Genomic DNA, 40,620 nt, shown 5'->3' on the forward strand with positions numbered 1-40,620 from the left:
CCGAAAACGACCGCCGTAATATGGATGCCAGCGGTAATGAAACTCCACCATCTGCCCGACATGGGCAGAATGACCCTGCGATGGCTCTCGGCAGAAAGTCCTGGCTGTTCTGCGGTTCCGATCGCGGCGGACAGCGCGCTGCCGTTCTCTACAGCCTGATCGTCAGCGCCAAGATGAACGATATCGATCCGCAAGTCTGGCTCGCCCACGTCCTCGCTCGACTGCCCGCCTATCCAGCCCATCGGATCGATGATTTGCTGCCGTGGAATTGGAGACCCGCAAAACTGCGGACCCAACCAGCGGCGGCCTGATCATGCAGCGCAATAAGGTGCATCACATCTACACCGTCGAACGTGTCGCCAGGGACCTCGGCGTCAGCGAAGAGCTCATCCAGGACCTGACCCTCGGTCTCGAGCCCGAGGATGGCGTGATCTGGGTGTACGGGGCTAACGATGACGACGGGATCTTGGCCTTCACCGATGAAGGCATCGAAGAGGTCGAACTCCTCCTCGAAGAACATCATCGCGTCTCCCCATCGAAAGCTTGACCCCAGCACCGCGGTGCTCAGGTCCTCATGGCATCGGATATGCACGTCTGCGGTCTTCACCGGATGCGTACGCTGGATCAGTAGGGGCACGTCCATGAAATGGTCCAATCAATGGGTCAGGTTCGCCTGAAGCTGCAACAGGGTACGATGATCGAGGACAAAATCGTCATCAGCACCGGCGCGTACTTCGGCGTTGGCGAGGCCACGGCAGGTGTTGGGCCACAACGCCGCCGGCTACCATGTGAAGCCCATCTCCCGCTGGACCCAATGTGACCCGTTACGGGTCAATACGCTTGGCACCGCAATTGCGTTGATACGTGTGTGGGCTGGGGCGAGGGCCCGTCGCCTCGCAACTGGGGCGGCGGGCCTTTGAACGATGGATTTGAGTCGAGCGGCCCGGCACCCCTTTGTTGGGATGGGGCTAGGACACCGGGCCTAACCGCCGGGCAGTTTGTGAGAACGGCGCCGGGGCTAGGAAGTATATACGCTCATGCTGAATTAGGCGCAAAGCATACGAACGAAGTACGAGTGCACAACTGGGGCCAACCGGTGATGACCGCTGTCGGGACCATATGCGAGAAGCTGTACTGGTGCTAAACAGAGTGGGAGTAGGAGGAGCGGCTGCGACAGCGCCGCGCTGCGTCGGTGGGATGGGCAAGGGCAGCACGGCGGTGGAACATTAGCAGTCGCTAAAGGTTGTTGCTTAGCGGTAGAGGCATGCTCTCCATCACCCCTGCCGAAGATCGGGGCATTACCCTTGATCGGCCCGCGCTCTCTCCGCCGAGGCGCGGGCTTTTAGCGACCCAAGGGGACGAGAAGACAGTTAGGCCGGTAACCGCCCCCAGCCGGATCCTTTTCCAAAAGCCTCGCTGGCGCACGACTACCGGCCGAAGTGTTGCTCGCGACCGGCCACTGGTGGTCATCTTTCGATGAGCACCTGCGGGATCAACTTCCTCGACAAATGGATGGCCGAGAACTTGCCGGGCAACGCCACGGAAAACCCAGTCTTCATTAGCGACCTTGCCGACCAGCTTCGCCTGATCGGGCGCTTACCGGTGTGCCTCTCCGCACCGAAAGCCGGGGTCCCTTTGCGCGAAAAAACAGGGGTCCCGATCCACGGTCTTTGACAGCGTTCCTCCACCTTGAGGACTAAGGCTGCTCTCTCAAGGCATTACGGTGTCAAGCTCCGCACAACGACGAGTATGGCACTGCAGCCCGTCGCGCTCGACCGTTTCCTGAACGATTTGGCGCCGCCCGCTGATCCCGACTGTGAATCGGCGTGCAAAATTGATCCCATAAGCCGGGGAATCGGCGTCCAATTGGACGCCGATCCGGGGTCAGTTTTGGAAGCCGTTTGACAGGCAGCTCCTGGTCAGCAGGATACGGCGGCCAAATCCGCAGCTCCTGGACAGGTAAAAAAACTACGGAAGGTTGCTAGCTTTCCTAAGGCGGGGGCGTCCTGGTTAGTCCGTCGGAAACTTTCGGCCGCTGGCCTCGACCGGCGGGCTTTTTTGTTTGCGCTCGGAACTTCGCTGGCCTTGGCTTATTGAAGCTGATGCGGCAGGTTTTCATCGGGCTCTGCTGCTGACTGAGAGTCCTCCTCGGTCGGCCCGTGTCCTGCAACAGGGCGCGGGCCACTGGCAGGCTGAGACAACGCTTCGGCGGGGCGGAAGAGCAGCGAGCGGGAACGCGCTGGCGAGGCTATTTAGAGATTGATCTTTTTTGTGCTCTCGACGAAAGCCTTCGGGTGATAGCTGTTCGAGCCTGTGTTTCTCACCGCAATAGCGAGCCGTAGGAATCGCTGTGTCCGACAGCACGAGCTCTATTTCGTCGCGTTCGATCTGCTCCACCACAACGGCCACGATCTACGTGACATGGCGCTGGAGGAGCGCCGCGAGATCCTGGCAAGCATGATCGAACCTGGCGGACGCGTCCAGGTTCAGCGAGCCGCTGCGGGCGAACAAGGCCATCTATCACCTTGTCGACCAGGCTGGGCTTGAGGGCGTGGTCGACGAATTTGTGCTGCTCGGCGTCGAGCGTGAGGCCGGCAAACCGGCTTTCGCGCTGGTGACCGAGCGCGGCACTGGGCGCTATGTCGGCAGCGCTTTCGTGACACTGAACCAAGAAATGCGCGAACGGCTCGGCAACGGCACGCGGCCAGCCGCAATCGTCCTCACATGGACATTTTGATCGCGTCGGCATGGTTCCTTGCAGAGCAGTGTGGATAGTTCACCGCTTCTCCGCAGTCGAGGGTGCGCCATCCAGCCACCGTCGAAGACGTCGCATCTTATCGGCAGCCCTGAGCCCACGAACGTCCGATCTTGAGGCGGACACGTTCGATGGATCGGAACGCATTCAGGGACGCCTGCGACATACTCCAGACCTCCCGTCATTTCGCTTCGGCGATCTTGCTGAGGAAAGCTACCAAGCTCTGTTGCGGATTCTCATCGTCCCCAGCCACGACGTTGAGACCCCAGCGCCCGAGAACCGCTTCCTGAACTACGTTCGGGGTCGGCATGAACACGAATGACTTTGGACGGTCTCGCTCGTAACCGGACAGGCGCCAAGTCTGCCACAGACGATGCAGCAGTAGACGGATGTTCATATCGGACATGCTGTAACCGATGAACAGAATGGTGCGCCCCAGCGCATCGGCCCGGAATTTCACATCCAGCGGGGAGTCGAAGGAAAGCCGGTCAAAATAGTCCGTCTCGGCCAACACTAGCGAAGTATCGTCGTCAACATCGCCATGGTATTTGACGATCTGGGTAAGGTCGCCGCCGGCTTTGGCGATGTCCTTCGCATTGGCTATTTTGACGAATGGGCGGCCATGTATCTCGAAAGCCGCTTCCAGGTTCCGGTCGTAGTTGGTGGTGTAGATAATCGGGAAGTCGAGCAACACGATGAGTTTGTGGATCTCCGATCGCCTCACCTTTTCCCGAGAAACACTCCACTCCCGGTCCATCCAGCTTCGCAGGGACCCTATACTGCCGTGCTTAAGGCGGTAGTACTCGGCAAGGGCCTGATAGCTGGCGTCAGGCATACCGACCATCTGCTCATCCAGGCCAAGCTCATTTGCCATGTGCTCGATGAGTTTTCTCCATGGTGGCAAGCCGACGCTCATCGACACTCCGGCGCCAACAAACAGCATGGCTCTCCGCTCCTTCAGCGATCCCGCAATTTGTTCGAACACCGACTCCATGCCAGCAAACTGGCGAATGCCTCTTCTGTTCCAACGATTGCTTCCGCGACCACAGGCAAGTCCGCAGTCGCTCGCCCGGACCGAAGCCGCAAAGGACGCGAAGAATAGAATTTTTCAGCCGGATGGCGTTTTCACCAACCTCAAGCGTTGGAGAGCGTTCGCGTCGACATCCTGCCGGCTCGGGCTGTTGCCGCGGCCATATGTCAGCTGGGATGACGCCGATATTGGGCTCGCTGACATTGTTCCTGCGCGCTCTCGCGCAGCTGGGAACCACTAGCAATCCGACTGTTCGGTCTCGTCAGCAGACCGATAGGTAGATCGATGGGCAAAAAGGCCAAGCAACGCACGGAGTCTCAGGCGGATCGGGAAAGGGCGATCGAGGCAAGCGGTTTTGCGCACAAGTGCGCCTCACCAAAGAAGAGGCACCGAAGATGCTGACTGGTGCCCGCATGAGCGGCTTCTCGGCACCGGACAATTCGCTGGGCTTTTCGCCCCCTCCTCTTGGCCGGCCGCGCACGTTGATGACGCGACGTAGGCTTACCGAAGGCCAAAAAAGCTCAGTATCAATAATACGACGACCACCGCTCCAACGAGCCAAATGATATTATTCATGATCTGTCTCCTATTGCTTCCGAAAGCTCGTGCTTAGCTAATAGCTGATTGGAATGGGCCAGATACTTGCGCTGCTTCTTCTTCGAGCTTCACAACCTTTTCCCTGATCTCCTCCGGGTCGGCATGCTCCAGCCCGACAACATCGTTTCTGGTTTCCTCAAGTGCAACGATGATCTCATCGAGTTTGGCGTGGATGGCGGCGGTGTCGCGATAGCCCTGTATCAGGACAACACCAGTAATCACGATGGCCGCGACCGACAGGCCATACGTAACCGTATTTGTCAGGCCAAAAGGTACCAGCGCTGTGCAAAGCACCATGGCTATGAGCATCACATAGAACCCGGGGGGCCGGGAAAGAAAGTCGGCCGCGACGAAAAGGAAGCGATTCATTCCAACCATTGTCCGTCAAAAGGCCAAGGCGAAGATAGCGCCGTGACCGCCACGCAGAAAGGCACTGCCAGGAGCATGCCCGCCTCTAGAAACCGGGTTTCTTTGTCGCTTAACATTAGGGTCGCCTCATACGCATCGTTGAAGATAGAGGGTTCGCACGCCTCTCGGCAGAAGCGAGCGAACCCTTATCAGCGCAGGAAGGGACGTAGCTGTGCCGATCTACAAGATTGTCAGCCAGCGATCGCGAGAAAAAGGTGACGGTCCCAAATAGCGGTGCGAGCAACCAGCGCGCCTCACCAACACTTCTATCCATCTGATTTCTCCGAACTTTCCGAGAAACAATAACCTTGGAAGCAAGCTGTTCCACACCACATCATGGGTAGGACCATTGCGTTTTACGCTCGGGCTTAAGTCTTACCCTCTGCCCGACCGAAGCCTCAACCCGGGAACGTTTGACGTTGCCCCAAGTTCGGTTTGGAGGTCGGCTTGGACGATGTCGTGGTCGCCGGCCGCAAGAGGAGAAAATCATGAGAATGCATCTTACGGGCGCCGTTGCGGCGTTGTCGCTCTTCGCTGGTGTCGGCGCGGTCGCTGCTCAGGACGTGATCATCACGCCTGAGCAGGATACGGTCATCCATGAGTATGTGAAGAAGCAGCCTTTAGCATCGGTGAAGGTTCCCGGCGTGGAACTCAATATCGGCACAGCGCTGCCCGAGACAGTCGAGCTGTATGAAGTGCCCGACGTCAAATACCGCTATGTCGTGATCGACAACCGGACAGTTCTGGTGGATCCGGGCACTCGCAAGATTATCAAGGTCTATGACTGACCAACCTTTCGGCTGAAGCCCGCCGCCTATGTGGCGGCGGGCTGCCAGCTGAGGCTCGGCGGGCACCACACCGAAGAACAACATGAAGTTAGGCCAGATCATCGCGAATGCCTTCACCGCCGCTCTGGTTGTGTGCCTGCTGGCGATCGCGTTGTTACTATTCGGCCGACCGCTTTGGCCCGAGACTAAAGCCCGGATGGTCATCCTTATGCGTCTATCAGGGCGTTGTTGCCCCGCCCTTCAGCCAGGATGCACATAGGCGCGCATGCTCGACGCCGTGGCGATCGATGATCCGCCGGATCGTGGCGACGGCTCGGGTCGATATCCCCTCCGGCATGGTCGTCGACCCCTCGCGTGAAAGCGGCTGTGCCAGGAATTCAATGTCCGGATTGTCAGCAAATTGGCCTACCCGCTTCCAGGAGAGACGCTTGCCAACGAGCTCCGCGGCATCGTTCATCAGGGCCATGCGTTCGCGGGCATGATTTACCACCATCATTGGCCCGAGCGGGATGAGATCGAACATATCGAGCAGCGCCGTGGTGTGTTGCTCGACTAGGTCGGGACAGGCGCGCAGCAGGTCAGAGATGGCCACAAGCGAGGTTTCGCGAGCGAGGCCGCAAAGGGTCGATCAACTGGTGCTCGGCTCGCGAGGAAGGGGTCTGTTCGTGCCAGCATGCCGCGCCTCGCTTGGGAGCACGTGGCGGATATCGCATAAGTCGCGGCTTATAGGCAAGTCATCGGATTTCAGCGTAGCGATCGGCGAGATCGTGATCACCCACGTCAGCCAGGATGAATGTGCCAGTATCGTCGCCGTCTCTCACGATGATGCGAACGTAGAGGTTCACGCGTATGCTGCGATACGCTTTAGGCCATCTCATCCTCGCCTCGGACGCGTTGAGCCGTTACGTCGAAGGACAGATCATTGAGTTTATGGCGGGCAATACATGCATTGAAAAGAACGGCGCGGCGACGATCCCGTTGGCCGCGCTTATCGCCTGGCCAATATCAGTTGATCGCTAGATGGTCTGCGAAAGCATGGGATTCCCCAACAGCTGAAATTCGTCAATAAAATCGCTCCCGAAGCTGCCATTCCGCTCCCGGCGACGATATCGTCATTCTGCTCGTCGGTCCAGTCACCGGCCATGGATGCCTTAGACAATTGCGGAGTGGGAGAGGGCCCGCTTCATGTCAGCAACTGTGTCGGCACGCCGAGCGCCGGCCCGGCCTCGCCGAGCCGCTGGTCGAGCGTGTGCACCGTGGCGCCATGCTCCGATGCAATGGCGAGATGCAGCGCATCGCCGGCCCGAAGCCCAAGCATATGCTGATCGGCAAACTTCGCTGCGGTCCGGAATTGCTCGCCCGTCACGCCGAGCACGGTGAAGCTCTCGATGACTAGCTTGTTGAACATGGCGAGCGCCCCAGCGCGCTGTTCCAGGCTGATCTGGCTGGTCCGCAGCTTTATCGCCATGGCCGAAGACATCTCGGTGAGGGTCCAGTCGCTGATCAGAAGCTGCGCCGCATCCTGCTCCGCCAGCCAAGTCTGGACGCGCGGCGTCATCGCTTCATTGGAGAGCGCCGCGACGATCAGCGACGTGTCGAGATAAAGCATCAGTAGCGGTCGCCGTCCCGCATCGCGCGCACCAGATCAGCAGCGCTTTCAGTCTGCGGCGGCACAATCGCCGTCAGAGACCGGAGCAGGGCAGCGTCGATTGGTTTGCGAGGATTGGAAACGGCGGTGAGCCGAGCAACCGGCTTGCCGCGCCGAGTGATGTCGATTGAATGGCCTGCCTCGACCCGGTCGACCAACTCGCTCAGATGGGCCTTGGCTTCTGCCAGATTGATCACATCCATGACATTCTCCTGACCATGTAGGTGGTCATATAGCGTGTTCAACTTAAGAATTCCAGAGCGAACTCCCGGCGCGCAAGCGGCTGGGTTGGCTTGCCGCTTCCGTGGACTCGGGCGCACCCGGTTTATATCGAGCGACAATGCATAGAGGGGCAGTTCAGCTTGTTCTTGATTGTTGCGTGCATCACGTAGCTCTCCGTTTTCAGCCTGATCAAAAAATGTTTTCACCTAAGGAACATCGCAGGCTTCTCGAAGTTGGGTAGCCACGGAGGAACGTGCCATGAACAGTGTCATCTATCTTATCGGTCTCATCGTTGTCGTGCTCGCGGTCCTCTCCTTCCTCGGTTTTCACTAGGTGACCCATGCAGCGTGATAATGATGAGGGCGGACAGCCCACTGATTTCGACAAGGCGAAAAGCGACGTTTCCGAGAGGCTTCGCGAAGAAAAGGAACGTGCCAGCGAGTTGCTTCACGACGCGCGGGACGAGGTGAGCCGCAAGGCTGGCGATTACGCAAAAGAAGCCGCGCATGTCATCTCCGACAAGGCACAGGAGGCGCAGCGCGACATCGGATCGAGCTTGGCGGCGTTGGGTGGCGCGTTGCGCGCGGCGAGCGATCACCTGGCCAACAACGATGAAAGGAACGCATCGAAATTCGCGTTGGATGCCGCCGGCGGCTTGGAGCGGCTTTCATCTTCCTTGAAACAAAAGCCTTTTGGCCATGTCCTGGAGGACGTGCAGTCCTTCGGCCGACAAAATCCCGGTGTCCTGCTTGCGGGATCCGTGTTGGCCGGTTTGGCTCTCGGGCGGTTCATCAAAGCTTCTCCACCGGCAGGCCCTGAAGCCTCTCAAAGCGCTCCGGGAGACGCCAAGTCACACACGGATGAGGCATCGGATTGGTCTGCCGATGGGTCCCAGGATTTTGGCCTCGTCGGCAATGATCCGGCCATGCAGAACGCGGAGCAAGACAGATGAACACTCAAGACAATCCTAGTCTTGCCACGCTGGTCACCGACTTGACCCAGCACATCACCACCCTGGTGCAGACCGAAGCCAAGCTTTTTCGGGCGGAGCTTTCTGAGAAGCTTACCAAAGCCGGATCGGGTGCCGCTGAAGTGCTGGGTGGCGCGATTTGCCTCCTCGCGGCGCTTTTGGTGCTGCTGCAGGCACTCGTCATCGCCTTGACACAAGCAGGGCTTGGCGCAGGGTGGTCTTCCCTGCTCGTCGGTGTGGTCGTGGCCGTCTTGGGAGTCATCCTGCTGCGGACCGGGCTGGCTAGCATGGCACCTTCCGAGCTTGCGCCCGATCGGACCCAGGAACAGCTCAAGCGTGATGCAAACGTGATCAAGGGACAAGTCAGATGAATAAGAAATCCGCAGCCGAACTTGAGCGCGAGGCCGAGGCGGCACGCGCCAGGGTGGTGGAGACCGCTGAATCCATTCGGGGCAGGATGACGCCTGGACAACTGCTGGACGAATTCACCGGCCTGTTCACCGGAGGAGAAAGTTCGGCCATGCTCAGCAACCTCAGAACGCAAGTCAGGGACAACCCCTTGCCGGTCACTATGGTGGGCGCAGGCCTAGCTTGGCTGATGCTCGGCAGCGGCCCCTCAAATGGCACGCGTGATGCTGCCGGCTACACAGCGCCTGGCCGGCGTGACAGCGAGCAGAGTCGCGGCTTGGGCAGTGCACTCTCCGATGCAGCTGAAACGGTCTCGTCGGCCGCAAGCAATGTCGGCGATACGGTGTCGAGTGCGGCGAGCGTCGCTACCGAGATGCTGGCGAGGAACGCGGCCGGTGCAAGATCGACCACCGGTGACATGGCGGCGAACGCCAGCCGCTCTGCGCAAGAGTTGTTGGCGGAGCAGCCCTTGGCCATAGCGGCCCTTGGCCTCGCCATAGGCGCCGCTATAGGGGCCATGCTGCCCCATACCGCAGCGGAGGACGAGCGACTGGGCGGCTATGGGGACACACTTCGCGATACTGCCCAATCCGTGCTCAACAGAGGCCTCGATGAGGCCAAACAGGTTGCAGCCGACGCATACGACACCATCAAGCAGGAAGCTGGCCGGCAACATATGGACGCGGGCACAACGGCCAATCAGCTTGGAGAAATCGTGAAGTCCACAGCAGACAAGACCGAGCATGCCGTGCGTGAACGGATTTCCGATCCTTCGCAGGAAAAATCTTAGCTGGCGGTGAGCCGTACCACATGACCTCGCGTCAGCTGTTTCTGGAACATCCTCGTCTGGACGGCGTTTCCTTTTCGAACTTGTGAATACTCCACCGCCTAAAGGCGGTGGCTACGGCTTAAAGCCGGATCGGTCCGCCGTCCGGCGGACAGTACGCTACGTTGAAGTTGTCGTCGGGCTTCCTGGTTTCATGATGCATTCGGCCCACATCTCGTCGATCACATTCCCGCTGCTCACCACCCAATAGCCTCGCGCCCACAGGTGCTGGCCCCAGTAGCGCTTGCGCAGTATTGCGAACTCGCTCAGCAGCTTGTGCGAGCTGCGCCCCTTCAGGTGCTGCACCGCGCGCGACACCGACAGCCGCGGCGGGATCGACACCAGCATATGCACATGGTCGCGGTTGATCGAGCCGGCATGCACAACCATCTCGTGCGCGCGCGCCGTCTCGCGCAGCAACTCCCGGCACCGGGTTCCAACGTCGCCGCCAAGCACCGCGTAACGGTACTTCGTCACCCAAACCAGGTGATACTTGCAGTCCCAAACCGTGTGGCTGCCACGCTTGTACGCTTCCATCCAGCCAGTCTACACGGCAAGCGCCGCGATCCCAGCCGCCTAAAGGCGTGGGGTTTCCTGATCCCCTATCGGGGACTCTAAATCAAGGAGAACCGCGTCATGGACTGGAACCGCGTGGAAGGAAACTGGAAACAAATGAAAGGCAAGGTCAAAGAGCAGTGGGGCAAGCTCACCGATGACGACCTTGACCGCATTGCAGGCAAGCGCGATCAGCTGGAAGGCACGATTCAGGAGCGGTACGGTATCGAGAAGGATCGTGTGCGGCGCGACATTGACGACTGGTATGGTCGGCAAGTTTGGTAGTCGTGCCGTACGGCCATCTTAGTCCTTGAGCTCAGAAGCATCTCGGTCCCGCGCGGATGAAGCGTCGGCGGCAGCGGGGCGCAAGTCGGCGCGTGGCGCGGATGGAAAGTGCGGCAATGCGGAAAGGCGACAGCCCGCCGGGGTAGTGTGTTTGTAGCAGAGGTTCGCCCAGTAGCAGAAGATCTCTTACGCCAGGCAGAGCAACGTGACACCGCGAGTCCGCGCGCCGCCGGAACCGCCCACCCTAAGCCGCCCGGCTCTGCATCGGCCCGCTGCTCTCCCCCCAAGGTAGCGGGCTTTGGTGTTTGGCGCTAGCTCGGCTTGCCGCCCAGTTCGCGGAAGACTTTGCACCAAAAGCGACAATCCGAGCTGCGACCCTCCAAATGCGCGGTACGCAACAGCAGTCGCCGCGCCCGACCCTACCAGGAAGAGAAGATGTTGGCATGACCGCAACCTGTCGACCCGCGCGCGGGTCGTGGTCCAATTTAAGGCCGCAAGGTTCAACTTGGGCGAATTGTGTTCGCTCTGCCGCGATTAATCTTCGTCAAACGAGATCTGGCCTCGACCACGCGCCGTTGCGCGGCCCGTATTCTGTTGCAGAGAGCGATATTGATGCCGACGCCGCAGTCTTCATCCAGCATCTCGTTCGCATTTTCGAGGTCAAGCTCCTCTCGGTTAAGCCGCTGTCGGGCTCGCGCCAGTTCCATATCTAAAAGTTCCATTATTCCGCGTCCATTGCGGTCCCTTTGATTGGTAAACCGCTTGTGATCGGGTTTGGTTCCCCGCTGTTCGTGAGGACCTGGACGGCCCTGGGCCTACTATCCAATCGTCGGCACTGGTGCCGACAAAATCTCGACGATGCCGCCTGTCGAGCAGGAGGCCATTTTCCGAAGGGGAGCTCGCGACGCCAGCAATGCACCAATGAAAAGATGAATGTCGGCGCGGTATCTACCGCGCGCGACTTCGCCTCCTGCGCTCACTACTGCGGGCATTTCGCCGAGCAAGTCTAAGTTCAGCAAGGGTTGGTCTCCACCAGCCTCTGAAGCGTTCGGTCGGCCCGGCGGCGGACCGAGCAGGCCATGTGCTCACAAGTTCGGCCAGGGTTGCCGAACGCCACTTGCCCCAAACGAAGTCGCCGCTCGCAGGTACGGCATGGGGATAGAAGGTGGCTGCGTCTGATAGCTCAACGAGTTCACCGGAAATTTCAGTGAAGACGACTATCCCGTACTGCACGGTTGCGACAACACGGCCCAAGGTAGGCAGATCCTGAACTGGCAACGGATAGCGATGGCGCCGGCGTTCACCAGCCCGCTGTTGTGCGGCTCTATGGGCTTCCGTGTTTCTGGTGGCCGCAAGCCGCCGTTTCCTTTCCTCCGGTTCGGCGTGCTGCGCAGCCTGTTCGATGTTTGGCCATCGACGCCGGAGCGCTTCATATGAGCGGAATGGAACTCGCCAGGCCCGCAACTCATCGTCCCAACTCGCCCACGGCACGGCACGCAGTTCTTCTAGCACCGTCCTGGAATAGGGCATGCGAATGCGCAGGTCATCCGCGATTTCCAGATACTGGCTCGATATTGGGTCGAAGGCGAAGGCATCTCGTCCCTTGCTATCGTCATGGGGCGCCCGCAACGCCGCCTCCCGCTCCAGCCAGCGGTCAATCCGGCGGGCCGCAGTCTTGCCGGGTACGAACCAGCTCTTGCGCTCGTCGCTCCATCTGGCACGCGGAAAAGCTTTCTGAAACCGCTCGACCGCCATTCGATCGTACGAAAAGCCGGCTTCGGCACCAATTGCATCGTGTTTGTGCGGCGCAGGACGAGCGTTGGGGTCCGTCATTGTAAATCAACCGAGTTCGCTGCATGGAACGCGGCGCCCGGCCAAAGGTTCATCAGCCTGGCAAGCGCGCAGGAATATGGCACCTAGCCAATACTCAAGACGTGTGCTGTGAAACTTTCCCCACGCTCGGCAGTTTAAGCAGGGTCCGAGAGGATGTCGAAATCCGGCTGAAGGCGAGCGGCCGAAAAAGGCTCGTTCGCGTCCCATAAAGGGCGAGGACGCAGAGGTGAGGCATGTCATCGAGACACATGATCTGTCACCAGCGCAGGCGCGGGAGTTGGTACGTCGCTATGGAAATGACTGGCGAAAGATTGACGAGGCCGCCAAGTCCTACAAAGACCACTGAGGATCAACAGCTAAGTCTTTCTTGCTCACCAAGAGTTTATTGAGACTCGGATGATCCGCATCGCAACCTTCAACTTGAACGGCGTGAACGGTCGCCTGCCCGTGCTCATCAAGTGGCTGGGTCAGACTGACTATGACATCGTGTGCCTTCAGGAATTGAAGACCTCGGACGAGAAATTTCCCGCCGAAGCCATCAGGAACGCAGGTTACGGCGCAATCTGGCACGGGCAAAAGTCCTACAATGGTGTGGCCATACTCGCCCGGGGGAGGGAGCCGGTGGAACGTCGACGCGGCCTGCCGGGCGATCCCGACGATACCCACAGTCGGTATATCGAGACCGAGGTGGATGGGATTGTGGTCGGCTGCCTCTATCTGCCCAACGGCAATCCAGCGCCCGGCCCGAAATTCGACTATAAGCTGCGCTGGTTCGACCGTCTGATCAGCTACGGCCAGCTACTGCTCAGGGAAGGTGCAACAAGCGTTCTTTGCGGCGACTACAATGTCGTGCCAACGCCCATCGATGCCGTGGCACCAAGACGTTGGCTAGGCGACGCAGTCTACTTTCCGGAGAGCCGACAAGCCTACGCTGAAATGCTTGGTAACGGCTGGATCGATGCCATTCGCCGTATCCATCCGGAGAAAGGCATCTACACCTATTGGAACTTCTCCTACCGGGGCGGTTATGATCGGAGTTCCGGCCTCCGGATGGACCATCTTCTCGTCAGCCCATCACTTGCCATCAGGCTGCGGGATGCCGGCGTCGACGCTGACTTGCGAGGTTGGGAAAAGCCGAGTGATCATGCGCCAGCCTGGATAGAACTTGACCTCTCCGGCCAGGTTGCGGGTCATGTCAATCGTGAGGCTGGATGATCGTCGCTCCCGGAAGCGAAGCATTTCTTTGACATCGCGGCGTGGACCACGGCCATCCGGCAAAAGGAACAAAGTGCGGGGCCGCTAGTTGAGATTTGTTGAGACCAGAGCGGAGGCGTCCTCACTGCTCTATCTGGCCCCCTACAATCCAGCGCGAGGATAGCCGTGGGTATTCTTGAGAGCGTGAAGAAGGCGGCCGAGTTGGCGACGGGTATTGGCCGACCGAGAACGCAAGAACTCGCCGAACTGGTGAGGTTGAAGAAACCACTCGAATTTCGGTTCAAGGACGATGGCCTCGTGCCGAACCATCCGTTCTGGCCATTTGTCGTCTATCGTGGCGCCGTGAAGCAGATGGAGCAATTCGACTTCGCGGCCGTGCTGGAAGAGCTTTTCGAGGCGAATGGCTGGCGTGACAGCTGGCGTGACGGCATCTATCACTACGTTCATTACCATTCCCGCATACACGAGGTGCTTGGGGTTGCGCGCGGTACCGGCAGGGTTCGGTTCGGAGGCAAAAGGGGCCGGGTATTATCCTTGAAGGCCGGCGACGTGGCCGTTCTACCGGCCGGCACCGGACACCAATGCCTCCGCGAGAGTGATGACTTCCTGGTGGTCGGTGCTTATCCGGCATCGGGCACTTATGACGAATGCACGACAGCCCAGGAACATGAGCGGGCATTGCGAACGATTCCCAGGGTTGGCCGTCCCCGGAAGGATCCGGTCTATGGGAGCAAAGGCCCGCTGCTGTCAGTATGGCCGAAATGACGACAAAGTGCGAACGTTGAGACGCGCGAGCGACGCTCCGCAGGCGCCGCGTTGAACATTTCCGGGCCAGCGGCCCTGCCGCGCATGCACATTCGTGATCTTGCACCCGCGGTTGCGGAAGTACTGCGTGCGCCTTTTGCATGTCACCGCACGGCGACCCAGGAACTAGAGCCCGGGTGACAACGTTTTGACGGCAGCAAACGCCGCCTTGATGTCTTCCGAGACGAGCGGCGTGCATTAGTCAGGCAAAAGGAGAGACTTACATGTTTCGCAATCTTTTAGCCACGACGGCGCTGGCGATGCTGACCGCCACGGGCGTTTATGCGCAGCAGGCGACGACGCCGAAACCCGCGCAGGCACCCGTTACGGAGGCGCCGGGTTCACGGGTAACGCGCGCTGATGGCAGCTTGGTAACCAACATCATCGGTGAAACAGTCTACAATGGAACGGGCGATGATGCCGAAAACATCGGCAAGGTTAGCGATGTGGTCTTTGACACGAATGGTCAGGCGAAGTCCGCCGTTATTGGCGTCGGTGGCTTCCTTGGGCTCGGCACCAAGGAAGTTGCTTTCGATTATGGCAAGCTTCAATGGGCCGAGAAGAACGGCGATCGTTGGCTCGTCGCCCAGACGACCAAGGATGAGCTGAAGGGCCAGCCAGACTTCGACCGTGTGGCTTTGGAGCCTGCCGCGGAGAACAAAACTCCGCCTTCGACGTCGACCGATACGACGCAGACCGTGCCGGCGGCTATGCCAGTTCTTGCGAGCGCCATCATAGGGAAAACCGTCTACAATGGCACCAGCAACGACGCCCAGAACATCGGCGATGTGAACGATATTGTTCTAGCCAAGGACGGCAAGGCGAAGTCGCTCATTCTCGGAGTCGGTGGCTTCCTCGGGATTGGCGAAAAGGACGTTGCCTACGATTTCGAGAAGGTACGGTGGGCTGAAAAGAACGGGTCGCGCTGGGTGGTCGCACAGACCACGAAGGAAGAGTTGGAGTCGCAGCCAGCTTTCGACCGCAAGGCCTATGACCCCGCGCCGGCGACCACCGCATCCAATGAAGTTGCGCCGGCCCCTACCGCTACGGTGCCGGCAGCGCCGTCCAGCGACTCCGCGCAGAAAGCGCCGGCGCCCGCCGACCAGACCACAACCGGGTCTATCGACAAATCGACGTTGACCGAAACGCCGATAGGACAGATTCGGGCCGAAGATTTCGTTGGAACGACCGTTTACGGGGCCAATGACGTCAATGTGGGCGAGATCGGCGACGTCGTGCTGAATGGCGACAAGACGGTCGATGCGGTCATCATCGACGTCGGTGGTTTTCTCGGTGTCGGCGAGAAAGAGGTGGCGGTCGGCATGGACAATCTCAAGTTCATGACCGACAAGAACGGCAGGCGTTACCTGTACACGACGTTCACAAAGGAGCAGCTCGAGGCTCAAGCGGCCTATGACAAAGGCACCTATGTGCAAAAACGCAGCGAACAGCGCATGATCTTGCGCTAACCCGTCAAAGCCCGCATCGGCAACGATGCGGGCTTTTTTGTCATATCAGAAGTTCGACAAAACCCGGCCGGGCAAGTCCCGCGAAGCAACCAAGGGTCTGGCGGCGCGTTGAGTTCGGGAACTTCATCGAGGGACAGAACCTTCAAGGGAGATGGCGAGATGGCCGACGACAAGAGCAAGCGGGATTTTCGCGATAGAGACAGGCTGGCGGGCGACGAGGAGTATGAGGTTGGTTATTTCGCCAGCAAGTTCGGCCTCACCATCCCGCAGGTCCGCGAACTTGTCGCCAAGCATGGGAATGACCGTGAAACACTTGAGCGCGAGGCAAGGGCGCTTGGCACGCGATAGCGCGAGACCAGCAGGCCAAGGCAGGTCGCTCCCGTTATGAATCGGATCGCCCGCGCCGGGTTGGCCGCGTGCATTTTTGGGAGGTTCTTCTGATGTCCGTCCAATGTCGCGTTTCGGTCGACGATAGCCAATTCATCGACAATGTTACATTTGAGGTGGTGCCACGTATCGGCGAGAGCATTTCAATGTCGCTCCACGGAGCCCACACCAATCTGCGCGTTTTGCGGGTATTGCACTTGCCCGAAGGTGAATCCCCCGACGGTTCACTCATTGTCCTGGAACTCACCAGCAAAATTCTCTGATCGTGTCAGGGGTCGAGGCTCGCGTTCGCGATTCAGATTGTCATCAACCTGCCGCTCTGCTTCCTGCTTGGCGAATCCCATACCGCTCCCGGATACGCCCAGCAGTGGGTCGCGATTGCCCGTCGATTCGATCAGGATCATCGTCAGTGAGGTCGCCTCATTGCTCCTTGGCTTTGATCATCCCATAGGTTCGAGCGGCGGTGAATTACCCGTGAGGCCAAGCCCGCCGCCAGCCGATGCGATCCAACCTTCAACGGGTCAGGACGAGAGCCTCCTCGTCGTCGCGCTGCTTGCCCCCGAACGCTGCTGCAACGCTCGCTATGAAGGCACCGATAGCCATCGACAATGCGCCTATAAGCGCGAAGGATGCAGTGGCTTTCCTTGCGGTATCGGCCGCCTGTTTGGCCTTGACCTTGGCGTCGTCGACCTTGGCGATCACCGCATCCACTCGGGTCTTCGCATCGGCGTCCGACAGGCCTGTGCGGGCGGCGACGAGTTGCGCCAGATAGGCCTTGTCTTCGGGCGATACCTCGCCATTTGCCGCCCCCGCTAACAAGATGCGCGTTGCCTGTTCCGTAGCGGTGGCGACGTTCTGTTCATTGGCGGGCGCTGCGGCAGGGTTCGCCGACCGGAATAGAGAATCTACAAAATAGCCAGTCCAGATGCCAGAAGATGGGGCATCCGTCCTGGCCGCATTGGCGGCTGCCGTCGTTGCCCCCATCGCGGCGCCTGACGCCACGGAGGATGCAGCCTGCACACCCGTGCCCAGCGCCGCCGAAAGAGCCGAGCCGAGCACGCCGGCAACAAGCAACGTTGCCAGCGCCCACGCAAGGAAACCGTGTGCGGTGTCACGAAAATAGACCTCGTCGGTGTGGACATTTACCCACTTGGTGCGCAGCCGGCCGGTGAGATAGCCGCCTACGCCAGCTGATAGCCATTGAACGATGACAAGCCAGGCAGCCGCCGAAACCGCGAAGGTCGTGGTCGAAGCGCTCGATCCAGTCCAGGGCGAAACCATGGTCAGTCCTAGACCGGAGCCGACCAGCATCAGAATAACCGTCAGTGTCGAGGCCGCGAAAGCGCCCGCGACGATCGGCCCCCAGCTGACGGCCGATGAGGATGACTCAGTGACCGGCGTGATGTCTCTCGATGAAAGCACGGTTGCCATTTTTCACCCCCTACCGCGCAAAAAGCATAATCAGAATGATGATTGGGATCGGAACCCCGAGCAACCAAAGCAAGATACCTCGGCCCATATCAACCTCCTTTAAGGTGCTGAGACGAAGTAACAATTCTCCATGAAGGCTTTCGTTCCAGAGCTACCGCATTATGTGGCAACTCTCCTGGAGTTCCCGATGCGAGACTGGTCAGGCACGGAACTTACTCGACTGGCGGCAAGCCGTGCGTTGTCGTGGAAGTTACCCTTCGATACGCGCGGAGTTTACCGCGCCTCCGTCGCGCCGCCTTTCGAGAGCCTTGGCTGAGCCTGTGATTGTTCTGGTGGGCAACAAGACTCAATCGTTTGGGAAAGTTTCGAGGACTTGAGGCTATTGAGGACCTTAGGCATGACAAAAAGCTGCCCGGCGCGCCATTGTTGGGATGTTCCGCCGTTGGCTGACATACGAATTTGAGAAGCGGCCAGAGGAACACAACAAGAGGGAACAGTTTCACGCTGGTTGGCGTTAGTTGGCGGGCGCAAGAAAAACCCGCCTGCCATGGTCGCCACTCCCCTGAGCTAACTCACAAGGCTTTCGGCCGTTTCGGAGCATCAAGATGCTGTCTGATCCGACCGTGCTGATTTTGATGGGCATTCGATCCTATGTCGCGGGCGGCCAACCTTCACAGTCCAGCGAGTTCGGCGCCCCAACGTCAGTCACGGAGAGGCTGAGCCGCGCGCGCCTCGATCAAGGTCTTTCGTGCTGCCGGGCCCGTCCAGCGGACCGTCAAGCGAGATCTGTCCAACCGTGAATAGCCCGAGCTCGCTGTATCTCCTGGCTGAAACGGCGCAGGGTCATGTCGTCGATCAGCCCCTCGCGCACCGTATTGATCGGAGCATTGAGAACAGAATGGGGCATGCACCCCTCCCGCGCAGCGGGTTCATTCTTCGGCCCTTTCAAGACATTTGGATAGATGACAGCCATAATGGCGACAAGATATTCACACGGAGCAACATCCAGTTAAAGCTGCGACCTTAGCCTGCTGGCAAGCCAGTCCGTCATCTTTTCGCGCAACGAACGCGCTTGCCATTCTTCCAGACTGATCTGCCTGGATCGCTGCAAATCCTGGTTGAACAAGTCGATTTGAGTCTTTGCGAAATCCTTGCCGTATACATTCAACGTGGCTTCGTCGTTCAGACGTAAGGAGCGCTCGTCCAAATTGACTGAACCAAAGCTCGACCAGACATCGTCAACGATCAAGAGTTTGGGATGGTACATGGTGGGCTGAAACTCAAATATCCGAACGCCGGCTTGGAGCAACGCGCCCCAGAAGTAGCGCGAGCCATGTCGAGTCAACGGCACGTCCGTTAGCGAATTGGGTACGAGGACATCAACGGATACGCCCCGATCCCTGGCCTCCAAGATCTGCTGAAGGGCGATGTCATCCGGCACGAAATACGCCATCCCGATACGCAAGTGGTCTTGAGCAGCAGCTATCGCTGTCAACATCATCAGTTCCACATCCTGCGAGCCATTCGGCTGCGAAGATAGGATCAGCTGCGCGTCAAGCTCTCCTGCCGGTTCGGGTGCAGGATAGAACTTCTCACCCTGCAAACTCTCCCCCGTGGTCTCGAGCCAGTTTTGCGCGAACGCTGCTTGGAAGGCTGGCACCGCCATTCCTTCAATTCGATAGTGCGTGTCGCGCCATTCATCCGGATTGCGTGCGTTTCCGCGCCAGTTGTCGGCGATGCCGACACCCCCGGTGAATGCGACGCGTCCATCCACGATCAGCAGCCTGCGGTGGGTCCGATTGTTGACCCGGTCAAGCGTGTACCAGTGGATGGGTCGATAACGCTCGAATGTCACGCCGGCTCTTGTCATGATCTGGATCAGGTCTTCATCGAACGGAAGACTGCCGACCCAGTCGACCAGAACCCGAACCTCAACGCCGTCTTTTGCTTTGGCCGCCAGGGACGTCGCGAACTCATAGCCGACAGCACCCGACCAGTAGATATAGGTTTCGATATCGATGGTTGAATGAGCCACTCGGATGGCTTGCAGCATCGAAGGAAAAATCTCGTCTCCGTTGACCAGGGTTTGCACGGCGTTGGAACTAAACAGCTGTCCTTGCGAGAAACTGCTCATCGTCTTGGCAAATTGGGGATCCGCAGAGTCAAAACGGTGAGGCACGATCGATCGCAAAACGCGCGGTTGGGGGGCGAGATTTATGACCAGGAACGTGAGCAAGCTGGCGGTGACAGCAATTGCCGCGTAGGTGAGCCCTGTGCGCAAACACCCAGACTTGCGAGCTTTCGCGCTTGCTGGCTGAGCCAGAAGACCGGAAGGCCGCACTTCAGTCACTCTTTTGCTTACGAACGTGGCTACCGGAGGCCATCAGCACAAAAGGTGCTGCGGCACGGGAAATCATCGCTCGAATTGGGGTGAGCATGCTCGCGATCGAAAATTGCTTTCTTCAAGAACTTACAACGGGCATCCAGGTTCCCTGGCATCGCCTCAGATCAGCAAGATCGAGAGAAGCCGGTATTTCCATCCGAAGATGGAGCAATAGAAGCTCGTGTGCGGCAACTACTGTCAGTAAGCTCAATGACAGCATTGGGCGACATGAAGTGGGCGACTGTCAAAATCAGGCGATGGGAGCAGACGAACCTAGGCGCTTAACCGACAAGCCTCGACTGTAGCGACAACATAGATTTGCCGTTGGTTTTTCTTGCGATTCATTCAGAGGACTTCTACCGCAAGCCCTGACCCGGATCAGCCATCGCGGCCGAGGCGCGCTTGCCCCCCATTGCATTGATGTGCGTCAATGCCGCCGTGTGCCTCGCAGATATCGTCAGCTACCGGCTATGAGTGCTCGCCCGCCGATCAGTCACAACGCCTTCCTCATCCGCAACAGTGGCACGCCCGCTCCGCCTCGGTTGTCGACGACTTCTTCAACCGCCTCAAAGCCGCAGGCCCGATAGAGCGGTTCGCCGGCCATTGTTGCCATAAGCTCGACACTTGTGAAGCCCTCGCCGCGGGCGGCATCCTCACACAGCGTGAGGATTAGACGCCCCACGCCTCGGCGAATGAAGCTGGGATGCGTATACATGGCACGCACGCGCGCAGCGTCTTTCGTCGGGTCAAGCAGCGCTGCATCGCGCCCGGGCGAACGGTCGCCGCCGTAGAGAGTTGCGCGCCGACTCCATCCGCCGCAACCGGCCAAGATGCCATTTTGCTCCACAATGAAATATGTTCCATCATCGACGAGTTGCGTATCGAGCCCCATGATTGCTCGGCTCGAAATGATTTGCTCCTCTGTGAGGAACGGCTTTTGAAGCTCGCCGATGGCTGCATTCATCAGCACAGCCAGCGCCGGCATATCGGCACGTGTCGCCAATCGATGGTCTAGGCTGATCCTCGGCATCTCGGCAGGTCCAGTGCAAACCGCTATGAAGTTAGCACAGATCGTCAAGATGATGGGGAAAAGCTAAGGCATGGGTCGAAGCCTCGCCCTTCACCGCCGCTCGCGCCGACTTTGGCCCGGAGCTTACCAATTTGAGGAACCCTCTGCCAGTTTCCCGGTTATGAAACCGAAGGGGCATTGCCGCCTGAGACAGGAGATGAGAATGAAACGGCTTCTTTTCGCATCAGTCATAATGGCGTTATCTACCGGCCTTGCCTTCGCGCAGTCGAGCGCCACAACCAGCGGATCGTCTGCGACAACGACGACCACCACAACGGTGCCAAGTGCCAGTGATCCGGCCACTGACTCTACAACAACGAGCGGGACCAATCCAAACTCGGCGAAGGACTGCGCGCCTGGTCAACAGGCCGGCAGTGCGAAACAAGCGGCTCCCGGACAGCAGGACACTCACGCCAAAACAGCTGCCCCTGGCCAGATGAAGACCACGACCGCAGGGTGCTAAGCTCACCTCGTCAGCACAAATTAAAGGAGCTCGATCTATCGGCTGCAATGCGGATCGACCGGGCTCCTATACAGGGTTTCGAGAGAACACTTACTCCTGGCTAACGTCTTCGCAAGAGGGCAATGGGCGGTACGACTCGCGTGCCGGAGTAAGCCGGGGGGGGCGCCAAATGACAAAAAACAACGGCAACGGATTGGGCGGACCGAGGCAGGCTGGCCGTAAGAAGCACCTCCCCAAGAGTACCTACGGCACGGCCCGTTGCGACTCACTCCCAAACTCAGTCGGCTATGAACGCCGCGTAGTCAAAAAGGTCGTGTTTGGCGCTGAGCGTCGGCTTTTGGACATTGAGTTAACGGCAGATTCTGGCCTTTGATTGACGGGGAATGCTTGATTGAAGGGACATCTGACTGCAAATCTTGTCGCATCGTCGCCGATCTGCGGTCGACCTGTCGAGAACCGGATGTGCGCGATCTCGGAGTAGGCAAGCAAGGCCGCAAAATCCATGCGAGGGACACTTCTTACGATCCCCATCATGTTGTTGACTTATGGGGGCTCCCAGCAATTGCGCCGTTCGCCTCACATGGGACGGTACGGTCGGTTCCGCGCTGTCCACCTAAAACCACCGTCGAAGAAATTGGCTTGGAACCCCGGTTCGATGGAACCTGTCGGCTTACCGCGGGTTGCTCAGCAACCCCTCGCAGAGCAAGCCCAAAGGAGGACCGCAATGGCGCGCAAAGCAGCTCCCCCCAATCCCAATGCCGCGACGATCCACGACCAAACCCTTGTTCGAGGGCAGGGTGGAGAGCTGCACCAGGTTGCGGAAGGTAACACAGACAATTTGACGACGGCTCAGGGAGGCCCGATCGCCGACGATCAGAATACGCTCAAGATCGGAGCGCGTGGTCCAACTCTCATTGAGGATTTCCACTTCCGCGAAAAGATCTTCCATTTCGACCACGAGCGCATTCCCGAGAGGGTCGTGCATGCCCGGGGCTACGGCGCCCACGGCTTTTTCGAGACTTACGACTCCCTCGCCAAATACACCCGTGCCGACATTTTCCAACGTGCTGGCGAAAAAACGCCAGCGTTTGTTCGCTTCTCGACGGTGGCAGGCAGCAAGGGCTCGTTCGACCTGGCCCGCGACGTACGCGGTTTCGCGGTGAAGCTATACACCAAGGAGGGCAACTGGGACATTGTCGGGAACAATATCCCGGTGTTCTTCATCCAGGATGCCATCAAGTTTCCCGACGTGATCCATTCGGTAAAGCCGGAGCCCGATCGGGATTTTCCACAGGCCCAGTCGGCACACGACACCTTTTGGGATTTCATCAGCCTGACGCCCGAATCCATGCACATGATCATGTGGGTGATGTCGGATCGGGCCATTCCGCGGTCGTTCCGTTTCATGCAGGGTTTCGGGGTCCATACCTTCCGGCTGGTCAACGCGGCCAACGAGTCCACTTTCGTGAAATTCATCTGGAAGCCGAAACTCGGCATGCAATCCGTGGTCTGGAACGAAGCGGTTAAAATCAATGGCGCCGATCCGGACTTTCACCGCAGGGATCTCTGGAATGCCATTCAAGCCGGCCAATTCCCCGAATGGGAGCTCTGTCTGCAACTTTTCGACCAGGAATTTGCCGACAGCTTCGATTTCGACATCCTCGACCCTACCAAGATCATACCGGAAGAGGTCCTGCCCCCGATACCCGTTGGCCGTCTGGTCCTCGACCGCATGCCGGATAACTTCTTCGCCGAGACCGAACAGGTCGCTTTCATGACCCAGAATGTCCCGCCGGGCATCGATTTCAGCAATGACCCGCTCCTGCAGGGTCGCAACTTCTCCTACCTAGACACCCAGCTGAAACGCCTCGGCGGTCCCAATTTTACCCATCTGCCGATTAATGCGCCGAAATGCCCGTTCCATCATTTTCAGCAGGATGGCCAAATGGCGATGCGCAATCCGGTCGGACGGGCGAACTACCAGCCGAACTCGTTTGGTGCGGGACCGCGCGAATCCCCCGAGCGTGGCTTTCACGCCTTCGCTGACGGCGAGGAGGGGCAAAAAGTGCGGGTGCGCCCTGAGAGCTTCGCTGACCACTACAGCCAGGCTGGCCAGTTCTTCAACAGCCAGACGCCTCCCGAGCAGCGCCACATCGCCCAAGCGCTGACCTTTGAGCTCAGCAAGGTGGAGACCCCGGCCATCCGGGAGCGAATGATCGCACACCTGTTGAACATTGACGAAGGGTTGGCCGCGACAGTCGCCGACAAGCTCGGCATTACCGATTTGCCGAAGCCGGCGGACGCAACGGTGGCACCGAGAAAGGATCTGGAGCCATCGCCGGCCTTGAGCATCATCGAGAACGGCCCCGACAGTTTCGAGGGCCGCAAGGTCGGTGTACTGGTCAGCAATGGGGCCGACGCCGCTCTGTTCAAAGCCTTGCAAGCCGCGATCGAAGATGAAGGGGCGACCTTGGAAGTCATTGCCCTGAAGGTGGGCGGTGTGCAGGCTAGTGACGGCACCAAGATTATTGCGAAGCATATGATCGACGGCGGCTCGTCCGTACTGTTTGACGCAGTGGCTCTGCTGCTCACCGAAGAAGGCGCGGAATTGCTCACGGGAGAGGCGGCAGCACAGGATTTCGTTGCGGATGCCTATGCCCATTGCAAATTCATCGGGTTTACGCCCGGCGCGGTTCCTATTCTGGCCAAGGCGGGCGTCGATCCGGTAGCCGATGAAGGCCTCATTCCCTTGACAGATGGGAACACTGCCGGAACGTACGTGGAGGCGTGCCGCAAACTTCGGCTTTGGGCGCGGGAGGCGAGGGTCAAGTTATAGGAAAGGTTCATCCGACAGGCCACCCCCCGCCGAATGAGCTGGAGCGTTCCCTTTCGAACTGAAAGGAATGAGCAATGGCTGACGAAGAAACCAGACGCCCGGTCATAACCCCGCAAGCCGTGCGGGCGCTGGCGCGCGAGTGCGGAGTTACGGAGAGCCAAATCCGTGAGATCGTTTCATTGGTCGGGACGGACAGGGCATCGATCCTGCGCGAGGCCCGGCTTCTTAAACAGGGCGGGGGTTGAGTCCGCGGCTTTGTATTTTTTCGACCAAACGACAGACTGGCAGGAGGATGCGCCAATGTCGAAAGCGAAAGAGACCCTGCGCAAGAAAGTCGAGAACGACGCCCAAGGGCAATATGTGCGTAGCGACCATGGTCGCGAAAACGATGGCGTGACGAGCGTCAAACCGCGCGTATTGCCGAGCCGCCCGACGCAAAATTCCGAGGCCGAGGGCTCTGAGGGCTGGCGGAAACGGGATTGACAGCTCTCTTCAGCCTAAAGAGCGGCGCTATGCGTCTAGTGGTTCAGTGCCGCGCTCGTCGTTGAACAGCGACGCCTCGACGAAAAATGCCGGGGCTTCGAGCGTCCAGAGCACATCGTTGGCGCCGTAGGTCAGCTCCGCGGTCCCACTTAATGCCCGCGGCGTAACGCGATTGAGCACGACGCTCCCAAAGCCATTGTTACCGATAGACTTGATCGCAGGGCCGTCTTGCTCCGCCCAGGTCAGTTTGAATGTCTGACTGTCTTGCCCACCAGCAATGCCCCATGTGACTGCGATGATGCCTCGGTTGCCGGACAACACTCCGTATTTGGCGGAGTTTGTGCACAGTTCATGGAACGCGATCCCGAGATATTGCACGGCGTGGGGACTGAGCGTGACGGGAGGACCTGCCATTGTGATCGCGTCTTCCCGACCGAAGGATTTGGCTTGAGCCAAGATCAGATCGGAGAGTGTGGCGCCTTTCCAGTCCGCCGAGATCAACAAATCGTGCGATCTCGACAGCGCCATGATGCGCTCCCGCACCTGTTTTTCGAACACGTCGGGGCTTTCCGAACGCTTGTTGGTCTCGCGAATCATTGAAAGGATCACCGAGTACTGGTTCTTCACCCGGTGATTGACTTCGCGCATCAGCATGCGGATGCGGTGTTCGCTCTCCTTGGCTGCGGTTATGTCGCGGGCGATTTTCGAAGCACCGACAATGCGGCCTGCGGCGTCGCGGACCGGCGAGATGGTGAGTGAGACCGGCACCAGTGTCCCGTTTTTGCGTTGGCGGATTGTCTCGTAGCTATCGAGCCGTTCGCCACGCCGGAGACGCTCGAGGATCCGTGGCTCCTCATCATGGTGGTCAGGCGGGATCAGCATGGTCACATGCCGCCCCACGGCTTCGGGGGGAGTGTAGCCGAACAGCCGCTCGGCGCCTTTGTTCCAGCTTTTGATGAACCCATCCAAATCCTTGCTCACAATCGCATCGAAGGACGATTCGACGATTGCTGAAAGGTGCTGGACGGCGTCCTCGCCTCTTTTGCGGTCGGTCAGGTCCAACAACATATTGACGGCGCCGACCAAATTGCCGTGCTCGTCCCTCAGGGGAGTCGGAAATGGCAAGAACGGAAAGAAACTGCAATCGGGACGCTGCGCGATGGCCTCGACATTACGGACCGGACGATTTTCCTTGAGCGCGATTGCCATGGGGCATTGGTCGTGAGGCAACTCTTCGCCATCGACGGTGAACAGGCGGAAGGTGACACACCACTGATCCTGGCCAATCCTCGGTTCCCGGCCAGCAAGTTCGACCGCGGCCCTGTTACAGTAGGTGATGATGCCTCGTGCGTCGGTCGTGTAGACCGCGACCGGCAATGCATCCAGGATTTGGTGGAAGCGGTCCTCATTTTGGTTCACCGCCAATTCGGCGGATTTGAGCCGGGTCACGTCGACGGTGAAACAGCGCGAATGCACCAGTTGACCATTTTCGAAATGGCCGCTGGAACTGACTTCCACGTGCTTGATCGAGCCATCGCGTGCACGCAGTCTGGCCGGATATCGCTCGACGGCTTCGCCTCGCGCGAGACGGGCGAGGATGTCGTTGATGGCATGCTCATCAATGTGAAAGCTGGCGATGTCGCGACCGACGTAGTCAGGGGCTTCATAGCCTAAGAGGTTCAACTCGGCTTTGTTGGCATGGAGAATACGGCCGGCGCCGTCAACGATGTGCAGACCGATGCCGCCGTTCTCGAAAAAATCCTGATAATCGATTTCCGGAAGCCCAAATCCGTCCCCCGCCACAGCTGCGCTTTCCATGAATCCGAAATCCCCTGTCGGCCACGCGGTGGCCTTGTGAAACGTCGACATCCCACAATGGTTCCGGTTGTGGTCCGCTTGCGCCAATCCACGGCAGGGCCCCGGTTCTCCATGCTGCAATAGAAATGGCCCCGGCAGACGCGCCGGGACCATTGAAAACCGTCTCAATTCAAGCCGCTTTCAATTCGGCCGCCCGGTCGTTCACGCCGGCTTCGCCCAGAGACGTCAGGGCCTTGTCTGTAGCTTTCTCCTCCTCGAGGGTCGCGCTGAGAAGTTGAACGATATCGTCCTTGCCAAGGGAGGTAGCCCATGCAATCAAAGTGCCGTAGCGCGCGATCTCGTAGTGCTCGACAGCCTGCGCGGCGCCAACGAGCCCGGCGTCAAGCGACGTCGAACCCTCATACTCCTCGAGAATTTCGGATCCCTCCTCGAGAATGCCGTCGATGGCGGGGCAGGTTTTCCCGCGCGCAGCCGCGCCGAGGATTTCGAAAACCTCCTCAAGCCGTTCCACCTGGCCCTCGGTTTCGGCACGATGCTTTTCGAAGGCTGCGGTGACCTGCCCGTCATCCGCGCCCTTGGCCATCTTCGGCAAGGCCTTCAGAATTTTTTTCTCGGCGTAGTAGAGATCCTTGAGACCGTCGAGGAACAGATCCTCAAGGCTCTTGGTCTTCGCACTTGCCTTCTTGGTGGTTGCCATCGCTGTGTGCTCCTTGTTGGCTTGTTTGAAATGACCCGTCGTGGGCATTTTCTAACTCGGAGAGAAGCCGGCAGTTCCCTTGCCAACCATTTAAATGGGTCGTCCATGACACTTCGGCGTGTCGCTTCGGCGTTTGGCCGTATCCGCGTTTTTCCAACTGGTCCGCAGCTAGCGCGAGGAGGGCGATGCCGATCTATGTGCTGCCTTTGCGGGCGTAAAAGCAGAACAAGGTCGGCGAGCCTTCAGGAACGCGGTCAATGCGTTTCGTCATCAACAAGCGTCAATGCAATCGGTCCCCGCAGGCGAATTTGTGAGCGCGGCGGAACCTTCCGATCGCAGCAGCTTTACTCAGATGAGAAGAAGAGCTGTCAACGCAGGCTGGATGCAAATACTCGCTGGTCGCGCATTTCAGCAGACCTCGGTTGCGAGACGAGCCTGATGTCGGCGTGGAAAGGGCACGCAATGGAGTTGTTATTTCTTCACGACCTGGCCTCGCTCCGAAGTGACGGACTCCACCCCGAACTTGTGCGTCTTTTCAGACAACGGGCCACTTTGTCGGCGTCAAGCGTTATGGAGTTGCACGCCGGTGGGTCACGCTGTTGCGGGCAGGCAGGTCCCAATCCTCCACGCATACCAAGTCGGCGGTTGCCCAGTGATGTGATACGATTTCCCAAGAAGCCGAAATCCACAGTCCGGGATCCCTGATGTCAGCACCCGAAACACAGGCTGGCCGGACGATCGTTGCGTGGCCATGCAGCTAACCCTGGGCATTGTCAAAAACGACGCCTATCGGCTTTGGCGCCCATGCCTGTTGTTATTCATGCTCGCTTTGGCCGCCTGTTCTTCATCCGACCACGTCGCCCAGCAATCAAAAATCGCGGCGTCGGCTTCGCGGACGGCAGCCATGGTCTTGGACGCCTGGGCCGCCGGGGCTGCCCCTTCAGATTATGCATCGGCCACATTGCAATCATCGGCCGAGACGCTTGCCGAGGCAGGTCGGCAGATGCAGGCTGACAATTCTCCTCCATCTTCCGAAAGTCGCGGTGTCATGGAGGCGATCGGCCAGCTGTCGGCTGCGGCAAGGCGCGCCCAGGCCGGGGTGGAGGCCGGCAACCCGCGGCAGGTGAGCCAGGCGCGGCAGGAACTCGCGACGGCCGCGACGGACCTCGCCGCCTTCTATGCCAGATCTGTCGCGCCCAAATCATGAAGAAGCTGTTGGAAATCTCTCTTGGCATCGTCACCAGCGTTGGCGGCTTCCTTGAGGTTGGATCGATGGCGACAGCCGCGCAAGCCGGGGCGACTTTCGGCTTCCGGCTGGTCTGGGCAATCCTCCTTGGCACCATCTGCATCATCTTCCTGGTCGAGATGGCTGGCCGGTTCGCTGCCGTCAGCGGCCACACGATCACGGACGGGATCCGAGAGAGGTTCGGCTTCAATGCCTTCCTGTGGCCCTTGCTGGCCATTTTGCTGGTCAACTTCATGGTGATGTCGGCAGAAATCGGCGGCGTTTCCATCGCTGCGGAACTTGCGACAGGGATAGGCTTTCAATGGTGGGCCCTGCCAGTGGCGTTCCTGGCGTGGCTGTTTCTATGGAAAGGCACCTTCGGTTTTATCGAGAAGGGCGTGGCGATTCTCGGTCTCGTCACGCTCTGCTTCGTGGTCGCGGCGGTGATGCTGAAGCCAGATTGGAAACAGGTCGCTGCCGGGGCGGTGCCCGGTCTGCCGGAGCATGACCCGGCAAGCTACTGGTTTATGGCTGTCAGCATTCTGGGCGCGTCGATATCGCCCTACCTTTTCATGTTCTATTCCTCGGGCGCCGTCGAGGACCACTGGGACAAAACCTATCTCGGCACCAACCGCGCCATTGCGGGCCTCGGCATGAGCTTCGGCGGCACCATCTCGCTCGGGGTGCTGATCGTGGCCGCTCTTGTGCTCGGCGCGCACGGCATCAACCAGGTCAACGACTATCACCAACTGCCGCTGATGCTGATCCCGATATTCGGGTTCTGGGGCTTTGTCCTGTTTGTAGCTTCGCTTGCCATAGCGTGCTTCGGCGCGGCACTCGAAATCGGCCTGCAGCAGGCGTATCTCGTCGCACAAGGCTTTGGATGGACGTGGGGCGAGGACCTGAAACCCCGCAGTGATCCTGCCTTCTGCGGTGTCTATACGCTCTCATTACTGGTGGCAGCCATCCCGATCGCGCTCGGCCTCGACCCGCTGAAGCTTACCATCTTCTCCATGGCCGTGACGGCGGCCAGCCTGCCTTTGACCGTGGTCCCGTTCCTCTTTCTGCTCAACGATGAGCGCTATGTCGGCGAGCACCGCAATGGCATGATTTCGAACGCCGCGGTGATCTTCATCGTCGCGCTTGGCTTCGTCCTTGCCGTGGTGAGCATTCCCTTGCAGATTTTGGGAGGTTCATGATGGATGTGCTGCGCGATCTGCTGGACAAACAGGTCCTTGACCGCCAGCGGGTCAAGATCGGCAAGGTGGACGGATTGGTGGCCGAGTTGAGGCAAGGCAAGCCGCCCAGGATCGTCGCGGTCGAGCTCGGGTCGATCACGCTGGCGCGGCGTCTTGGTTCGCGGCCGGGACGCTGGATGGCATGGCTTGCGGCAAGGTTTGGCGGCGAACGCCATGCCGAGCCGCACCGCATAGCGTGGAACAAGGTGCGCGATATCGGCGTCGACATCGAAGTCGACATCGACGTGCACCGGACAGCAATCTTCGATTGGCAAGACTGGCTGCGCAACCACGTCATCGGCCGCATCCCGGGAGCCTGACATGGACACCGTCAATCTTGAACATCTCGCTGGTCGACGGGTGCTCTCGCTGCGCGGCAAAAGCGTCGGTCACATAGAAGAGATGCGAGCAGAACGGCACGGTGACGATATGGTCGTCACCGAATTCCACGTCGGCATTTTCGCCGCTTTCGAGCGCCTCTCCGCCTTGGCGATCGGCACCGCGGTCCTCGATTTCTTTCACCTGCGTCACCGCGATTGCCTCTACCGCATCCCCTGGGACCAGATCGACATCTCCGACCCACTCAGGCCTCGGTTGCGATGCACCCTTGAGCAACTTTCTCACATGAAAGGTGGATTTGAAGGCAAGCGCGAGGCGGGGCCGCCCAAGAGCTCGGGGATCGTCACGCGGAGCACCGCGTGGAAATTTGCTCTTGCGGTTTTCCTGTGTGCAGGGGCCGTCGCCGCGGTTTTGTGGTACATGACCGCGGCGAGGCCTCTGTTTAAGGATCAGGATCGGCAATTTGAAGGCCGGGGCGATCTCGCGCGCGGCAAGCTCGTCTTCGCTGCAGGTGATTGTGCGTCCTGTCACGCGACACCAGGACAGCCCGACCGGCTGAGGCTTGGCGGCGGTATGGCGCTCGCTTCACCATTCGGCACCTTTCGGCCTCCCAACATTTCTTCCGATGCGGTGGATGGTATTGGCGCATGGACTGTCACCGACTTGGCGAACGCCTTGATCAGCGGCGTGTCGCCCAAGCGTGATCACTATTATCCCACTTTTCCCTACACGAGCTTTACCAGCATGACGCCTGACGACGTGAAGGATCTCTACGCGTATCTCAAGACACTTCCGAAGGTGTCTGGTCGTGCACCCCCGCATGACCCTGCGCTGCTGTTCGGCATCCGACGGTCCGTGGGGATTTGGAAACTGCTGTTTTTTCGCCAACGATCAACCGCTGCCCGCCTCGACCGAGATATTGTGCATGATCGTGGCGCTTATCTCGTCGAGACCATCTCGCACTGCGCTGAGTGCCATTCTACCCGCAACGCCTTTGGCGCAATCAAACCGGACACTCGCTTTGCCGGTGGCATCGATCCCCAAGGCACGGGATTTGTGCCGAACATCACGCAGGACAGAATGCGCGGATGGACCGAGAACGACATCGCCACGATGCTTAAAACGGGGGAGACGCCGAACCACGGACGTGTGGGATCCTCCATGGCCGATGTGGTGACAAATACGGCAATGCTGCCTGACAGTGATCGCCAGGCGATCGCGCGCTACATCAAAGGTCTGCCGCCGATAGCCACGCCGCGGCCTTGAAGCGGTGTTCCGTCCGGGATTGCGTCAAGGCAAATATCGGGGTCTCATTGGGCGTAGAGATAGGCGGCAAGGTCTTTGGCTTCCTCTGGCGAAATGCCGGTCGCAGGCATCGCGGTCCGCGGCGAAAAGCTTCGGGGCGAAACGATCCATGTGACAAGGTTGTCGGAATTGTTTTCCAGCACGCCCGCTATGTACACACGCTTCGAAAGCCCGGTCAGCGGCCCACCGGTCTGGCCGTCAGCTCCCGGTATGCCGGGAATGGTGTGGCAACCGGAGCAGCCATACCGGCGAAAGATTGCTGGAGCCCGATCAGGGTCGCCGCCGGTGATTGTTTTGGCCACCACCGCTCTGGTGTGGTTGTCGCGCGCGACGTTGACCGCGACGAAAGCGGCCGATGCCGCGACGAGGACAATACCCATCAAGGTCGCACGGCCCGTGGGAGAGGTAGGCAGGTCAGGCATTTTGTGCCCGTCTTTCGCTCGCGCCGCGAATCCAGAGCGCCAGCATCGTCATTGCCGCCGCCGCATAGATCGTGCCGGCAGGCACCCACATGATGATGCCCGCCATCTGCTGATCTTCCAGGGGTGCTAACCCCCAGGCCATCGCGGGCCGGGTCTGAGCCACGTAGAGCACGCGTGGAGCGAGCGCCATCAAAGCACCCAAAACGCTGGTGTGGATCATGGTTGCGAACACATGCCAAGCTGAGGTGCCGTAATCGCTTCGCCAAACAATTGCCCACCAGAACAATATCGCTGTCGCCAAGAAGCTGAGATGCTGGAGGCGGTGCAATGCCGTGTCGTTCACGGCCGCGTCGAACAACACCGGGACGTGCCAGGCCCAGATGGCCAAGCCATGAATGATGGTCGCGTTTGTGGCACACGTACACCAGTCCCATGGCCCGCATATCAGAGGCGAACGCATCAGCGACCCAGCGATGCGACGGGCTTTCCCAGGTAGGCCCCAGAGCAGGATGCCAGCCGGGCGTGCCAGCACGATCAAGGGCGCCGCCACAGCCATGACGATCTCGTGCTCAATCATATGAAAGGTAAAAAGATGCTCGCCTAGCCAGTGAAGCGGCGAGAGCAGCGCGCACCCCAATGTCAGCATGCCGAAGCAGTACGGCAAGGCGCGGACGAGCAAGCCGCCCGGCCTTCGGCTTCGCGATGCCAGCCTTATGATGCCTAACCCATACAGGGCGGCAAGGATGGCAAATGGTCCTGCGATCCACGGATCAAAGGTCCAGGGATAGCCCGCAGGATATACATCGTCGCCGTGTGCCATCGCCGGGCTAGCAACCATAAACGAGATCAGTGTGCAGATCAGCGTTGGCATGGGTCCAGCAGCACCGTGGCCGCCCCCTGCAATGACAGCGCAAAAACAAACGCTAGCGCGATCAGAGAGCCGGCATCGGCGATGACCCGTTCGGACTTGGCCGTTCCCGTTGAAAGCGCTCGTGACACCATGACGCCAGCAACCGAAACGAGGAGGAGGATGCCGCAAGAGATTGCGGTCCACAGGCCATTCCGTTGGCAATCGGTGTAGGGCGTGACCTGTCCAAGCTGGGTGTTAAGGGCCCAGGCTAGGGGCGGCACCACAAGGCCTGTGTATTTCAGCCAACGGATCGTCATAGCCGTGGAACCCAATAGAGGCAGGCATACATTGGCAACCACGTCGCCACCACAAAGTTCCAGTACATCGTGTTGTCGCTGACGTCTCCGAAGCGTCGCGCGTTGTCGCCATGCCGCGAAAACATCAGGCAAGTCAGCACCAGCGTCTCGACCAGATCGGTCAGAATATGCGTCGTGTGCAGGCCGAGCATGACCCACACGATCGAGCCGTAGGCGTTTTGGTCCCACTTGATATGCATAGCGGGAAACTCGAAGGCACGCAGGATAAGCGGCGCCATGCCGAGCAGCGACATGACGATCAGGCCGATACGAACCTTCAGCAAGTCCTGGTTACGTGCCCAGCGGGCGAGGACGATGTTGGGAACAAGGCTTGCCACCAAGAGAGCTGTCAGGGTCGTTCCGGCAAGTAGATCAGGAGGTGGGGCATCCAGGGGCCAACGCTGGGCCAAGCTCATGAGATAGAGATAGACAACGATCGAAAGCGCAAAGCCCGTGCCTTCGATGAGCATGAAGGCAAGCGTTCCCCACCAGGACACACTCGCGGTGCCGAGGCCGTGCGGCGGAAGGTCCGTCAGGTCGAGCGTGGTGCCTTCTTTCATGACTCGTCCTCCGGCACGCCCTTTGGCCAGAACCAGCCGATGAGTGCGATCGCCACTGGGATCGACCCCCAGACTACTGCCCACGGGGTGAATATCGACCAGATCAGCGTCGCGCTGGTGGCAAGTGCTGCCCATAGCGGCCAGATCGAATCCCCCGACGACGATTCTCGCGCTTCCGGAATCGCTTCGACGACGCTGCTGACCAACAGTTCACGACGGTCGACACGCAGGCCTGCGGCAACGGGGAGGTCATCTGAGTGGTCTGATAAAGGTTCGAGACTGCCGACCACCGGCAGCCGGGCGAAATTGTACGGCGGCGGCGGCGAAGAGGTCGCCCATTCGAGCGTCGAGGCCCCCCAGGGATTGGATGGCGCGGCGGCACCTGACCTGGCACTGCGTATCGCATCGACGAAAAACAGCAGGAAACCGAGAGCGAGAATGATCGCGCTGAGGCTGATGAACATATTCAGGGCGGACCATGGCATCTCAGGCTGGTAGGTATAGATGCGGCGCGGCATGCCGCGCAGACCAAGAATATGCATGGGGAAAAAGGTCAGGTTGAAGCCGGCAAAGATCAGACCGAAGACCCAGCGCCCGAGTGTCTCGCTCATCATGCGGCCCGTGAGTTTAGGGAACCAGTAATAGGCCGCGCCAAGCAAAGGAAAAACCGCGCCGCCGATCAGGACATAGTGGAAGTGGGCGACGACGAAATAGGTGTCGTGGACTTGTGTGTCGAACGGGACCGACGCCACCATAACGCCGGTCAGGCCGCCAATGACGAAAGTAACCACGAAGCCGATGACGAACAAAAACGGTGTCTTGAAGATCGGCCTGCCTGCCCACATCGTCGCCAGCCAGCAGAATATCTGCAGTCCCGCCGGGACCGCGATCGCCATGCTCGAGGCGGTGAAGAAACTCTGTCCAAGCCGGGGAAGGCCTGCGACGAACATATGATGGACCCAAAGTCCAAACGCCAGAACGCCCGTGGCGATGATGGCCATCACCATGGCCAGATAGCCGAACACGGGCCGCCGCGTGAATGTCGCGACGATGCTCGATACCATCCCCACCGCCGGCAGAAAGATGATGTAAACCTCAGGGTGTCCGAAGAACCAGAACAGGTGCTGCCACAGCAGCACATCGCCGCCTTCGGCGGGATTGAAGAAATGCGTCTCGACCAGCCGGTCGAGAATAAGGGACGTGGAGGCAATCACGATCGCCGGCATCGCCAGGATGACAAGAAACGACGTGACCAGCATCGACCATACGAACAAGGGGATCCGGTCGAGAGACATTCCCGGGGCGCGTTGCTTGAAGACCGTAACGACGATTTCGACGGCCACGGCGAGTGCTGAAACCTCGGTGAACGTGATCATCTGCGCCCAGATGTCAGCTCGCTTTCCCGCCGCATACTGGGGCCCGGACAGCGGAACATAGGCGAACCAGCCGATATCCGGTCCAGCATCGAGCACAAAGGCGAGCCACAACAGCAAGCCGCCGGCGAGATAGATCCAGTAGGAGAACGCATTGAGCCGCGGGAAAGCGATGTTGCGCGTTCCCACCATCAACGGCACGAGGTAGACGGCCATCGCCTGCATGACGGGCACGGCAAAAAGGAACATCATGTTCGTGCCGTGCATGGTGAAAATCTGGTTGTAACGATCGGGTCCGATGAGGCGGGCTTCGGGTTGCGCCAGTTGCAGCCGCATCAGCAGGGCCAGCAAGCCGCCCAGCGCCAGGAAGACAAAGGCCGTGGTGATGTAGCGCCGGCCGATAGTTTTGTGGTCGACGGTCGATAGAATACCCCAAAGGCCCGGCGGTGTTGACCAGACCGATGCAAGGCGGCGATCGAGTTCAGCATCGTTGAAGGCGGTGTCGCGCGAGTTGCTGCCATCTCTGCCCGTCATTTCAGGCTCTCCATATAGGCGGAGATATTCTGCAGCTCGGCGCTGGTTAGCGGGACCACCGGCATGTTGTTTCCGGGCTTGAGCGTTTGCGGATCGGCAATCCAGGCAGCGAGCGAACCGCGCGTGGTTTCCACAAGCCCGGCGGCGATCGTCCGCCGGCCGCCGATATGCGTAAGATCCGGTCCGGTCGTGCCATTGGCGGGTGTGCCCCGGACCGTGTGGCAGGCAGCACAGGGCTTTGCCAGAAAGGCCGCTCGTCCTGCAGCGGCGTCCGGATCGGCCGGCGTCATCGCATCACCACGCTGCGAAGCCGCCCAACGGTCATAGTCCGCTGGCGCCTCGGCGACGACCATGATCGCCATATGGCTATGCTGCAGGCCGCAGAACTCGGCGCATTGCCCCCGGTAGACGCCTGGCTTTTCGGCTCGCAGCAGCACACTGTTGGAACGACCCGGAACAAGATCCTGCTTTCCGGCAAGGCTGGGCACCCAGAACGAATGAATGACATCGAGGCTTTCAAGCCGAAGATGAACATCCGTCCTGATGGGAATGTGAATTTCGTTGGCAGTCTGAAATCCGGGCGCTGCGCCGGCGCCGGCATAAAAGACCTGCCACCACCATTGCTGTCCCCGCACAGTGATCGTAAGGGCGGCGCTTTCCGGGACGCCAATATTGCGGGTGGTGTAGAAACTCGCGATCGTCACGCCGGCGATGATGGCTACGGTGGCCGCGACCGCGGCAACCACCGTCATTGTCAGCCGTGCCTCGTGTTTCGCGTTGTCCGCTCCGGCGCGGCGGCCCCTTAGAAGCGCCACGCCAAGCGTGGCCATCACCAGCACCCAGACCACCGTGCAAATGGCGATAATGCCGATGATCAGGTGCTCCACATGTATCGCGGGAGCGCCGTGCGGATCAAGTGCCGACTGATTGCCGCTGCAGCCCGACGCGAGGGCGGCAATCAGAAGGGCGCTGACGGCTCTCAAGGCGATGGTCCCGGCTCTTGGCCGACCGGTCCTTCGTCGAACAGGATTATCGCCGGGCCGCGATTTTCCGCCGGGCGGGTGTGTTTATCATCATTGCGACTGGGCGCGGCTATCTTCGGCGTGTAGGAACCGATTGTCTGAACATATCCTGCGAGCTGCCAGATCTGCTCGATTGTCATTCGGCCGTGAAATGCGGGCATGCCGTGCGGGCGGCCGTCCCGGATGGAAGCGACGATGGAAACCATCTCGGGCCCGTAAAGCCACCAGCCGTCAACCAAGCTGGGCCCGGCTCCGCCGCGACCATCACCATGGCATGCCGCGCAACCGAACCAGGCGTAGAGGCGCTTACCCTGGCTCAGATTGTAAGCGTCCGTTTCATACGGCTTGCCAAGCGCAAAATAACTCTGGGGCGGGGTTCCGCTGATGCCGTTGGGCATGGGACGGAACCGGTCGAGGTCGGCGGCAGCCGGCGGATCGAGGCGAAGCTCTCTCGGTTGCCGCAGCCAACCGAGCAGACCGCCCACGCCAACGAGAAGCAGAAGCGCGCCCGCCGCCAGCGCCGACGTCGGATTTGCGACGGTCCTTTCTGTCAAGCGGTTCTCTGCCCCCATGGGATCAATCATCTGGAGTTAAGCGAGATCGGCTAAGGCGGACTGGCAAAAGCTTGTATGACGGCGTCTTCGACTTCGGGTCGTGATGGGCCAATGGAAAGAGCGGGTTGGTTTCGGGAAAATACGCCGCGCAGCAGCCCTGTGCGATGTTGTAGGGAACGATCCTCAGGCCGGTGACCTTGCGGACGAAATTGTCGTCGATGGCGGTGGTCACATCAACGAATTCGCCATCTGCGAAGCCCAGCCGGTCGATGTCTTCCCCATTCATGAACACAATCCGGCGCGTGCCTTCAACGCCGCGAAAACGGTCGCTGTAGCCATAGATCGTGGTGTTGAACTGACCGTTTGATCGCAGCGTCGCAAGGTGCAGAACATCGGTTCTGCCAGACGTGGAAAATTCGGGAAAGAGTTTGCCTGGTGTAATGAAATTCGCTTTCCCGCTTTGGGTCACCCATTTTCGCTCGCGTGCCGGCAGCGGCCGGGCAAACCCGCCAGGCTTGAAAAGCCGCTTGTTGAAATCCTTGAAGGTTTCCGGGTACGTCCGCTCGATGGCGTCGCGGATTTCCGCATAGTTGCCGACCCAGGCGTCCCATGGAGCCTTGGTCCTCCCAAGCGTGGCCTTGGCGATGCCGGCGACGATCGCGGGCTCCGACAGAAGGGTTGGACTTGCGGGCTTTGCTCTTCCGCGAGAACCATGAAAGTGGGCAATTGAGCTTTCCATCGACACGGCCTGCGGACCAGTCGCCTGCTCGTCCACCTCGATACGGCCGAGGCAAGGCAGGAGATAGGCGATCTCGCCGTGCAAGACATGACTGCGGTTGAGCTTGGTCGCGATCTGCACGCTCAGACGCAGTGCGCGCCATCCCTCTTCCATGGCGGTGGTCTCAGGCACCGCTTTCAGGAAATTGCCGCCAAGGCTGATAAAGGCACGGGATTGGCCGTTCATGATTGCTTCGCATGTCTCGACTGTCGAGCGGCCTGTCCAGCGCGGCGGTTCAAATCCATAAAGCTCGGACAATTTGTCCAGCGGTGCTAGCCCCGGCTTTTCCGTTATTCCGACGGTGCGCTGTCCCTGAACGTTGGAATGGCCGCGGACGGCGCAGATATTGGCTCCGGGCTTGCCGATGTTGCCGCGCAGCAGCGCGAGATTGCAAACCATATGGACGTTCTGGACGCCCATGAGGTGTTGCGTCAGGCCCATGCCATACACCATCAGCACGGCATCGGATTTGGCGTAGATGGTCGCGGCCTGCTTCATCTGATCGCGGCTCAGTCCTGACACCCGCTCCAGCTCATCCCACTGGTGGGCTCGTGCGGCTAGAGCAAATTCCTCGTATCCGGCGGTATGCTCCTTGATGAAATCATGATCGAGCACGTGCTTCTTATCGGCCGAGGCCATTGAGGCCGCGAATGCGACCATTGCCGCATCGTCAGGATCCTTCGGCTTGCCGTCCTCTCCTGCTACCCGACTGGCGCCTGATGCCTTGAGGGCATCGTCGGCTTCGATGAGCGCCTTGCAGACGCCGAACAGAGCGGCGATATCGCCGCCATTTTTGACCTGACAATATTCCGACGAAATCTTCGTCTCTTGGCCGGTCAGCATCTGAACCGGCGACTGCGGATTGATGAAGCGCTCCAAGCCGCGTTCGCGCAGCAAGTTGAAGGTGACGATCTTCACGCCGCGGTCGACAGCGTCCTGGAGGTCGTGCAGCAGGCGCGGGGAGCACGTTCCCACGTTTTGGGCGATGTAGAAAATGCAGTCGGTGTTTTCGAAGTCCGACAAAATTGCTGTGCCGACAGAGGCGCCGATACTTTCCGGAAGTGCCACCGACGAGCTTTCGTGGCACATGTTGGAACTGTCCGGTAAATTGTTGCTGCCATACATGCGGGCAAACAACTGATACATGTAGCTCGCCTCAAGAGATGCGCGGCCCGAGGTGTAAAGGTCGACCTGGTGAGGATCGAGCGCGCCCAGCTCCCTGCCGATCTCGTCGAAAGCTTCTGCCCACGCCACCGGAACATACTTGTCGCTGATCGCATCCCAGCGCATGGGATGGGTCAACCGGCCCTGTTCCTCCAAGTCATGATCTGGCCAGAATTCCAGCTTGCTGAGTGTGTGTCTTTCGAAGAACGCGGGGTCGGCCCGTCGGGACGTGATTTCCCAAGCCGTCGCCTTTGCTCCGCTTTCGCAGAATTCGAGCGGATGCGGTTGAGCAGGTTTTGCCCAGGCACAACTGACGCACATATATCCGTCGGGCTTATTCTGGATCGAAAGCAGCTTTGGGGCTTTCAAAGGGACGTGCTCTCTCGCGATGATCGCGGCCACGGATTTAGCTGAGCCCCAGCCGCCGACCGGTCCGCCGTACGGTTTGATTGTGGCCGACCTTGTTTTCGATGTCATTTCTGCCTCGTTTGCATAAAGCGAGGCCGGAGCTGGTCTCACCCATATCGACGCGATGCCCGCCGGCAAGTGAAGCGACATTCGAGAACATACTGGCAATATCCAGGTCACTGATCAGTCTGCCGAGGCTGGATACTAGAACTTGGAATCTGGCGCCTGGTTCCACGCAGGGTGGCTTGGTTGAGGTCGCCTCTTGGCCATCGGCACGACCAGATTTGCCCTGTGGCGAATGTGCACTGCAGTGGCACAAGTGCGTCTGCGTTCTGAACGGAGGAAGCCTGATCCCGAGCCTGCGCGCCCATTATGCGGATGTGCTTCCCTCCTAATGATTGGTCTAAGCCAGACCGAGCTTGCTCAGCGCGCCAGAATCTCGGCACCAACGCTTCGCAGAATGGAAGCGTCCACAGGCCAAGCCTCCGGCTGCGTTAACAACGTTATCGCCGTCAGGCAGGCACTGGAATTGGCTGGCGTGATCTTCCTGGCAGAGGGTGAGACGACCGCCGGCGGGCCGGGCGTTAGGCTGCGTACTTAAGCTCAAGTCAAGCGGAAGGCGAAGGCTTAGCGGACGACCTCATCCTGCCACATGACGCGGCGTCAAGACTCAGCTATGTCTTGAGGCGCGGCGGACCTGATTGGACCGTCTGGCCGGCGCCAATTCAGGCAACCTCCCTCTTGAGTGACGCCGGCCTTCTTCCTCCTGCTTAGATCGTCGGCTCGCGCCACGCCGGTTTCGTTGGTTGCGCCGATTCCTAGATCACGACCTCACACCACGAGGCCAGCGCAGCGTTTGCCCCTTCGCTGAAATCCAGCGCGCTCGCTCTACTCCCCGACAATGGACGTCGGCGGGCGTGCCGAGGTTATCGGATCGGCATGACGAAGGACGATCCTCCACCCGCCTTCCTCCCGCCGGAATATGGTGGTGACTCGAAGCGCAATCGGCACCAGTTTGTTGCCACCGCCGACCTTGGATTGGAACCGCTCGACCTCGATGATGTATCCCAGGTCGGCCGTCGCATACTCCGAGATGCGATCAAAGCCGATGA

General features: G+C 59.5%; 44 protein-coding genes and 1 pseudogene. 21 read left to right on the forward strand and 24 right to left on the reverse strand.

Annotated elements, in window-relative coordinates:
* The 5 genes from NKH03_RS26565 to NKH03_RS26585 all read left to right on the forward strand — a co-directional run.
* Nucleotides 1-311: transposase domain-containing protein (locus NKH03_RS26565; RefSeq protein WP_352971563.1), on the forward strand; the 311-nt coding region annotated here is incomplete at its 5' end.
* 2 nt (nt 312-313) lie between these two features.
* A complete protein-coding gene (locus tag NKH03_RS26570) occupies nt 314-547 on the forward strand; it encodes a hypothetical protein (RefSeq protein WP_352971565.1) in 234 nt (77 codons plus the stop codon).
* Nucleotides 548-1,476: 929 nt separating this feature from the next.
* On the forward strand, nt 1,477-1,674 hold the full coding sequence (locus NKH03_RS26575) for a hypothetical protein (RefSeq protein WP_352971568.1): 198 nt from the start codon (nt 1,477-1,479) through the stop codon (nt 1,672-1,674).
* A gap of 639 nt (nt 1,675-2,313) precedes the next feature.
* The gene (locus tag NKH03_RS26580; protein ID WP_352971570.1) at nt 2,314-2,547 is read left to right on the forward strand and encodes an ATP-dependent DNA ligase; all 234 of its coding nucleotides are present in this window, start codon (nt 2,314-2,316) and stop codon (nt 2,545-2,547) included.
* Nucleotides 2,548-2,551: 4 nt separating this feature from the next.
* The gene (locus tag NKH03_RS26585) at nt 2,552-2,737 is read left to right on the forward strand and encodes a hypothetical protein (protein WP_352971571.1); all 186 of its coding nucleotides are present in this window, start codon (nt 2,552-2,554) and stop codon (nt 2,735-2,737) included.
* A gap of 199 nt (nt 2,738-2,936) precedes the next feature.
* On the opposite strand, the gene NKH03_RS26590 is transcribed toward NKH03_RS26585, so the two are convergent.
* Together NKH03_RS26590 and NKH03_RS26595 are read right to left on the reverse strand one after the other, a co-directional pair.
* On the reverse strand, nt 2,937-3,749 hold the full coding sequence (locus NKH03_RS26590; protein WP_352971573.1) for an SIR2 family NAD-dependent protein deacylase: 813 nt from the start codon (nt 3,747-3,749) through the stop codon (nt 2,937-2,939).
* Nucleotides 3,750-4,394: 645 nt separating this feature from the next.
* Nucleotides 4,395-4,751, reverse strand: coding sequence for a low affinity iron permease family protein (locus NKH03_RS26595; protein WP_352971575.1), 357 nt, complete (start codon nt 4,749-4,751; stop codon nt 4,395-4,397).
* Between the two features lie 527 nt (nt 4,752-5,278).
* On the opposite strand from NKH03_RS26595, the gene NKH03_RS26600 reads away from it, so the two are divergent.
* The gene (locus NKH03_RS26600; protein WP_352971578.1) at nt 5,279-5,578 is read left to right on the forward strand and encodes a DUF1236 domain-containing protein; all 300 of its coding nucleotides are present in this window, start codon (nt 5,279-5,281) and stop codon (nt 5,576-5,578) included.
* Nucleotides 5,579-5,795: 217 nt separating this feature from the next.
* Here NKH03_RS26600 and NKH03_RS26605 read toward each other — a convergent pair whose 3' ends face one another.
* The 3 genes from NKH03_RS26605 to NKH03_RS26615 form a co-directional block, all read right to left on the reverse strand.
* A complete protein-coding gene (locus NKH03_RS26605; RefSeq protein WP_352971580.1) occupies nt 5,796-6,101 on the reverse strand; it encodes a hypothetical protein in 306 nt (101 codons plus the stop codon).
* 660 nt (nt 6,102-6,761) lie between these two features.
* Nucleotides 6,762-7,187: a type II toxin-antitoxin system VapC family toxin gene (locus NKH03_RS26610; RefSeq protein ID WP_352971583.1), complete on the reverse strand. Its 426-nt coding sequence runs from the start codon at nt 7,185-7,187 to the stop codon at nt 6,762-6,764.
* Complete coding sequence (locus NKH03_RS26615; protein WP_352870784.1) at nt 7,187-7,429, reverse strand: type II toxin-antitoxin system Phd/YefM family antitoxin; 243 nt, start codon at nt 7,427-7,429, stop codon at nt 7,187-7,189. Before NKH03_RS26615 ends, NKH03_RS26610 begins: the two co-directional genes overlap by 1 nt.
* Nucleotides 7,430-7,788: 359 nt before the next feature.
* On the opposite strand from NKH03_RS26615, the gene NKH03_RS26620 reads away from it, so the two are divergent.
* The 3 genes from NKH03_RS26620 to NKH03_RS26630 are packed head-to-tail and all read left to right on the forward strand — an operon-like array spanning nt 7,789 to nt 9,616.
* Complete coding sequence (locus NKH03_RS26620; RefSeq protein WP_352971586.1) at nt 7,789-8,400, forward strand: hypothetical protein; 612 nt, start codon at nt 7,789-7,791, stop codon at nt 8,398-8,400.
* The gene (locus NKH03_RS26625) at nt 8,397-8,789 is read left to right on the forward strand and encodes a phage holin family protein (RefSeq protein WP_352971589.1); all 393 of its coding nucleotides are present in this window, start codon (nt 8,397-8,399) and stop codon (nt 8,787-8,789) included. Before NKH03_RS26620 ends, NKH03_RS26625 begins: the two co-directional genes overlap by 4 nt.
* Nucleotides 8,786-9,616, forward strand: a complete 831-nt coding sequence (locus NKH03_RS26630) for a hypothetical protein (RefSeq protein ID WP_352971591.1) — start codon at nt 8,786-8,788, stop codon at nt 9,614-9,616. The genes NKH03_RS26625 and NKH03_RS26630 overlap by 4 nt, the downstream gene beginning before the upstream one ends.
* A 118-nt stretch (nt 9,617-9,734) precedes the next feature.
* Here NKH03_RS26630 and tnpA read toward each other — a convergent pair.
* A pseudogene (gene tnpA, locus NKH03_RS26635) lies at nt 9,735-10,189 on the reverse strand (IS200/IS605 family transposase).
* A gap of 99 nt (nt 10,190-10,288) precedes the next feature.
* Between tnpA and NKH03_RS26640 the strand changes: the two are divergent.
* Nucleotides 10,289-10,492: a CsbD family protein gene (locus NKH03_RS26640; protein ID WP_352971596.1), complete on the forward strand. Its 204-nt coding sequence runs from the start codon at nt 10,289-10,291 to the stop codon at nt 10,490-10,492.
* Between the two features lie 500 nt (nt 10,493-10,992).
* Here the strand turns inward: NKH03_RS26640 and NKH03_RS26645 are convergent, their stop codons facing one another.
* The gene (locus NKH03_RS26645; RefSeq protein WP_352971599.1) at nt 10,993-11,214 is read right to left on the reverse strand and encodes a hypothetical protein; all 222 of its coding nucleotides are present in this window, start codon (nt 11,212-11,214) and stop codon (nt 10,993-10,995) included.
* A 226-nt stretch (nt 11,215-11,440) separates the two neighbouring features.
* Nucleotides 11,441-12,325 (reverse strand): hypothetical protein, encoded by an 885-nt coding sequence (locus tag NKH03_RS26650; RefSeq protein ID WP_352971602.1) that lies wholly within the window; start codon nt 12,323-12,325, stop codon nt 11,441-11,443.
* Nucleotides 12,326-12,721: 396 nt separating this feature from the next.
* Between NKH03_RS26650 and xth the strand changes: the two genes are divergently transcribed.
* From xth to NKH03_RS26670, 4 genes are all read left to right on the forward strand, one after another.
* A complete protein-coding gene (gene xth, locus NKH03_RS26655) occupies nt 12,722-13,540 on the forward strand; it encodes an exodeoxyribonuclease III (RefSeq protein ID WP_352870791.1) in 819 nt (272 codons plus the stop codon).
* A 165-nt stretch (nt 13,541-13,705) separates the two neighbouring features.
* Nucleotides 13,706-14,305 (forward strand): cupin domain-containing protein, encoded by a 600-nt coding sequence (locus NKH03_RS26660; protein WP_352971605.1) that lies wholly within the window; start codon nt 13,706-13,708, stop codon nt 14,303-14,305.
* Nucleotides 14,306-14,568: 263 nt separating this feature from the next.
* Nucleotides 14,569-15,813 (forward strand): PRC-barrel domain-containing protein, encoded by a 1,245-nt coding sequence (locus tag NKH03_RS26665; RefSeq protein WP_352971608.1) that lies wholly within the window; start codon nt 14,569-14,571, stop codon nt 15,811-15,813.
* Between the two features lie 159 nt (nt 15,814-15,972).
* Entirely contained in the window at nt 15,973-16,161 is a 189-nt protein-coding gene (locus tag NKH03_RS26670) for a DUF3606 domain-containing protein (RefSeq protein ID WP_352870794.1), read from the forward strand.
* Nucleotides 16,162-16,424: 263 nt separating this feature from the next.
* On the opposite strand, the gene NKH03_RS26675 is transcribed toward NKH03_RS26670, so the two are convergent.
* From NKH03_RS26675 to NKH03_RS26695, 5 genes are all read right to left on the reverse strand, one after another.
* Nucleotides 16,425-16,604 carry a hypothetical protein gene (locus NKH03_RS26675; protein ID WP_352870795.1) on the reverse strand — a complete coding sequence of 60 codons (180 nt, stop codon included), beginning with the start codon at nt 16,602-16,604 and terminating at the stop codon, nt 16,425-16,427.
* Between the two features lie 109 nt (nt 16,605-16,713).
* Nucleotides 16,714-17,631: a hypothetical protein gene (locus NKH03_RS26680; protein WP_352880500.1), complete on the reverse strand. Its 918-nt coding sequence runs from the start codon at nt 17,629-17,631 to the stop codon at nt 16,714-16,716.
* Between the two features lie 775 nt (nt 17,632-18,406).
* Nucleotides 18,407-18,538 (reverse strand): hypothetical protein, encoded by a 132-nt coding sequence (locus tag NKH03_RS26685; protein ID WP_352880502.1) that lies wholly within the window; start codon nt 18,536-18,538, stop codon nt 18,407-18,409.
* 102 nt (nt 18,539-18,640) lie between these two features.
* Nucleotides 18,641-19,981 (reverse strand): phospholipase D-like domain-containing protein, encoded by a 1,341-nt coding sequence (locus NKH03_RS26690; protein ID WP_352971611.1) that lies wholly within the window; start codon nt 19,979-19,981, stop codon nt 18,641-18,643.
* A 526-nt stretch (nt 19,982-20,507) separates the two neighbouring features.
* Nucleotides 20,508-21,044, reverse strand: coding sequence for a GNAT family N-acetyltransferase (locus NKH03_RS26695; RefSeq protein WP_352971613.1), 537 nt, complete (start codon nt 21,042-21,044; stop codon nt 20,508-20,510).
* Nucleotides 21,045-22,270: 1,226 nt separating this feature from the next.
* Here NKH03_RS26695 and katE point away from each other — a divergent pair.
* Nucleotides 22,271-24,382, forward strand: coding sequence for a catalase (katE, locus tag NKH03_RS26700; RefSeq protein WP_352971616.1), 2,112 nt, complete (start codon nt 22,271-22,273; stop codon nt 24,380-24,382).
* A 300-nt stretch (nt 24,383-24,682) separates the two neighbouring features.
* Complete coding sequence (locus tag NKH03_RS26705; RefSeq protein ID WP_352870801.1) at nt 24,683-24,865, forward strand: hypothetical protein; 183 nt, start codon at nt 24,683-24,685, stop codon at nt 24,863-24,865.
* 27 nt (nt 24,866-24,892) lie between these two features.
* Here the strand turns inward: NKH03_RS26705 and NKH03_RS26710 are convergent, their stop codons facing one another.
* Together NKH03_RS26710 and NKH03_RS26715 are read right to left on the reverse strand one after the other, a co-directional pair.
* Entirely contained in the window at nt 24,893-26,734 is a 1,842-nt protein-coding gene (locus NKH03_RS26710) for a PAS domain S-box protein (protein ID WP_352971619.1), read from the reverse strand.
* A 118-nt stretch (nt 26,735-26,852) separates the two neighbouring features.
* Entirely contained in the window at nt 26,853-27,380 is a 528-nt protein-coding gene (locus NKH03_RS26715) for a YciE/YciF ferroxidase family protein (protein WP_352870803.1), read from the reverse strand.
* 745 nt (nt 27,381-28,125) lie between these two features.
* On the opposite strand from NKH03_RS26715, the gene NKH03_RS26720 reads away from it, so the two are divergent.
* Genes NKH03_RS26720 through NKH03_RS26735 form a run of 4 tightly spaced genes read left to right on the forward strand, consistent with a single transcriptional unit; the run spans nt 28,126 to nt 31,448 of the window.
* Nucleotides 28,126-28,587: a hypothetical protein gene (locus tag NKH03_RS26720; RefSeq protein WP_352870804.1), complete on the forward strand. Its 462-nt coding sequence runs from the start codon at nt 28,126-28,128 to the stop codon at nt 28,585-28,587.
* Entirely contained in the window at nt 28,584-29,804 is a 1,221-nt protein-coding gene (locus tag NKH03_RS26725) for an Nramp family divalent metal transporter (RefSeq protein WP_352880513.1), read from the forward strand. Before NKH03_RS26720 ends, NKH03_RS26725 begins: the two co-directional genes overlap by 4 nt.
* Nucleotides 29,804-30,163: a hypothetical protein gene (locus NKH03_RS26730; protein ID WP_352870832.1), complete on the forward strand. Its 360-nt coding sequence runs from the start codon at nt 29,804-29,806 to the stop codon at nt 30,161-30,163. The genes NKH03_RS26725 and NKH03_RS26730 overlap by 1 nt, the downstream gene beginning before the upstream one ends.
* 1 nt (nt 30,164) lies before the next feature.
* Nucleotides 30,165-31,448, forward strand: coding sequence for a c-type cytochrome (locus NKH03_RS26735; protein WP_502913562.1), 1,284 nt, complete (start codon nt 30,165-30,167; stop codon nt 31,446-31,448).
* A gap of 44 nt (nt 31,449-31,492) precedes the next feature.
* Here the strand turns inward: NKH03_RS26735 and NKH03_RS26740 are convergent, their stop codons facing one another.
* Genes NKH03_RS26740 through NKH03_RS26775 form a run of 8 tightly spaced genes read right to left on the reverse strand, consistent with a single transcriptional unit; the run spans nt 31,493 to nt 39,577 of the window.
* A complete protein-coding gene (locus NKH03_RS26740; RefSeq protein WP_352971622.1) occupies nt 31,493-31,909 on the reverse strand; it encodes a c-type cytochrome in 417 nt (138 codons plus the stop codon).
* The gene (locus tag NKH03_RS26745; RefSeq protein ID WP_352971624.1) at nt 31,902-32,780 is read right to left on the reverse strand and encodes a cytochrome c oxidase assembly protein; all 879 of its coding nucleotides are present in this window, start codon (nt 32,778-32,780) and stop codon (nt 31,902-31,904) included. The genes NKH03_RS26740 and NKH03_RS26745 overlap by 8 nt, the downstream gene beginning before the upstream one ends.
* A complete protein-coding gene (locus NKH03_RS26750; RefSeq protein ID WP_352971627.1) occupies nt 32,768-33,076 on the reverse strand; it encodes a hypothetical protein in 309 nt (102 codons plus the stop codon). Before NKH03_RS26750 ends, NKH03_RS26745 begins: the two co-directional genes overlap by 13 nt.
* Nucleotides 33,073-33,675 (reverse strand): cytochrome c oxidase subunit 3, encoded by a 603-nt coding sequence (locus NKH03_RS26755; protein ID WP_352870809.1) that lies wholly within the window; start codon nt 33,673-33,675, stop codon nt 33,073-33,075. Before NKH03_RS26755 ends, NKH03_RS26750 begins: the two co-directional genes overlap by 4 nt.
* Nucleotides 33,672-35,582 carry a cytochrome c oxidase subunit I gene (ctaD, locus tag NKH03_RS26760; protein ID WP_352971630.1) on the reverse strand — a complete coding sequence of 637 codons (1,911 nt, stop codon included), beginning with the start codon at nt 35,580-35,582 and terminating at the stop codon, nt 33,672-33,674. Before ctaD ends, NKH03_RS26755 begins: the two co-directional genes overlap by 4 nt.
* A complete protein-coding gene (gene coxB, locus NKH03_RS26765; RefSeq protein WP_352971633.1) occupies nt 35,579-36,565 on the reverse strand; it encodes a cytochrome c oxidase subunit II in 987 nt (328 codons plus the stop codon). The genes ctaD and coxB overlap by 4 nt, the downstream gene beginning before the upstream one ends.
* Nucleotides 36,562-37,176, reverse strand: a complete 615-nt coding sequence (locus NKH03_RS26770) for a c-type cytochrome (RefSeq protein ID WP_352971639.1) — start codon at nt 37,174-37,176, stop codon at nt 36,562-36,564. Before NKH03_RS26770 ends, coxB begins: the two co-directional genes overlap by 4 nt.
* A 4-nt stretch (nt 37,177-37,180) precedes the next feature.
* Complete coding sequence (locus NKH03_RS26775) at nt 37,181-39,577, reverse strand: FdhF/YdeP family oxidoreductase (RefSeq protein WP_352971636.1); 2,397 nt, start codon at nt 39,575-39,577, stop codon at nt 37,181-37,183.
* Nucleotides 39,578-39,902: 325 nt separating this feature from the next.
* On the opposite strand from NKH03_RS26775, the gene NKH03_RS26780 reads away from it, so the two are divergent.
* The gene (locus NKH03_RS26780; protein ID WP_352870814.1) at nt 39,903-40,109 is read left to right on the forward strand and encodes a transcriptional regulator; all 207 of its coding nucleotides are present in this window, start codon (nt 39,903-39,905) and stop codon (nt 40,107-40,109) included.
* 287 nt (nt 40,110-40,396) lie between these two features.
* Here NKH03_RS26780 and NKH03_RS26785 read toward each other — a convergent pair.
* Nucleotides 40,397-40,620 (reverse strand): Cif family virulence factor (locus NKH03_RS26785; protein WP_502913563.1); only part of this gene is annotated, 224 nt, incomplete at its 5' end.

The sequence above is a fragment of the Mesorhizobium sp. M1406 genome, assembly GCF_040317555.1.
GTDB lineage: Bacteria > Pseudomonadota > Alphaproteobacteria > Rhizobiales > Rhizobiaceae > Mesorhizobium.

Bases quoted from the DNA above. Each gene is read 5' to 3' on its own strand.
- NKH03_RS26570 (WP_352971565.1), top strand. From the start codon at position 314: ATGCAGCGCAATAAGGTGCATCACATCTACACCGTCGAACGTGTCGCC.
- NKH03_RS26575 (WP_352971568.1), top strand. From the start codon at position 1,477: ATGAGCACCTGCGGGATCAACTTCCTCGACAAATGGATGGCCGAGAAC.
- NKH03_RS26590 (WP_352971573.1), bottom strand. From the start codon at position 3,749: ATGGAGTCGGTGTTCGAACAAATTGCGGGATCGCTGAAGGAGCGGAGA.
- NKH03_RS26595 (WP_352971575.1), bottom strand. From the start codon at position 4,751: ATGAATCGCTTCCTTTTCGTCGCGGCCGACTTTCTTTCCCGGCCCCCC.
- NKH03_RS26600 (WP_352971578.1), top strand. From the start codon at position 5,279: ATGAGAATGCATCTTACGGGCGCCGTTGCGGCGTTGTCGCTCTTCGCT.
- NKH03_RS26605 (WP_352971580.1), bottom strand. From the start codon at position 6,101: ATGTTCGATCTCATCCCGCTCGGGCCAATGATGGTGGTAAATCATGCC.
- NKH03_RS26610 (WP_352971583.1), bottom strand. From the start codon at position 7,187: ATGCTTTATCTCGACACGTCGCTGATCGTCGCGGCGCTCTCCAATGAA.
- NKH03_RS26615 (WP_352870784.1), bottom strand. From the start codon at position 7,429: ATGGATGTGATCAATCTGGCAGAAGCCAAGGCCCATCTGAGCGAGTTG.
- NKH03_RS26620 (WP_352971586.1), top strand. From the start codon at position 7,789: ATGCAGCGTGATAATGATGAGGGCGGACAGCCCACTGATTTCGACAAG.
- NKH03_RS26625 (WP_352971589.1), top strand. From the start codon at position 8,397: ATGAACACTCAAGACAATCCTAGTCTTGCCACGCTGGTCACCGACTTG.
- NKH03_RS26630 (WP_352971591.1), top strand. From the start codon at position 8,786: ATGAATAAGAAATCCGCAGCCGAACTTGAGCGCGAGGCCGAGGCGGCA.
- NKH03_RS26640 (WP_352971596.1), top strand. From the start codon at position 10,289: ATGGACTGGAACCGCGTGGAAGGAAACTGGAAACAAATGAAAGGCAAG.
- NKH03_RS26645 (WP_352971599.1), bottom strand. From the start codon at position 11,214: ATGGAACTTTTAGATATGGAACTGGCGCGAGCCCGACAGCGGCTTAAC.
- NKH03_RS26650 (WP_352971602.1), bottom strand. From the start codon at position 12,325: ATGACGGACCCCAACGCTCGTCCTGCGCCGCACAAACACGATGCAATT.
- xth (WP_352870791.1), top strand. From the start codon at position 12,722: ATGATCCGCATCGCAACCTTCAACTTGAACGGCGTGAACGGTCGCCTG.
- NKH03_RS26665 (WP_352971608.1), top strand. From the start codon at position 14,569: ATGTTTCGCAATCTTTTAGCCACGACGGCGCTGGCGATGCTGACCGCC.
- NKH03_RS26670 (WP_352870794.1), top strand. From the start codon at position 15,973: ATGGCCGACGACAAGAGCAAGCGGGATTTTCGCGATAGAGACAGGCTG.
- NKH03_RS26675 (WP_352870795.1), bottom strand. From the start codon at position 16,604: ATGATCCTGATCGAATCGACGGGCAATCGCGACCCACTGCTGGGCGTA.
- NKH03_RS26680 (WP_352880500.1), bottom strand. From the start codon at position 17,631: ATGGCAACCGTGCTTTCATCGAGAGACATCACGCCGGTCACTGAGTCA.
- NKH03_RS26685 (WP_352880502.1), bottom strand. From the start codon at position 18,538: ATGCCCCATTCTGTTCTCAATGCTCCGATCAATACGGTGCGCGAGGGG.
- NKH03_RS26695 (WP_352971613.1), bottom strand. From the start codon at position 21,044: ATGCCGAGGATCAGCCTAGACCATCGATTGGCGACACGTGCCGATATG.
- katE (WP_352971616.1), top strand. From the start codon at position 22,271: ATGGCGCGCAAAGCAGCTCCCCCCAATCCCAATGCCGCGACGATCCAC.
- NKH03_RS26705 (WP_352870801.1), top strand. From the start codon at position 24,683: ATGTCGAAAGCGAAAGAGACCCTGCGCAAGAAAGTCGAGAACGACGCC.
- NKH03_RS26710 (WP_352971619.1), bottom strand. From the start codon at position 26,734: ATGTCGACGTTTCACAAGGCCACCGCGTGGCCGACAGGGGATTTCGGA.
- NKH03_RS26715 (WP_352870803.1), bottom strand. From the start codon at position 27,380: ATGGCAACCACCAAGAAGGCAAGTGCGAAGACCAAGAGCCTTGAGGAT.
- NKH03_RS26725 (WP_352880513.1), top strand. From the start codon at position 28,584: ATGAAGAAGCTGTTGGAAATCTCTCTTGGCATCGTCACCAGCGTTGGC.
- NKH03_RS26730 (WP_352870832.1), top strand. From the start codon at position 29,804: ATGGATGTGCTGCGCGATCTGCTGGACAAACAGGTCCTTGACCGCCAG.
- NKH03_RS26735 (WP_502913562.1), top strand. From the start codon at position 30,165: ATGGACACCGTCAATCTTGAACATCTCGCTGGTCGACGGGTGCTCTCG.
- NKH03_RS26740 (WP_352971622.1), bottom strand. From the start codon at position 31,909: ATGCCTGACCTGCCTACCTCTCCCACGGGCCGTGCGACCTTGATGGGT.
- NKH03_RS26745 (WP_352971624.1), bottom strand. From the start codon at position 32,780: ATGCCAACGCTGATCTGCACACTGATCTCGTTTATGGTTGCTAGCCCG.
- NKH03_RS26750 (WP_352971627.1), bottom strand. From the start codon at position 33,076: ATGACGATCCGTTGGCTGAAATACACAGGCCTTGTGGTGCCGCCCCTA.
- NKH03_RS26755 (WP_352870809.1), bottom strand. From the start codon at position 33,675: ATGAAAGAAGGCACCACGCTCGACCTGACGGACCTTCCGCCGCACGGC.
- ctaD (WP_352971630.1), bottom strand. From the start codon at position 35,582: ATGACGGGCAGAGATGGCAGCAACTCGCGCGACACCGCCTTCAACGAT.
- NKH03_RS26770 (WP_352971639.1), bottom strand. From the start codon at position 37,176: ATGGGGGCAGAGAACCGCTTGACAGAAAGGACCGTCGCAAATCCGACG.
- NKH03_RS26775 (WP_352971636.1), bottom strand. From the start codon at position 39,577: ATGACATCGAAAACAAGGTCGGCCACAATCAAACCGTACGGCGGACCG.
- NKH03_RS26780 (WP_352870814.1), top strand. From the start codon at position 39,903: ATGATTGGTCTAAGCCAGACCGAGCTTGCTCAGCGCGCCAGAATCTCG.